Source organism: Streptomyces zingiberis, from assembly GCF_012034935.1.
GTDB lineage: Bacteria > Actinomycetota > Actinomycetes > Streptomycetales > Streptomycetaceae > Streptomyces > Streptomyces zingiberis.
This window is the reverse complement of record NZ_JAATEN010000025.1, coordinates 1-57214: the sequence shown is the minus strand read 5'-3', so window position 1 is coordinate 57214 and position 57214 is coordinate 1. Positions and strand designations below refer to the sequence as shown.

The 57214-nt window shown below is 76.0% G+C and carries 45 protein-coding genes, 2 pseudogenes and 1 riboswitch (1 of these 48 cut by a window edge); of the genes and pseudogenes, 14 read left to right on the top strand and 33 right to left on the bottom strand.

The genetic code is table 11. From position 1 onward, the window contains the following. Positions 1-32, top strand: the 3' portion of a protein-coding gene (locus tag HCK00_RS23965) for a leucine-rich repeat domain-containing protein (RefSeq protein ID WP_168104148.1). It extends 727 nt beyond the left edge of the window; the window shows 32 of its 759 coding nt (coding positions 728-759); its start codon lies off the left edge, out of view; the stop codon is at positions 30-32. A 184-nt stretch (positions 33-216) separates the two neighbouring features. On the opposite strand, the gene HCK00_RS23960 is transcribed toward HCK00_RS23965, so the two are convergent. The 3 genes from HCK00_RS23960 to HCK00_RS23950 all read right to left on the bottom strand — a co-directional run bounded on the left by HCK00_RS23960 (position 217) and on the right by HCK00_RS23950 (position 1985). Continuing rightward, complete coding sequence (locus HCK00_RS23960; RefSeq protein ID WP_168104119.1) at positions 217-456, bottom strand: DUF397 domain-containing protein; 240 nt, start codon at positions 454-456, stop codon at positions 217-219. 252 nt (positions 457-708) lie between these two features. Next, positions 709-1251 carry a type 1 glutamine amidotransferase domain-containing protein gene (locus HCK00_RS23955; RefSeq protein WP_168104118.1) on the bottom strand — a complete coding sequence of 181 codons (543 nt, stop codon included), beginning with the start codon at positions 1249-1251 and terminating at the stop codon, positions 709-711. Between the two features lie 266 nt (positions 1252-1517). Beyond that, entirely contained in the window at positions 1518-1985 is a 468-nt protein-coding gene (locus tag HCK00_RS23950) for a MarR family winged helix-turn-helix transcriptional regulator (protein WP_168104117.1), read from the bottom strand. A gap of 186 nt (positions 1986-2171) precedes the next feature. On the opposite strand from HCK00_RS23950, the pseudogene HCK00_RS23945 reads away from it, so the two are divergent. The 3 genes and pseudogenes from HCK00_RS23945 to HCK00_RS23935 all read left to right on the top strand — a co-directional run. Next, positions 2172-2294, top strand: a pseudogene (locus HCK00_RS23945) (heme-binding protein); the annotation flags it as partial. A gap of 146 nt (positions 2295-2440) precedes the next feature. After that, a complete protein-coding gene (locus tag HCK00_RS23940) occupies positions 2441-3235 on the top strand; it encodes an SDR family NAD(P)-dependent oxidoreductase (RefSeq protein WP_168104116.1) in 795 nt (264 codons plus the stop codon). Between the two features lie 208 nt (positions 3236-3443). Continuing rightward, on the top strand, positions 3444-4457 hold the full coding sequence (locus HCK00_RS23935) for an aldo/keto reductase (RefSeq protein ID WP_168104115.1): 1014 nt from the start codon (positions 3444-3446) through the stop codon (positions 4455-4457). A gap of 274 nt (positions 4458-4731) precedes the next feature. On the opposite strand, the gene HCK00_RS23930 is transcribed toward HCK00_RS23935, so the two are convergent. After that, positions 4732-5190 carry a pyridoxamine 5'-phosphate oxidase family protein gene (locus tag HCK00_RS23930; RefSeq protein ID WP_168104114.1) on the bottom strand — a complete coding sequence of 153 codons (459 nt, stop codon included), beginning with the start codon at positions 5188-5190 and terminating at the stop codon, positions 4732-4734. 273 nt (positions 5191-5463) lie between these two features. Then, on the bottom strand, positions 5464-6297 hold the full coding sequence (locus HCK00_RS23925) for an NmrA family NAD(P)-binding protein (protein ID WP_168104113.1): 834 nt from the start codon (positions 6295-6297) through the stop codon (positions 5464-5466). Positions 6298-6400: 103 nt separating this feature from the next. Between HCK00_RS23925 and HCK00_RS23920 the strand changes: the two genes are divergently transcribed. Continuing rightward, positions 6401-7408 carry an AraC family transcriptional regulator gene (locus HCK00_RS23920; protein WP_168104112.1) on the top strand — a complete coding sequence of 336 codons (1008 nt, stop codon included), beginning with the start codon at positions 6401-6403 and terminating at the stop codon, positions 7406-7408. A gap of 191 nt (positions 7409-7599) precedes the next feature. Here the strand turns inward: HCK00_RS23920 and HCK00_RS23915 are convergent, their stop codons facing one another. Continuing rightward, a complete protein-coding gene (locus HCK00_RS23915) occupies positions 7600-8130 on the bottom strand; it encodes a VOC family protein (RefSeq protein ID WP_168104111.1) in 531 nt (176 codons plus the stop codon). A 264-nt stretch (positions 8131-8394) separates the two neighbouring features. On the opposite strand from HCK00_RS23915, the gene HCK00_RS23910 reads away from it, so the two are divergent. Then, positions 8395-10227 (top strand): serine hydrolase domain-containing protein, encoded by a 1833-nt coding sequence (locus HCK00_RS23910; protein ID WP_168104147.1) that lies wholly within the window; start codon positions 8395-8397, stop codon positions 10225-10227. Positions 10228-10340: 113 nt separating this feature from the next. On the opposite strand, the gene HCK00_RS23905 is transcribed toward HCK00_RS23910, so the two are convergent. The 7 genes and pseudogenes from HCK00_RS23905 to HCK00_RS23875 form a co-directional block, all read right to left on the bottom strand. Continuing rightward, complete coding sequence (locus HCK00_RS23905; protein ID WP_168104110.1) at positions 10341-10889, bottom strand: ATP-binding protein; 549 nt, start codon at positions 10887-10889, stop codon at positions 10341-10343. A gap of 585 nt (positions 10890-11474) precedes the next feature. Continuing rightward, positions 11475-13247 carry a phytoene desaturase family protein gene (locus HCK00_RS23900; protein WP_168104109.1) on the bottom strand — a complete coding sequence of 591 codons (1773 nt, stop codon included), beginning with the start codon at positions 13245-13247 and terminating at the stop codon, positions 11475-11477. 405 nt (positions 13248-13652) lie between these two features. Further along, entirely contained in the window at positions 13653-15872 is a 2220-nt protein-coding gene (locus tag HCK00_RS23895; protein WP_311765457.1) for a serine/threonine-protein kinase, read from the bottom strand. A 142-nt stretch (positions 15873-16014) separates the two neighbouring features. Next, the gene (locus HCK00_RS23890; RefSeq protein ID WP_168104108.1) at positions 16015-16779 is read right to left on the bottom strand and encodes a hypothetical protein; all 765 of its coding nucleotides are present in this window, start codon (positions 16777-16779) and stop codon (positions 16015-16017) included. Positions 16780-17295: 516 nt separating this feature from the next. Then, positions 17296-18705 (bottom strand): cytochrome P450, encoded by a 1410-nt coding sequence (locus tag HCK00_RS23885; protein ID WP_168104145.1) that lies wholly within the window; start codon positions 18703-18705, stop codon positions 17296-17298. 302 nt (positions 18706-19007) lie between these two features. Next, complete coding sequence (locus tag HCK00_RS23880) at positions 19008-20210, bottom strand: acyl-CoA dehydrogenase family protein (RefSeq protein ID WP_206320839.1); 1203 nt, start codon at positions 20208-20210, stop codon at positions 19008-19010. 383 nt (positions 20211-20593) lie between these two features. Beyond that, positions 20594-20947, bottom strand: a pseudogene (locus tag HCK00_RS23875) (LLM class flavin-dependent oxidoreductase); the annotation flags it as partial. A 266-nt stretch (positions 20948-21213) separates the two neighbouring features. Here HCK00_RS23875 and dhaK point away from each other — a divergent pair. Next, positions 21214-22209, top strand: a complete 996-nt coding sequence (dhaK, locus tag HCK00_RS23870; protein ID WP_168104107.1) for a dihydroxyacetone kinase subunit DhaK — start codon at positions 21214-21216, stop codon at positions 22207-22209. 503 nt (positions 22210-22712) lie between these two features. Here dhaK and HCK00_RS23865 read toward each other — a convergent pair. Then, the gene (locus HCK00_RS23865; RefSeq protein ID WP_168104106.1) at positions 22713-23558 is read right to left on the bottom strand and encodes a DUF1775 domain-containing protein; all 846 of its coding nucleotides are present in this window, start codon (positions 23556-23558) and stop codon (positions 22713-22715) included. Positions 23559-23859: 301 nt separating this feature from the next. On the opposite strand from HCK00_RS23865, the gene HCK00_RS23860 reads away from it, so the two are divergent. Then, complete coding sequence (locus HCK00_RS23860) at positions 23860-24252, top strand: hypothetical protein (protein WP_168104105.1); 393 nt, start codon at positions 23860-23862, stop codon at positions 24250-24252. Positions 24253-24346: 94 nt separating this feature from the next. Here the strand turns inward: HCK00_RS23860 and HCK00_RS23855 are convergent, their stop codons facing one another. Continuing rightward, positions 24347-24850 carry a hypothetical protein gene (locus HCK00_RS23855; RefSeq protein WP_168104104.1) on the bottom strand — a complete coding sequence of 168 codons (504 nt, stop codon included), beginning with the start codon at positions 24848-24850 and terminating at the stop codon, positions 24347-24349. Positions 24851-25057: 207 nt separating this feature from the next. On the opposite strand from HCK00_RS23855, the gene HCK00_RS23850 reads away from it, so the two are divergent. Continuing rightward, a complete protein-coding gene (locus HCK00_RS23850) occupies positions 25058-27370 on the top strand; it encodes a copper resistance CopC/CopD family protein (protein ID WP_168104103.1) in 2313 nt (770 codons plus the stop codon). Between the two features lie 320 nt (positions 27371-27690). Here HCK00_RS23850 and HCK00_RS23845 read toward each other — a convergent pair whose 3' ends face one another. Then, the gene (locus HCK00_RS23845; RefSeq protein WP_168104102.1) at positions 27691-28068 is read right to left on the bottom strand and encodes a peptidase inhibitor family I36 protein; all 378 of its coding nucleotides are present in this window, start codon (positions 28066-28068) and stop codon (positions 27691-27693) included. Between the two features lie 541 nt (positions 28069-28609). Between HCK00_RS23845 and HCK00_RS23840 the strand changes: the two genes are divergently transcribed. Next, positions 28610-28942 (top strand): alpha-amylase inhibitor, encoded by a 333-nt coding sequence (locus HCK00_RS23840; RefSeq protein WP_168104101.1) that lies wholly within the window; start codon positions 28610-28612, stop codon positions 28940-28942. Between the two features lie 96 nt (positions 28943-29038). Here the strand turns inward: HCK00_RS23840 and HCK00_RS23835 are convergent, their stop codons facing one another. The 3 genes from HCK00_RS23835 to HCK00_RS23825 all read right to left on the bottom strand — a co-directional run bounded on the left by HCK00_RS23835 (position 29039) and on the right by HCK00_RS23825 (position 32600). Beyond that, positions 29039-30862: a CotH kinase family protein gene (locus HCK00_RS23835; protein ID WP_206320823.1), complete on the bottom strand. Its 1824-nt coding sequence runs from the start codon at positions 30860-30862 to the stop codon at positions 29039-29041. A 290-nt stretch (positions 30863-31152) separates the two neighbouring features. Further along, a complete protein-coding gene (locus tag HCK00_RS23830) occupies positions 31153-31977 on the bottom strand; it encodes a polyphosphate polymerase domain-containing protein (RefSeq protein WP_168104100.1) in 825 nt (274 codons plus the stop codon). Continuing rightward, entirely contained in the window at positions 31974-32600 is a 627-nt protein-coding gene (locus tag HCK00_RS23825; RefSeq protein WP_168104099.1) for a DUF4956 domain-containing protein, read from the bottom strand. Before HCK00_RS23825 ends, HCK00_RS23830 begins: the two co-directional genes overlap by 4 nt. Positions 32601-33422: 822 nt before the next feature. Between HCK00_RS23825 and HCK00_RS23820 the strand changes: the two genes are divergently transcribed. Beyond that, positions 33423-33986: a peptidoglycan-binding domain-containing protein gene (locus HCK00_RS23820; protein WP_168104098.1), complete on the top strand. Its 564-nt coding sequence runs from the start codon at positions 33423-33425 to the stop codon at positions 33984-33986. A gap of 141 nt (positions 33987-34127) precedes the next feature. On the opposite strand, the gene HCK00_RS23815 is transcribed toward HCK00_RS23820, so the two are convergent. From HCK00_RS23815 to HCK00_RS23795, 5 genes are all read right to left on the bottom strand, one after another. After that, positions 34128-35540 (bottom strand): sensor histidine kinase, encoded by a 1413-nt coding sequence (locus HCK00_RS23815; RefSeq protein WP_168104097.1) that lies wholly within the window; start codon positions 35538-35540, stop codon positions 34128-34130. A gap of 102 nt (positions 35541-35642) precedes the next feature. Continuing rightward, positions 35643-36320: a response regulator transcription factor gene (locus HCK00_RS23810; RefSeq protein WP_168104096.1), complete on the bottom strand. Its 678-nt coding sequence runs from the start codon at positions 36318-36320 to the stop codon at positions 35643-35645. Between the two features lie 19 nt (positions 36321-36339). Continuing rightward, positions 36340-36591, bottom strand: coding sequence for a hypothetical protein (locus HCK00_RS23805; protein WP_168104095.1), 252 nt, complete (start codon positions 36589-36591; stop codon positions 36340-36342). 659 nt (positions 36592-37250) lie between these two features. Beyond that, positions 37251-39470 (bottom strand): NADP-dependent isocitrate dehydrogenase, encoded by a 2220-nt coding sequence (locus HCK00_RS23800; protein ID WP_168104094.1) that lies wholly within the window; start codon positions 39468-39470, stop codon positions 37251-37253. Between the two features lie 297 nt (positions 39471-39767). Beyond that, positions 39768-40553, bottom strand: a complete 786-nt coding sequence (locus HCK00_RS23795) for a LysM peptidoglycan-binding domain-containing protein (protein ID WP_168104093.1) — start codon at positions 40551-40553, stop codon at positions 39768-39770. A 4-nt stretch (positions 40554-40557) separates the two neighbouring features. Further along, positions 40558-40744, bottom strand: a riboswitch (cyclic di-AMP (ydaO/yuaA leader). Positions 40745-41282: 538 nt separating this feature from the next. Here HCK00_RS23795 and HCK00_RS23790 point away from each other — a divergent pair. Continuing rightward, positions 41283-42515: a PP2C family protein-serine/threonine phosphatase gene (locus HCK00_RS23790; RefSeq protein ID WP_168104092.1), complete on the top strand. Its 1233-nt coding sequence runs from the start codon at positions 41283-41285 to the stop codon at positions 42513-42515. Between the two features lie 265 nt (positions 42516-42780). On the opposite strand, the gene secD is transcribed toward HCK00_RS23790, so the two are convergent. From secD to HCK00_RS23765, 5 genes are all read right to left on the bottom strand, one after another. Beyond that, positions 42781-45231 (bottom strand): protein translocase subunit SecD, encoded by a 2451-nt coding sequence (secD, locus tag HCK00_RS23785; protein ID WP_168104091.1) that lies wholly within the window; start codon positions 45229-45231, stop codon positions 42781-42783. A 96-nt stretch (positions 45232-45327) separates the two neighbouring features. Then, positions 45328-45834 carry a hypothetical protein gene (locus HCK00_RS23780; protein ID WP_168104090.1) on the bottom strand — a complete coding sequence of 169 codons (507 nt, stop codon included), beginning with the start codon at positions 45832-45834 and terminating at the stop codon, positions 45328-45330. Positions 45835-46542: 708 nt separating this feature from the next. Then, positions 46543-47301, bottom strand: a complete 759-nt coding sequence (locus HCK00_RS23775) for an SDR family NAD(P)-dependent oxidoreductase (RefSeq protein WP_168104089.1) — start codon at positions 47299-47301, stop codon at positions 46543-46545. Next, positions 47301-48488, bottom strand: a complete 1188-nt coding sequence (locus HCK00_RS23770; RefSeq protein ID WP_168104088.1) for an acyl-CoA dehydrogenase family protein — start codon at positions 48486-48488, stop codon at positions 47301-47303. The genes HCK00_RS23775 and HCK00_RS23770 overlap by 1 nt, the downstream gene beginning before the upstream one ends. 259 nt (positions 48489-48747) lie before the next feature. After that, the gene (locus tag HCK00_RS23765) at positions 48748-49320 is read right to left on the bottom strand and encodes a TetR/AcrR family transcriptional regulator (RefSeq protein WP_168104087.1); all 573 of its coding nucleotides are present in this window, start codon (positions 49318-49320) and stop codon (positions 48748-48750) included. A gap of 264 nt (positions 49321-49584) precedes the next feature. Between HCK00_RS23765 and HCK00_RS23760 the strand changes: the two genes are divergently transcribed. Then, positions 49585-51006 carry an MFS transporter gene (locus HCK00_RS23760; RefSeq protein WP_168104142.1) on the top strand — a complete coding sequence of 474 codons (1422 nt, stop codon included), beginning with the start codon at positions 49585-49587 and terminating at the stop codon, positions 51004-51006. A 270-nt stretch (positions 51007-51276) separates the two neighbouring features. On the opposite strand, the gene HCK00_RS23755 is transcribed toward HCK00_RS23760, so the two are convergent. The 4 genes from HCK00_RS23755 to HCK00_RS23740 all read right to left on the bottom strand — a co-directional run bounded on the left by HCK00_RS23755 (position 51277) and on the right by HCK00_RS23740 (position 55821). Next, positions 51277-53265: a helix-turn-helix domain-containing protein gene (locus HCK00_RS23755; RefSeq protein ID WP_168104086.1), complete on the bottom strand. Its 1989-nt coding sequence runs from the start codon at positions 53263-53265 to the stop codon at positions 51277-51279. Between the two features lie 122 nt (positions 53266-53387). Next, a complete protein-coding gene (locus HCK00_RS23750; RefSeq protein WP_168104085.1) occupies positions 53388-54215 on the bottom strand; it encodes a 3-hydroxybutyrate dehydrogenase in 828 nt (275 codons plus the stop codon). A gap of 56 nt (positions 54216-54271) precedes the next feature. Beyond that, positions 54272-54754, bottom strand: coding sequence for an NUDIX hydrolase (locus HCK00_RS23745; protein WP_168104084.1), 483 nt, complete (start codon positions 54752-54754; stop codon positions 54272-54274). Between the two features lie 278 nt (positions 54755-55032). Further along, a complete protein-coding gene (locus HCK00_RS23740; RefSeq protein ID WP_168104083.1) occupies positions 55033-55821 on the bottom strand; it encodes a glutamate racemase in 789 nt (262 codons plus the stop codon). A gap of 189 nt (positions 55822-56010) precedes the next feature. Between HCK00_RS23740 and HCK00_RS23735 the strand changes: the two genes are divergently transcribed. After that, positions 56011-57214, top strand: a 1204-nt coding sequence (locus tag HCK00_RS23735; protein ID WP_168104082.1) for a glycosyltransferase, incomplete at its 3' end; no start/stop codon positions are given.

Below are 57214 nucleotides of genomic sequence, written 5' to 3'. Positions count from 1 at the left end.
TGGAGCGGCGGGGGTGCGTGGTGCTGGTGTGAGCGGCGCGCTCGCACGCCGAGCGGGGGCGGGCCGGACGGGCGGCGGACCGTCCCTCCACGCGCCGGCCGGCGACGGCGGAAGCCGAGTGACGGATGTTCGCCGGTGGTGATGTCACGGGGAGAACGGATCCGCCGGCCCGGCCGGCGGGAATCACGCAGCCGGAAGCACCGGGTCTCCGGGCCCTCAGCCCAGGTCGAACTCGCCGTCCCGGGCGCCGAGGACGAAAGCCCGCCACTCCCCCGGGGTGAAGACGAGCGCGGGCCCGTCGGTGTCACGGCGGTCGCGCATGGCGACGAAGCCCTCGACGAAGGCGATCTGGACATCGCCCCTGCCCTCACTGCTGGACTCCCAGGTGGCATCCGTGAGATCGGGCCGCGGCTTCGGCCGGCCGGACCCCGCCCGGGGTGTGGGGGTGTCGGCCATGCCCTTGCTCCTCCCGGTCCACGTCACCCGGTCAGCCTAGCCGCGCCATACGCGGCCGGACAGGGCTCGAACAGTGCGAGGACCGGACGGAGACCGGGCCCGCCCCACGGGAACACGTGCCCGGTCGGGCGGCGCGGGCCTCCCGGGCACGACGGCGCCGGGTCACCTCGGTGGTGGTGACCCGGCGCGCGATCCACGGCGGTACCGGCGGGGAGGGGCACCCGGGCTCGCCGGGAGAGGATGCCGTGCCCGTCAGCCGGCCGCCTTGCGGAACTCGTCGACGAACCCCTGGTTGAACGCCTTGAGGTCGTCCGGCTTACGGCTGGTGATCAGCGTGTTGGGGCCCTCGGTGCAGATCTGGAGCTGCTCGTCGACCCAGGTGCCGCCCGCGTTGCGGATGTCGGTCTCCAGGCTGGGCCAGGAGGTGAGCTTCCGGCCCCGGAGCACGTCGGCCTCGACCAGGGTCCACGGCGCGTGGCAGATCGCGGCCACCGGCTTGCCCGCGTCGAAGAAGCTCTTGGTGAACGCCACGGCGTCCGGCTTCATGCGCAGGAAGTCGGGGTTGGCGACGCCGCCCGGCAGGACCAGTCCGATGTAGTCACCGGCGGAGGCGTCCGCGAGCGTCTTGTCCACCGGGAAGGTGTCGGCCTTGTCCAGGTGGTTGAACCCCTGGATCTCGCCGGGGTCGGTGGAGACCAGCTCCGGGGTCCAGCCGGCGTCCTTCACCGCCTGCCAGGGCTCCGTCAGCTCGACCTGCTCGACTCCTTCCGGGGCCACGAGGAAAGCGACCTTCACGTTTCTCCACGTCCTCTCACGTCACATGTTCGCGGTGCGTCCACCGCGTACCCGGGCGTTCCCGGGCGAAACGAGCGGACCCGCGGAGCGCGGGCGAACAGCGGGGCCGTGGGGCAGCGCGGGCGGACACGCGGGGCCGTGGGGCCTCCGCTTCCCCACGGCCGCGCGGGACGAGCCCGCCGGCCACAGGGGCGGACCGGGAGACGATCACCGGCACGCCCCCGCTCCCCCGGGCCGGATCACCGCCGTCGCCCGGGCGCACCGGCTCATGCCGGCTGGATCGCGCCCGGCAGCTCACGGACGGCCTTGACGAGGGGGGCGAGCGCGGGATCCCCGGCGGCCTCGTCCAGGGCTTCGCTCAGAGCGGTGTTGTGGGTGGGGCGTGCCTCGTCCAGCAGGCGCAGGCCGGCCTCCGTCACATCGGTGTAGATACCCCGGCGGTCGGTGGGACACAGATAGCGCGAGAGCAGCCCGCGCTCTTCCAGCCGGGTCACCAGCCGTGTGGTGGCGCTCTGGCTGAGCACGACGGAGTCGGCGACCTGACGCATCTGAAGGTGGCCGCCCTCGCCGTCGTGCTGCCGGCTGAGCACGTCCAGCAGCGAGTACTCGCGCGCGCTCAGCTTGTGCCCCGCCTGGAGTACGCGTCCGACGCGGCTCTCGATGCGGCCGTGCAGCAGCGAGAGGGCCGACCAGCGGTGCGCCAGTGCGGTCATCGCCGGGTCGGTGGCGGTCATGATCAGCTCCCTCGGTCGGGTCGTGCGAACGGTGGCGCCGCGCCCGCAGGGGGCTGCCGGGCATATCACGTGGCTCACTGTATCCGCGCTTGCAATTATCCCGCGTATGCAATTATTGTTGCCGCTGGTTAAGCGCGGACGCACCTTCATGCCCCGGACTCACCGCCCGCGCCGGGCAAGCCCCCGCAGCTCATCGCAGGCGGGGTCCCCGTCCACCGCGACGGTCAGCCCATCGGTGCCGCCGGGCTCGGTGGCGGCGCCCCCGAGCAGGACCACGACTTCGCCCGGACCGCGCTCCACACCCTCTGAACGGCCCACTCCCAGCTACCGCTTCCCGGCCCAACCCGCCCCTCGAACACCCCGTGCGCCCGTCCCGTCCCTCGCATCACAGGGACGGGCGCACGCGGACGGCGAACCGCCGTACGGCGACACACCCGCAACAGGAGGAATCCCTCGTGCAGATCGATCTTTCCGGCCGCACCGCCCTGGTCACCGGCTCCACCCAGGGCATCGGATACGCCATCGCCGTCGGCCTCGCCCGCGCAGGGGCCCGCGTGGCCGTCAACGGCCGGAGCGCGGAGCGCGTCACGGAAGCGGTGGACCGGGTACGCGCCGACTCCGGCAGCGACGACGTCCTCGCGGCCGTGGGCGATCTGGCGACCGAGGAGGGCGCCGCAGCCGTGGTGGAGGCCGTCCCCACCCCCGACATCCTGGTCAACAACCTCGGCATCTTCGGCTCCGCCGCCCCGCTGGAGATCGATGACGCCGAGTGGCGCCGCTACTTCGAGGTGAACGTCCTCTCCGCCGTCCGGCTCATCCGCGCCTATCTGCCCGGCATGACGGAACGGGGCTGGGGCCGCGTCCTCAACCTGGCCAGCGACTCGGCCGTGGTCATCCCCGCCGAGATGATCCACTACGGCATGACCAAGACCTCGCTGCTCGCCGTCAGCCGCGGCTTCGCCAAAGAGGCCGCCGGTACGGGGGTGACCGTCAACTCCGTCATCGCCGGCCCGACCCACACCGGCGGCGTCGAGGACTTCATTCGCGAGCTGGTCGGCGACGCGTCGACCTGGGACGAGGCGCAGCGTGAGTTCATGATCAAGCACCGCCCGCAGTCCTTGATCCAGCGCCTCATCGAACCCGAGGAGATCGCCCACATGGTCGTCTACCTCGCCTCGCCCTACGCGTCCGCGACCACCGGCGGCGCCCTGCGCGTCGACGGCGGCCACGTCGACGCGATCCTGCCCTGAACGGCCCGGCAGCCGCCCGATTCCCGGGCCCCCGGCCCCAGCGGGGCACCGCCTCATCAGCGGCTGCGACGCACCTTTGCATGCGGCGGCGCGTGCAACTACCGTCGTCTGCAAGTAAAAGGCTGCACGGGGTCCCCCGAAGAAGGGCCGGGCAGCTCCGCGCCACGCATCACGCGCCATCTACCACGCACCCAAGGGAGTTCTCTTGATGAGCCTCACTCACCTGCTGCCCGGGCCGCTGGGCTTCGGCACCGCCCCCATGGGCAACATGTTCCGCGCCATCCCCGAGGACGAGGCGCAGGCGACCCTCCGGGCCGCCTGGGACCAGGGCATCCGCTACTACGACACCGCACCCTTCTACGGCGCGGGCCTGGCCGAGATCCGGCTCGGCGAACTGCTGGCCCAGCGGCCCCGGGACTCCTACCTCCTCTCGACGAAGGTCGGCCGCGTCGTCCTCGACGAGGAGGAGGACCCGGCGGCCCGCGAACTCGGCGAGAAGGGCGGCTTGTTCGCACACGGCCACCCCAACAAGGTGGTCGACGACTACAGCGCCGACGCGACCAAACGCTCCATCGAGGACAGCCTGGAGCGGCTGCGCACCGACCGGCTGGACATCGTCTGGGTGCACGACATCGCCCAGGACTTCCACGGCGACCGCTGGCTCGCCCAGTTCGAGACCGCCCGCACCGGTGCCTTCCGGGTCCTGGACGATCTGCGCGACCAGGGCGTGATCAAGGCCTGGGGTCTGGGCGTCAACCGGGTGGAGCCCGTCGAGCTCACCCTCGCCCTGGACGAACCGCGACCCGACGGGTTCCTGCTGGCCGGCCGTTACACCCTGCTGGACCACCGCCAGGCGCTTCAGCGGCTGCTGCCCGCGGCGCAGGACCAGGGTGTCGACATGGTCGTCGGCGGCCCCTACAACTCCGGCGTCCTGGCCGGGGGCGCCCACTTCGAGTACCAGGAGGCCCCGGCGCACATCCTGGAGACCGTCCGGCGCATCCGCGAACTGACCGGGCGGCACGGCGTATCCGTCAAGGCCGCCGCACTCCAGTTCGCGCTCGCCCACCCGGCCACCGCCGCCGCGATCCCCGGCGCCACCCGCCCTTCCCGTATCGCCGAGGACCTCGGCGCCCTGCGCGAGGAGATCCCCGCCGCCTTCTGGCACGACCTCCGCGCCGCCGACCTGCTCGACCCGGCAGCCCCGCTGCCGGACGGCGCGTGACCCGCGGCCCCCTTTTCCGATGACAGCCAGACGGCCGGCGGTCCGGACCCGGCGGCGGGCCGGGTGGCCGGGGTGGCCGTCCCGGCGCGCCCCGCGTCGGTCTGTTGCGGAGCGGCGCCGTGGGGATCCGGTTCCGGTGTGAACGGAGCGACCTCCCGCAGGGTCCGGACAACGCCCCGGCACCCCGGCACTTCGACGGGCTCACCTGTGTGCCCTCAGCGCCTCCGCCGACGTCACCGCCTGGCGGCGCACGTGACCAGGCGCTCGAGGAGGCTCAGTTCTGGAACCGGCGCACCGTCTCCGGGTGGATGACCACCCGGACCCAGTCCTCGGCCGGCATCCCGGAGAGTTCCTCCGCGCGGGCCGGATCGCCGAGATCCCAGTAGCGCGCGAAAAGGCGGGCGCACAGCTCCTGCCCTCCCTCGGGTTCCACCGTGGTGCGGCCGGCGACGGACAGCCAGCGCTCACGTTCGCCCACGGGGGAGGCGACGACGATCGAGGCGCGGGGGTCGCGGCGCAGGCGCCGCACCTTGAGCGTGTCCGGGCCGGTGAACAGCTGGATGGTGCCCTCGGCGGTCGCCTCGAACCACACCGGCCGGGGCTGTGGCGGGACCGGGCCCGCGGCCACCGTCAGGAATCCGTACAGCGGGCGCCGGAGGAACTCCAGGTCGTCGGGGGTCAGTACGGCGGTTTCGGGGTCCGTGCGGGTGCCGGTGCCGGGACGGGTGCTCATCGTGTCCTCCGGTATCGGTGAGGGGGAGAATCGGATGTCGTCGGACGCCCTGGGACGCCCTGGGATTCCGTGGCTCCCGTGGGATTCCGTGGGCTCCCGTCGGAGGGAACCCCGCGGGTCGGGAAGGAACGTTCGCCGGTGGTGAGCCGGGGCGGCCCGCGCCGGGGTGGTCTCTCCGCCCCGGCTCCCTCCGCCCGGTGGTCCTCCTACAGGAGCCGGAGCTTCGGCCGGCCCGTTCCCCGCTGGCCGGAACGGGCCGGGGCAGGCCGGTGGTCACCGCTCCCAGGCCCCCGCCGCCGCGGCGCGGACGACGTAGTCCTCGAAGGTCCTGGGTTCGCGTCCCAGCACGGTGGCGAGGTCGCCGGTGGCCCCGGCGAGCAGGCCGCTCGCCATCAGCACGAACATCTCGGCGACATGTTCGGCGTCTTCCTCGCCCAGACCCTGTTCGACCAGGTTCGCGGCGTACTCGGCGGGCGGGATCCGCCGGTAGGCGAGCGGGCGCCCGGACGCCCGGGAGATCAGTTCGACGGCCTCGGGGAAGGTGATCGACCGCGGGCCGGTCAGCTCGTAGATCCGGCCGGCGTGCCCGCTCCCGGTCAGCACCGCGGCCGCGGCGTCGGCGACATCCTCGATGTCGATGAACGGTTCGGGCACCTCACCGGCGGGGAGAGCCAGTTCCCCGGCGAGCAGCGGGGCGTGGAAGACGTCCTCGTCGAAGTTCTGGGCGAAGTTCGAGGACCGCAGGACGGTCCACTCCAGTGACGAACCGCGGACGGCGTCCTCGGCCGAGCGCATGTCCAGCCCGAACCGGGAGTCGCCCCAGGAGTCGGCGCCGTGCCCGGAGAGCAGGACCAGCCGCCGCACCCCGGCGGCCGCGGCCCGCGCCACGAACTCGTGCACCGGGCCAGGCACCGTGGGGGGTACCACGTACACGGCGGCCACGCCCCGCAGCACCGCGTCCCAGCCGCCGGGGTCGGACCAGTCGAAGCGCGCCGGGCTCGACCGGGAGGCGGTCCGCACCGGGGTGCCGCGCAGCCGCAGCCGGGCGGCGACCCGCCGGCCGGTCTTGCCGGTCGCGCCGAGGACGAGAGTGGTGTCGTGGGCCATGGGACCGATTCAACCGGGCCGGTTCGGACGATCCCATAGGTGATACACCGGATCGCCTGTCCGTTCGTCCGCCGGGTGCGGTATTCGCCGTATCCTCTGCGGGGTGGACGTCTTCAGTGACCTGATCCGTGGCGTGCGGGCGCACGGCTCGCTGTTCGGCAGCTCGGTGCTGTCCCCGCCGTGGGCCCTGCACTTCGTGGACGGCGCGCCGCTGACCCTGTGCACGGTCCTCACCGGGGCCGGCTGGATCGTTCCCGAGGGCCACCCGCCGGAGCCGCTGCGGGCCCGCGAGACGGTCGTCGTGCGCGGCCCGGGGACGTTCACCTTCGTCGACGAGGTGGGCACCCGCGCCGAGCCGGTCGTGTGCGGCGAGGGCTGCGCGACGCCCGAGCAGGGCGGGACCCGCCACCGGCTCGGCTGGCACGACGAGGGCGGCCCCGGCGGGGACGGAGCCGGGCCGCCCGGCGCGACGACCCTGATCGTCGGCGCGTACCCCGTGCGCGGTGAGATCAGCCGGCGGCTGCTGGACGCGCTCCCCGTCGTCCTGCGCGCGGACGACGGGGGCACGGGCGACGCCGTGCTGGACCACCTCGCGGCCGAGGTCGGCGTCGACGCGCCGGGACAGCAGGCCGTGCTCGACCGGCTGCTGGACTGGATGCTGGTCTGCACCCTGCGCGAATGGTTCGACCGGCCGGGTGGCGAGCCCCCCGCCTGGTGGGCCGCCCAGCGGGACCCGGTGGTCGGCGACGCGCTGCGCCTGCTGCACGCCGATCCGGCGGCTCCGTGGACCGTCGCCGCGCTGGCCGGGCGTACCGGGGTGTCGCGTTCGACGCTGGCGAAGCGGTTCACCGAGCTGGTCGGTGAACCCCCGCTGGCCTATCTGACCCGGTGGCGCATGACGCTGGCGGCGGACCGGCTGCTCGAGCGGGAGGACGCGACGGTCGCGGAGGTCGCCCGCGCGGTGGGGTACTCCGACCCGTTCGGTTTCAGCGCGGCGTTCAAACGGGTCCGGGGCGTCAGCCCGAGCGTGTTCCGGAGCGCCGCGCCCGCCGCGCCGGTGCCGGGGCGGCCGGCGGCGTCCCGGGGCGGCCGGGTGGGCTCGAACGCCTGAACCGCTGGGGCGGGTTGCCGCTTCCGCGAGGTGGCCCGTGAGGTGGCCCGTCATCGGGCGCGCCCCGCGGCGGTGCGGGGCGGTGCGGCCGGGGCCTGACGTCCCGGCGGGGCCGGAAGGCCTGAACGGGCCCGGCGCCCGTGCCCCTGGGGGACGCGGGCGCCGGTGACCCGTACGGGTGGCGGGCCGGGTCAGCCGGCGCCGGGGCCCGTGAGCGGATTGCCGTCGAACACGCCGAGGCGTTCGCGGTAGAGCTCGACGGGCACCCCGTTGGGATCCCGGAAGTACAGGCTCTCCTCGACGCCGCGGTCGGGGCCGAGGTACTCCACGCCCTCCCGGTCGAGGGCCTCGCGGGCGGCGGTGAACTGCTCGTCTCCGACGGAGAGGGCCAGGTGCTGCACACCGCCGAGGGTCTCGGCGGCGGGCGGGTGGTCGTGGCCGGGGAAGTCGAAGAAGCCCAGCAGATTTCCGTTGCCGATGTCGAAGAAGAAGTGGGTGGACCCGCGGTAGTCGCGGTTCTCCACGATCTCGACCAGCGGGAAGCCCAGCAGTTCCTGGTGGAAACGGATGGTCTCCTCGACGTCGCGGCAGATGAAGGCCACGTGGTGGACGCCCCGGACGGTGGTCGCCGGGCGCTCCCCCACCGGGCGCAGCCAGCGCTTCCGCAGCTCCTCGCGGCGTGCCCGGATCGCTTCGAGTTCCGCGCCCTCGGGTTGCGGCATGCCGTGCCCCCTCTTTCCGGTGTCGGTGACGGCGGCGCCCCGGTTCCGGCGGCACCGTACCGCCAGTATGCGGGTGAGGGGGCGCACACGCGCAGGGCGCCCCGCGCCGTCGCACGCCGCTGCCGGGAACGCGGCCGCCGGGAACGCGGCCGCCGCGCGCCACGAGGCTTGACAGTGCCAGGATGACGGGAAGAAAGTTTCAGCTGTCGAGCGCACGTCCGGACCTTTCCTTCAGGAGGCGGCGGCATGACGGACGGGGGAGAGATGACGGACGGTGAGGGGCGCGCTCACCCCTCCCCGGGCCCCGGGGATCCCCGGGCGACGCAGGTCTCCCGGCGCGGGTTCGCGGGCGGCGCGCTGGCGCTCGGCGGGGCCCTCGTCCTCGCCTCGGCGCCGGCCGGGGCGGCCGCGCGGGAGCCGGACGGGGCAGGGGCCGGGCGGACGACGGTGCTGCGCCGGGGCCCGGCGCGCCGCGCGGGGCTCCTGCCGCCGCATCTGGACCGGCTGATGGAGGACGCCCGCTCGTTCCTGGGCCCCTCCCCCGAACACCCCTGGTACGCGGGTGCCGTGGTGCTGGCGGGGCGCGGCGGGACGGTCGCGCTGCACGAGCCCATCGGGTACGCGCTGCGCTATGCGGCCTACGACGAGGAGACGGACACCGGGATCGAACTCCCGCCCGAGGAACGGATCCCGATGACCGCCGGGACCGTCTTCGACCTGGCGTCCGTCTCCAAGCTGTTCACCTCCATCCTGGCGGTGCGGCAGATGGAGCTCGGCGCGCTGGAGCTGGAGGCCCCCGTCGCCTCCTATCTGCCGCGGTTCGCGGGCGGCGGCAAGGGCGCGGTGACGATACGCCAGCTCCTCACGCACACCTCCGGTTTCCGTCCGTGGATCCCCCTCTACGAGGAGCCCACCCGGGAGGGCAAACTGCGGCGGCTGTGGGAGGAGGAGCTGGTCACGCCCGCGGGCACCGCGTACGCCTACTCCGACCTCAATCTGATCTCCCTCCAGCTCGTCCTGGAGGAGGTCACCGGCCGGCCGCTGGACGCCCTGCTCCGCCGGGACGTCACCGGCCCGCTGGGGCTGCGCCGCACCCGCTACAACCCGCCGCGCTCCTGGCTCCCCCGGATCGCCGCCACGGAGGACGCCCGGCCGCCGTGGAGCGGCCTGGACCGGGGCCTGGTGCGGGGCGAGGTGCACGACGAGAACGCCTGGTCGCTCGGTGGCGTGGCCGGGCACGCGGGCGTGTTCTCCTGCGCCTGGGACCTGGCGGTGCTGGGCCGCACCCTGCTGAACGGGGGCGCGTACGGCGCGGCCCGCATCCTCTCCCCCGCGTCGGTCGACCTGATGTTCACCGACTACACCACGGACTTCCCCGGTGACGCGCACGGCCTGGGCTTCGAGCTCTACCAGCACTGGTACATGGGGGCGATGGCCACGCCGCGCAGCGCGGGGCACACCGGTTTCACCGGCACCTCCCTGGTGCTCGACCCCGTCTCCGACTCCTTCCTGGTCCTGCTCTCCAACTCCGTCCACCCGGTGCGGACCTGGCGGTCCGGGAGCGCGCCCCGGGTCGCGGCGGCCACCCGGCTCGCGCGGGCCGTGCCGGTGCGCCCGCCCGGTGGCCGTACCGCCTGGTTCACCGGCATGGAGAACGCCGCGACGACCACCCTGGCGCTCCCCGGGGTGACGCTCACCGGCTCCGCGCCGCTGCTGTCGTTCTCCCTGTGGTGGGACACCGAGCCCGGCTTCGACCAGCTCACCGTTGAGGCGTCCACGGACGGCGGCGCGAGCTGGCGGCCGGTGCCGTTCACCACCGAGGGCCCCGGGGACGACGGGCCCCGGGACCATCCGGAGGGCACGGTGGGCGGCTGGTCGGGGCGGGTCTGGCACGTGGCGCGGGCCACCCTGCCGCACGGGCACGGCACCCCGGTGCGGCTGCGCTGGCGGTGCGTGACGGACGAACGGTACGTCGGCCGTGGGGTGTACGTCGGCCGCATCCGGGTCACGGACGGACCGCGCACCGTCTTCGACGACTCCCGGCGCGCGGACGCCGCCCGGGTCGAGGCGGAGGGCTGGGTCCGGTCGGTGGACTGATCTCCGCGGCGGGCGGGGGCCCGCGGCGGCGCGTCACCACGCGCGTGGCCGCCGCGGCGGCCGGGACCGTGCGGGACCCGGCGCGCCCTCGCCGGCGGGCGGGCGGCGGTCGTTCACGCCGCCGCCCGGGCCAGGTCGAAGCGGCAGAACACGCTCTTGCCGCCCTCGGCCCGCCGGGCCCACCACGTCGCATCGGCGAGACAGGTGACGATGAACAGGCCGCGCCCGCGGTCGGCCAGCGGGGAGTCCGGCAGTTCGGCGGAGAGGTCATGGGCGAGGGCCACGCCGGTGGCGGGCGAGGGCGGCCGGGGGTCCTCGTCGGAGACCTCCAGGAACAGCCACGTGGGCCAGGCGCGCAGCGCGACCGCGACCGCCCCCCGGCCGGTCCGGCCGCGCGGGGCCGTGTGCTCGACGGCGTTGCTGACCAGTTCCGACACGCAGAGCGTCACATCCTCGGCGAGGGGCGACAGGCCCCACTCCCGCAGGGCGTCCGCGACCGCCCGGCGGGCCGTGCCGACCGAGGACGGGGCCCCCGCGTCGAGCGTGATCCGGCGGCATCTCTCGGCCGCGCGGCCTTCGTCCCCCGGGGAGCCCCCGGGCTCCGGGAGAGAGGGGTGCGCCGGCATCCGCGTCGGCGTGCCCCGTAACTTGCGCGAGTTCATCGCCCTGCCCTTCGGTCACCGGCGGAGCGGGACCCCGCCGTCGTGGTGTGACTATCAGTGAAGAGGCGTGACATCGCGGGCGGCAGTGCCCATAGGGGGTTCACGCACACAGAGGGGTGCACGGACGGCCCCGCCCCCTTCAACCGTGTACCCCCCGCGCGCCCGTGCGGAGGTGGCGCGCGGGACGGGGCGCGCTTTCCGGCGGGACGATCCCGGACGGGTGGGGAGCGGCGCGGCGGTCCACCGGTGCCGCGGCCGGGCCGGGAGCGCCGGAAGGGGCGGGCGACGTGCGACGTGCCGTTCCCGGGCGGATCCGGCACATCCCGGTCCCGGCCGCCACGGGGCGTCGACGGCGCACGGGAGCACGGCTGCCGCCCGGTCGGCTGTGCCGTGCTCCCCGGTCGCCCGGCGTGCCTCGGGACGCGTACGGACACCCGTGACCCGGCCAACCCGGCGGGGCCGCACGCCGTCCGCCCCACCTCCGAACGGAGGGACGGCGGACGGACCGGAGAGGCGGCGCCACGGACGGAGGGCGGGCGCGCGACGGGCGGAAGCAGGCTCGGCGGGCGGGGCCGGTTCGGCGGGTCAGCGGCCGAGGACCGCCATCGCCGCGTTGTGGCCCGGGATACCGCTCACCCCGCCGCCGCGGACGGCGCCCGCGCCGCACAGCAGCACGTTGGCGTGGCGCGTCTCCACGCCCCAGCGGCCGGTGGTCTCCGTCGCGTACGGGAACGCCAGGTCGCGGTGGAAGATGTGGCCCCGGGGCAGGCCGAGTTCGCGGTCGAGGTCGAGCGGGGACTTCGCCTCCAGGCACGGCCGGCCCTCCGCGTCCGTCGCCAGGCAGTCCGCGAGGGGCTCGGCCAGATGGGCGTCAAGCTGCTCCAGGGTCGCGCGCAGCAGCCGGTCCCGGACGGCGCCGGGGCCGGACGGACCGGACGGGGACGGGGCCCCGCCCTCGGGGGCTCGTTCGAAGAGGCGGGCCGGGGTGTGCAGCCCGAAGAGGGTGAGGGTGTGGTGGCCGCTCTCCGCGAGCTCCGGTCCGAGGATCGAGGGGTCGGTGAGGGTGTGGCAGTAGATCTCGCTGGGCGGCGCGTCGGGGAGCCGGCCCGCCGCGGCCTGCCGGTAGGCGTCGGCGAGCTGCCCGTAGCCCTCGGCGATGTGGAAGGTGCCGGCGAACGCCTCGCGCGGGTCGGCCTCCGGATCCCGCAGCCGGGGCAGCCGCCGCAGCAGCATGTTGACCTTGAGCTGGGACCCTTCGGCGCGCTCCGGCGGGGGTGGTTCCTCCCCGAGCAGCCCGGCGAGCACCTCGGGCGCCGCCCCGACGAGGACGTGCCGGGCCTCGGCCGTGCCCGTCCCGCCCGCGTGGTGGTAGGTGACCGCGGCGTGGGTGCCGTCCGTCTCCAGCCCGGTCACGGTGTGGCCGGTGCGGATCTCGGCTCCGGCGGCGCGGGCCGCGTCCGCGAGCGCCGAGGTGAGGGCGCCCATGCCGCCGACGGGGACGTTCCAGTCGCCGGTGCCGCCCCCGACCACGTGGTAGAGGAAGCAGCGGTTCTGGAGCAGGCCGGAGTCGTGGGCGTCGGCGAAGGTGCCGATGAGACCGTCGGTGAGGACCACCCCGCGCACCAGGTCGTCGTGGAAGGTCTCCTCGATGGTGACGCCCAGCGGTTCCTCGAAGACGGCCCGCCAGGCGGTGGCGTCGTCCACGCGGGCCCGCAGTTCGCCACGGGTGGGCAGCGGTTCGGTGAGGGTGGGGAAGACCCGCTCGGCCAGGCGTCCCGTCATCTCCTGGAACCGTCCCCAGGCCTCGAACTCGCGGTCGGAGCCGGTGAGCCGGGCGAAGGATTCCCGGGTGCGGGCCTCCCCGCCGCCGACGAGCAGCCCGGTGGGCCGGCCGCCCCGCACGGCGGGCGTGTACGAGGAGACCGAACGGCGGCGGACCGTGAAGCGCAGCCCCAGATCCCGGACGATCTTCCGCGGCAGCAGACTGACGAGATAGGAGTAGCGCGACAGCCGGGCGTCGGCGCCGGTGAAGGGCCGGGTGGAGACGGCCGCGCCGCCGACCGTCCCCAGCCGTTCCAGCAGCAGGACGCGGCGGCCGGCCCGCGCCAGGTAGGCGGCGGCGACCAGCCCGTTGTGACCGCCGCCGACCACCACGACGTCATGCCTGTCGTGCCTGTCATGCCTGTCGTGCCTGTCGTGCCTGTCGTGCCTGTCGTGAGTGCCGCCGGAACCGGCGGTGCCCTCCTGGGCGCCCGGCCGCTCACCGGCCCCCTCGCCGGCCCGGGAGGCGCGGGAGGAGGGGGGCGCGGAGGCGGCCGTCCCCCGGACGCCGCCGGAGTCATCGGAGAGGGTGCGCATGGAGATCTTGCTATCACGTCCACCGGGCGCCCGGTAGCGGCCGTTCCGCACCGGCCGGGGCCCGGATTCCGGCTCCCCGGCGGGGTGGCGGACCGTCGCGTTGCGCCGGGCTCACCCCTGCCGTCAGCCCTTACTTCCCGCCCCACGGCGCCGGGTCCTCCGTTCCGGAGCGAGTGCCACCCGAGGCCGGGCCGGAACGGCGCCTGTCCGGCCGGCCCCGCCGCGAGGGGCCGTGCCGGCCGGAGGCGGGCGTTCCCCGCTCCCCCGTCCGGAACGGCCGGGAGGTGGCGCCGGGACGGCGGACCGTGGCTGTCCAAGGCGGGGCCCTCCGGGGCGGGGCGGTTCCGTGGGGCCGGCCGCGCGGAACCACCGCGCCCGGGGGCGGTCCGCCGTACCGGGGTCCCGTCAGTCCCCGGGGCCGGCGCGGTACCCGGCCAGCCGGCGGTGGATCTCCGCGGCTTCCGCGGGGCGGCCGAGCCGTTCCAGGCAGTGCGCCTCGTCCGCCCGGCTGGCCAGGGTGAGCGGATGGGCGGGCCCGAGCGTCCGCTCCCGGTCCAGGGTGACCTCGCGGTGCGCGTCCCGGGCCTCCTCCCAGCGGCCGAGCGCGCCGAGGCAGACGGCGACCTCCCGGCGGGCGGCCAGGGTCTCGGCGTGGCCGGGGCCCAGGGCGCGCTCCCGCAGGTCGCGGATCTCCTCCGCCTCCGCCAGCGCCTCCTCCCAGCGGTCCAGCCGTCCCAGGGCGGTGACGGCGCCCTGCCGGGCGCGCAGGGTGCCCGGGTCGTCGGCGCCGCGGGCGCGGACGCGGTCCGACACCAGGGAGCGGAAGTGCGCCAGCGCCTCGGCGCCGCGCCCCAGCCGCAGCAGGCCGGCGCCCGTCTCGTGGCGGGCGGCGAGGGTGTCGGCGTGCAGCGGGCCGAGGACCCGGGCGCGGGCGTCGGCGATCTCCCGGTAGGCGCGCAACGCGTCGGCCCAGCGGCCGAGTTGCCCGAGGGCGTGGGCGGCCTCACAGCGGGTGGCGAGGGTGTCCGGGTGCTCGGGGCCCAGGGTGCGGGCGCGGGTGTGGGCCGTCTCGGACGCGACGCGGAAGGCGTCGGCGGCGCGCCCCAGGCGCCCGAGGGTGACGGCGAGCTGGTGACGGCAGCGCAGGGTGTCCGCGTGCCCGGGACCGTCGGCGCGCTCGCGGATGACGAGGAGACCGGCGTAGAGCTGGTGGGCCTCGGCGTGACGGCCGAGGCGGGTCAGGGCGTGGGCCTGCTCCTGGCGGGCGAGGAGGGTCGCCGGGTGGTCGGGGCCGAGGGCCCGCTGCCGGACGTCGGCGACCTGGCGGAACTCCTCCAGGGCCGCGGCGGCGAGACCGGCGCGGAGGAGCGCGGTGGCGGCCTCGTAGCGGCTGGCGAGGGTCTCGGGGTGGCCGGGGCCGAGGGCCCGCTCACGCTCGGCGGCGGCGGTCCGGTGCTCGGCGGCGGCCTCCGCCCAGCGGCCCAGCCGGGCGAGGTGGAGACCGGCCGCGTGGCGCCGGGCCGACGCGGCGAGGGCCCGGGGCCGCGGCCGGGCGGAGGGTGACAGGTCTCCGGAGGTGCCGGTGCCGCCGGCCCAGGGGCGGGTGAGCCCGGCGGAGGCGTCGTAGGGCGCGGGGCGGGTGAGGGCGCCCGCGGACCAGCCGGCCGTCATGGAGCGGGTCCAGGGCGGCAGCCGCGGCTCGTGCTTCCCGGTCCGCGGGGCGGACACCGCGGACGGGTGGGAGCGGTGGACGGCGGCGAGCCGGTCGCCCAGGTCGGCGGCGTCCCGCGGGCGGTCCCCCGGGTCCTTGGCCAGCAGGTGGAGCACCAGCTGCTCGAACGGCCCGGACAGCGCGGGGCGGTGGTCGCGCAGCGGCCGGGGCGGCGTCTCCCGGTGGCCGGCGAGGACGGCCCACGGGTCGTCCCGGTCGAACGGCGGCCTGCCGGTGGCGAGTTCGTAGATCACGCAGCCCAGGGAGTAGAGGTCGCCGCGGTGGTCCACGGGGCCGCCGGTGATCTGTTCCGGCGGCATGTAGTGCGGGGTGCCCATGGCGACGCCCGCGCCGGTGAGCCGGGTGCCCTGGTCCAGTCCGTGGGTGAGGCGGGCGATGCCGAAGTCGCAGATCTTCACGGTGCCGTCGGCGAGCCGCACGAGATTGGCGGGTTTGAGGTCGCGGTGGACCACGCCCTGCCGGTGGGTGTAGGCGAGGGCCGCCGCGATCTGCCCGGTGATGTCCACCAGGTCGGGCAGGGGCAGCGGTTCGCCGTGATCGTGGAGGATCTGCCCGAGGTGACGGCCGTCCAGCAGTTCCATGACGATGTGGAGCGTGCCGCGGTCCTCACCGAAGTCGTGGACGACGGTGATGCCGCGGTGCTGGAGGGAGGCGGCGACCCGGGCCTCCCGCCGGAAGCGCTCGCGCAGCACGCGGGCGGCCTTCTCGTCGGGCCCCGGGGAGGGCGGCCGGAGGCACTTGACGGCGACCTGGCGGCCGAGCGCCTCGTCCAGGGCGCGCCACACCTCGCCCATGCCGCCGCGCCCGATCCGGTCGAGCAGCCGGTACCGGCCGCCGACCAGGGTGTGGACCCCGGGTTCCGCGGGCTCCTGAGCTGTCTCCGGTTCCTCCACGCGTTCGCCGCCCCCGTCGATGCCTGCGCTCCGCCTCCGAGCGCAGTCCAGTATGCCGATCGGCGGGTGAACTGTGCACGGCACCGGACGGGTTCGGGACACGGGCACGAGGGCCACGGCCGGCCCGCGCGGAGCGGACGGGCTACCGCGGTCCCGCGCCGTCCCCGTACGGGCGCGCGTGCGAGGGGCGGGAGGACTCCCCGGGCGGCCCGGTGGGGTGCCCGGCCCCCGGTGACGTCGGGACGGGGCCGGGCTTGTCGGGGACGGGCGCCGGGCCGCCGTGTCCCACCACGCCCGCGGTCCGTGCGAGCCGTCGCGCCACCAGGCCCGCCGCGGCCGCGGCGCCCAGCACCGCGCCCGGCTGTGCGGTGGCGGGGCGCCGCGCTCCCCGGGCCGCCTCGGCGAGTCCGGCGGCGAGCCCCGCGGCGGAACCGGCCGCGAACCCGGCCGAGGCCGCCGCTCCCGCCAGCAGTCCGGGCCGCCGCTGGGCGGCGGTACGGAGTTCGCCGGTGGCCGGGGCGTCACCGGGCCCGGCTCCGCCGGTGCCCCCGCGGCCGTCGCCGGTGGCGATCCGCCGTCCGAGAGACGTTGCGGCGCGGTGACCAGCCCCGGCCGCCCTCCCCACCAGTCCGCCGATCCCGTCACGGAGGGCGGCCGGCCCGCGGCGGAGCAGGTCACGGGCCTCGCTCCGGGGGTGGGCGCGCAGAGTACCGGCGGCGTCGCGGGCCCGTTCCCAGGCGGCGGCACCGGCGGGCCGGGCCTTCCCCGGGGCTCCCGGGGAGGTGGGGGTGGTGGCCCGGTCGTCCGCCGTCCGCCCGGCCTCCCCGGCGGCCGCACGCCTGGCCTTCTCCCCGCTGCCGCGGCCGGGCCCGGCCGCGGCGTGACTGGCCCGTGACGCGTCACTCATGGTGTCTCCCGTCGCCTGCTCCCGGCCCCGCCCGTCCGCACGTGCCCCCGTCCGGCCGACGGGTAACCGGCCCGGCGGCGGCGAAACCGGCCCTGCCGGGGCGCCGGTGGAGCCGGACCCCGAGGGGGCGGGTGCGCGGGGTGGTGAGCCGGAGCGGACCCCGGCCGCGTGGGCGCCCGGTGGGCGACGGGCCGCGGGGCGCCGGCCGGAGGTGGGACGTCTCGGGAGCCTGCCGGGCCGCAAGGGCGGCAGGGGCTGCCCGGGGGGAGCGCCCGCGGCGCACCCGGCCCCGGTCCCGGCCCCTCCCCCGGGCCGGTCGCGGCCGGCCGTGACCGCGCGCCGCGGCCGGCTCGTGCGGCTCCCGGAACCCCGCGGGGCCGGGCCCCCGGCCGGGCGGCGGTATCCACCGGCCCGGGTGACGGCTCCGGGCGGAGGGCCCGTCCGGGGGCGAGGGCTCGGCCCCGCCGCACAGGGTCGGCCCCCGGGTGTTCCCCCGGGGGCGTGCGGCCCGCCCGCTCAGTCCGTGGCGCGCGGGATCAGCCGGGCGCGGACCGGGGACCCGATCTGGAGCGTGACCCCCACGCCCAGCGTGATGCCGGCGGCCGGGGACTCGATCGTGAACGCCCGCAGGAAGGCGGCGAGCGCCAGCACGGACTCCAGCATGGAGAAGTGCTGCCCGATGCAGGCGCGGGGCCCGCCGCCGAACGGCAGCCACGCGTAGCGGGGACGGTCCCGCTCCCGCTCCGGGAGGAAGCGGTCCGGGTCGAAACGCTCGGGGTCCTCCCAGTGGTCCGGATGGCGGTGGATCGCCCAGGGGACCACGAGGGCCTCGCCCCCGGCGGGGATGGTGACACCGTCGATCACCGTCTCCCGCACCGCGTTGCGGCCGAAGACGGGGGCCGCCGGGTAGAGCCGCATCGACTCCTTGAGCACCTGGGTGAGGTACGGCAGGGCGTCGAGGTCGGCGGCGGTGGGCGGGCGGTCCCCGAGGACCCGCTCGACCTCCTCACGGGCCCGTTCCTGCACCTCGGGGTGGTGTCCGAGCAGATGGAGGGCGAAGGTGAGGGACGTGGCCGTGGTCTCGTGGCCGGCGATCAGGAAGACGAGCACCTGGTCACGGATCTCGGCCGGGGTGAGGGTGCCGTCGTCGTCGTTCCCGGCCCGGGTCAGCAGGCTCAGCAGATCGGTCCCGGGGGCCGGGTCACCGGGGCCGCGCCGGGCGTCCTCCGCCCGGCGTTCGGCGACGATCCGGTCGCAGAGGGCGTGGAGCGCCGCCCGGGCGCGGCCGGCCGAGCGGTTGGCAGGCGTGGGCCAGGTGCGCGGCGGCCGCACGGGGGTGAAGCTGCGGCGGACGATGTGGCCGCCGAGGACGGGGAAGTTCCGGCGGACCACGTCCACCGCCGACTCGATGTCGGCGCCGAAGAGGATGCGGGTGACGGCGCGCAGCGTGAAGCGGGACATCTCCTCCGCGAGGTCCACGGCGCCGTCCGGGGTGTCGCGCCAGCGCCGGACCACCGCCCCGGCCTCCTCGTTGAGGCCGTCCGCGTAGCCGTCCACCCGCCGCCGCGTGAACAGCGGCTGCACCAGGCGCCGCTGACGGAGGTACTGCTCGTCCTGGCTCGTCAGCAGCCCGTCGCCGAGGACCGCGGCGATCTCGTGGTAGGCGGCGGTGTCCTTGCGGAAGTCGGCGGAGCGCGAGGCCAGTACCTGCTGCGCCCCGGAGGGGGAGAACACGCAGTGGCGCTCGGCCCGGAGGCCGGGCGGGCCGGCGGTGAGCCGCACGATGTCCCCGTACTCCTCCCTGACGCGCACGAAGGTGCCCAGCGGGTCCCGCCGTATCTCCGGCAGCGAACCGAGCAGCCAGTGCCCCGCAGGGCCCGGTGCGCGGGTCGCGGCGTCCGTGTCGGCGGTCGTGGTTCCGGTCATCATGCCCCCAGCGGCCGTCCCAGGTGCCGTGCGGTTCCCCGGTGTCCGGCCGCCGGCCGGGGGCGCACCTCGATCGCTCCCACGGTCCCACGGGTGCCGCCGTTCCCGGAGCCGGATGCGGCGGAACGTCCCGGGTCGTGACCGTTCTCCGGCCGGCGAGGGTACGCAGGTCTTCCCTTCCGGCCCGTCCGGCGGATCCGCCACGCCGGCCCGGAGGAGCGGGCGGGAGACCGGCCGGCGGCACCGCGGACGGCCGGGACCCGCCGCGGATCGCCGGTCCGTGCGGGGGTGCCGGCCACCGCTCAGGCGGGCAGCGTCAGCGGGGGGTACGCCCCGTGGAGGAAGTGGTCGCCCATAGCCTGAAGACGGGGTCCGGCCGGCTGGTGGAGCGTGTGGGCGCGGAGGTCGCGCCAGAAGCGGTCGAGGCCGTGGCGGGCGGCGGCGGAGCCCGCCCCGGCGACGTCCAGCGCCCGGGCGGTGATCTCCTGGGCGGCCCGGACGGCGGCCGACTCGGCCGCCGCGGCCACCACGGTGACCTCGGCGCACTCGTCGTCGGTGAGGTCCTCCGGACGGTCCGCGGCCCCGGTCAATCCGGCCACGGCCTCGGCGGCCAGGGCGGAGGCGGCCCGCAGGGACACGGAGAGCTCCCCGTAGGCGGCGAGGGTGTGCGGGTCGGCGGGCGCTCCGCCCGGCCAGGCCGCCGCGGTGGAGCGGGCGTGGTCCCGGGCCTCGGCCAGCATTCCCTGGGCCAGGCCGAGGCAGGTCTGCGCGGAGACCAGGTGCCCGGTGGCAGCGGTCAGCCCGGCGCAGGGCGGGAGGGCTCCCCCGTCCGCCGACAGCGAGCCCAGGACGGCGTCCCCGGCGAGGGGGACGGCGGCGAACTCCACGCTGCCGGCGGCGGCCTGCCGCAGGCCGAAGGTCTCCTCCCCCGGGCCTGCCACCACGCCCGGACCGGCCGGGTCCACCAGGACGAACAGGGGTTCGCCGGTGTCGTGGCGGACGGCGGCGACGGCCAGCCGGTCCGCGACCCGGGCACCGGCGACCCGGTCCTGACGCCCCTCCAGCAGCCAGCCGTGGCCGTCCGCGTCCGGGGCCAGCACGGGCGGCGTCTCGCGGAGACCGAGCCCACCGCCCCAGAACCACTGGCCGGCGGCGGAGCGCCGTTCGATCCGCGCGGCGGGGCCGGGACCGGTGAGACTCCGCGGGCTCCAGGAGAGCACGTAGTGCCGGCCGAGGAGCAGGCCGAGCGTCCCGTCGGCGGCGGCGATCTCCCGGACGACGGCGCAGGCGGTGGGCCAGCCGGCGCCTCCTCCGCCGTGGCCGGAGGGGATCAGCAGGGTCAGCAGGCCGGCTTCCCGGAACCGGGCCACCTCGTCGGAGGGGTCGTGGCCGGCCCGCTCGCGGGACGCCGCGTCGGTGGCGAGGTCGTCCGCCACCTCACGGGCGACCTGGAGCCAGTGGTCGTGGCCGGCCGGTTCCCCCGCGGCGGGCTCGATGACCGTCAGGCGCGCTCTCCCCGGCCCGCCCCCGGCCCCCGCGCCGTACGGCGGTACGAGCGTGGCGGGGCGGAGCGAGGGAGTGGGTGCCGTCGTCAAGGGATCCTCCTCACCCCGGTCCGCGCACGGGCGCACCGGGAGCCGGTCGGTCCGGAAGCGGCCGGGAACGCCCCGCCGCGGCGGTCGCGCGCGGCCGCGCCGGCGTCGGCGGAACGACGTCGCGCCGAACGGGTGTTCGCGCGGGACCGGCGTCTCATCCTCGTCACCCCGGAAGCGGCCCGTCAATGGTTCCCTACAAAATCGATAGGAATTGTAGGGTTGACGGATGCGGCGGGCCCGCCGCTCCGGCCACCGTCACCACCCCCGCGGCGGGCGGACGCCCCGCGGACGGGTCAGCGAGCGGCGCCCGCCCCCGCGAGGGAGGCCCGCGCGCCGGCGCGCTCCGGGGCGGCGGCGCGGTACGGGTGCGACCACAGGCCGCGTCCGGCGAGCCGGGGCAGCACGCCCTCGCCGAACCAGTAGGCCTCCTCCAGGTGCGGATAGCCGGAGAGCACGAACTCGTCGATACCCAGCCGGTGGTACTCCGTGATCCGGTCGGCGACCTCCTCGTGGCTGCCGACCAGCGCCGTCCCCGCGCCACCGCGCACCAGGCCGATGCCCGCCCACAGATTGGGGTGGATCTCCAGACCGTCCCGGCCGCCGCCGTGCAGCGCCAGCATCCGCCGCCGGCCCCGCGCCGCGGCGCGCCGCGGCCGGCGGGCGCGGTCCCGCGCACCGGTCACCGGGGATTCATCGCCGCCCGGTCCGTGACCCGCGGCGCCACCCGGCCGATACTGGACGCGTCCGAGCCCGTCCCCCGCGGGCGGCACGGGCCGTGTCCGGCGGGACCGGCCCCCGGCCGGAAACCGCCGCGGGCGACCGGGCCGGCGGCGGCCCCGGGGGCCGCGCTCCGTACCGGCCCGCCGGACCCCCGGCAGGCCGCCGCCCGCGCGCCAACTGCCCAGGAGTGCCTGTGAAGATGCTGATCAACTCGCCGGAGACCGTGGTCGCGGACGCCCTGCGCGGCATGGCCGCCGCCCACCCGGAGCTGTCCGTGGACGTGGCGAACCGCGTCATCGCGCGGCGGGACGCGCCCGTCGCGGGGAAGGTGGCCCTCGTCTCGGGCGGCGGGTCGGGGCACGAGCCGCTGCACGGCGGGTTCGTCGGCCCGGGGATGCTCGACGCGGCCTGTCCCGGCGAGGTGTTCACCTCCCCGGTGCCGGACCAGATGGTGCGGGCGGCCTCGGCCGTGGACAGCGGCGCGGGTGTCCTGTTCGTCGTGAAGAACTACACCGGTGATGTGCTCAACTTCGAGATGGCCGCCGAACTCGCGGAGGACGAGGGCATCCAGGCGGTCAGTGTGCTGGTCGACGACGACGTGGCGGTCACGGACAGTACCTTCACCGCCGGCCGGCGCGGCACCGGGGCCACTCTCTTCGTGGAGAAGATCGCCGGGGCGGCCGCGGAGGAGGGCGCGCCGCTGGAGCGCGTCGCGGCGCTGGCGCGCCAGGTCAACGAGGCGTCCCGCAGCTTCGGGGTGGCGCTCGGCGCGGTCACGACCCCCGCCAAGGGCGGCCCGACGTTCGACCTGCCGGCCGGCGAGCTGGAGCTGGGCATCGGCATCCACGGCGAACCGGGCCGGGAGCGGCGGGAGATGATGACCGCCGCGCAGATCGCGGAGGTCGCCGTGGACGCCGTCCTGGCCGACCTGGGCGCGGCTGGCGATCCGGTGCTCCTGCTGGTCAACGGGATGGGCGCGACCCCGCTGCTGGAGCTCTACGGGTTCGGCGGGGAGGTCGCCCGGGTGCTCGCGGAGCGCCGGGTGACGGTGGCCCGCACGCTGGTCGGCAACTACGTCACCTCGCTGGACATGGCGGGCTGTTCGGTGACGCTCTGCCGCGCGGACGAGGAACTGCTGCGGCTGTGGGACGCGCCGGTGCGGACCGCGGGACTGCGCTGGGGGTGCTGACCCCGGTGGGCCCGGAGCCCGGTGGACTCCGACCCCGGTAGGTCCCGAGCCCGGTGGGCTCCGAGCCACTCGATGGGTGTCGGGCGGAGGCCGAAGGCCGGGATCGACCCGGACCTGCCGGCCCTTCCTCCGGCCCCCGGTGCCCCGGGCCTTCCTCCGGTCCCCGGGGGCCCCGGCCCCGGGGACCACAGCACGGGCTCGGGGCGTGAGCTCCGGCCCGCAGCGCACGCCCCGGGGACCGGGGGGCCGGCAGACCGCGCAGGTCCGGCGGGACCGGGACAGCCACCCGGCGGACGCCGGCCGGCGTGGTGGGCGGCCCGGCCCGCCCCCGGGCGGCGCACCGAGGCCCGTCCACGGTGCGCGGCCCGGCACGAGCCCTGGTGGCGCGGGCCCCGGCCGAAGGTTGCGCGGGCCCCGGCCGAAGGCGGAGAACCACCGGCCGGGGCCCGCGCCGCCCCTCCTGAACCCGCCTCCCGAACCCGCCTCCCGGCCGGGGCCGCCGCTCAGCTCCCCGACGAGGAGGACGCGGAGCGGCGACGGGCCAGCCACCACGCCCCTCCGCCGCCCAGCGCGAGCAGTACGGCGACCCCGGCCAGCAGCGGGCCGGCCGCGGAACCCTCGTCCTCCTGCTGGGCCCGCCCGGCCTTCTCGGCACCGTCGGAGGACTTCCCGGCGTCCTCGCCGGCCTCTCCCGCGTCCGTCTCCCCGCCGGTCGCGGAATCCGCCGGTGCGGGGGTTTCCTCCGCGGCGGCTCCGGAGGAGGCGGGGCGGAGCGGTTTCGCGCCGGGCGCGGCCGGTTCGAGGTCGAGGGCGGGTGCCGGCTGTTCCGACTCCGCGCCGTCCTCCGGTGTTTCGATCCACCGGGAAACCGCGCCGTCCCCGTAGGTCTCCACGGTCCGGAAGGCCAGCTTCTCCGCGTCCGGCAACTGGCGGACCTCGACCTCGTACACGGCATCGGTGCCCACCGGCAGTTCGGGGCCGGCGACGGCGTAGCCGTCCTTCGTGTGCTTCAGCTTCCATCCCCGGGGCGCCTTCCCCAGTCCGACGTCACCGGGCGCGATGCCCTCCGGGAGGGACACCCTCACCTCGGTGAAGCCGGCGGCGTCGTTCTCCGCCGCGGATTCGAAGGTGAGCGTCACCTTCTCGGCCAGCGCCCGTGGTTCGGAGGCGGTGACATGCGCGTGCGCGGCGGCCGGAGCGGTCTGGACGGTGGCGAACGCCAGGGCGAGCGCGGAGACGGCGGCGAGACGGCCCAGGACGCGCGGGCGGGGCCGGCGCGGCGGGAGGGACCGGGCGGACGACGGGACGGAACCCTGGGGGCACCCCTGGGGGAATCTCTGAGCGGGCATGGCGGAACTCCTCGGATGAGCGGCCGGCGCACCGTGGGGCGGCCGGCACGGGGACTCGACGACCTGGATCGCGGTCCCGCTCCGGTGGGCCCCGGCGCACCACGGCACTCGTCAGGAACTCCCGCCCCGTCACCGGCGGTCCGCCGGCGCGGGCCGGTGGCGCCGGGCGCGGCTCGCGGCGCGGGCGACGGGCCGGGCCGGGCAGCCGGGCGAGGGCGAGGAGGGGGGCGAGCGCGAGGCAGGCGGCGCGCCGTCCCGTGCGGGCGGCCCGGACGGCGGCGGCCGCCGCCGCGTCGGCGTGGTGGAACAGCCAGGCCACGACGAGGGCCGCGAGCAGATGCGCCACCGTCATGGCGGCGGAGACATGCCCGCCGGCCTGCGCCACCTCGCCGGCCGGTGCCGCGTGCGCGAGATGCGCCGGATCCGCCGCGTGCGTGGCGGGGCCGGGGCCCGCTCCGTCCGCGCCGCCGCCGTGCCCGGTGTGCGCCGGACGGGCGGCGACGGCGAGGTAGAGCACCGTGTGCAGCAGTGCCTGGGCGGCGAGGGTGGCCGTCACCACGACGGGCAGGGAGCGCCGCCGGCGCGCCAGCGGCCACACCGCGGCGCACTGCGCGGCGGTCACCGCCACCACCGGCGGCCAGGGCACCGGCCCGTCCAGCACGGCGTGGTGCCCGGCCACCGCGAGCACACCTGAGGTGAGGGCGAACACCGCCGCGCGCAGGGCGGTCACGGAGCGGTTCACGGCCCGGCCGCCGGACGCGGGCACGGACCGGCCCGCTCCGTCGGCCTCACGGTGCCGGCTCGGCACCGAGGGCGCCCGTCTCCTCGATGGTGCCGCCGAGCCGCTCCCGGGCGCGCTCCATGGCCGGCCGGGGGTCGGCGGAGAGCACCCAGCGGTTGCCGACCAGGTAGACGCCCCCGTACATCTGCGCCGTCTCCAGCCAGGCGCGTTTCCCGGTGTCGCTCTCGAAGCTGACGAAGACGTACTCGGCCCGTCCGGTGTCGCAGGTGCCCTGGCGGTAGTCGGCCACGTCGATGGTGATCTCCGCCTCGCACCCGACGGCGGAGGCGAGTTCCGGCACATCGGCCGGGCGGGCCTTCGGCGGCGCGCCCGGCCGCCCCTCGGCGGTACCCGCCCGGCCGGCGGGCTCCTCCGCACCGCACCCGCCGAGCAGCAGGGCGGCGGCAGTGGTGACGAGAGCGGCGAGCGCACCCGTGCGCACATGGCGCGGACGGGGCGGGCGGGGCCCGGCGGGGGATGCCGGTGCCCGGTCGGGCAGTGGTCGTTCCATCACAGGCTCACAACAGGACGAGGGCGGTTCCCGGACGAGGGTCGGTGCACCCGGGGCATACGGCCGCGGCGGGCGGTCCGTTCAATCCGCGGCCGGCGACTTCCGCGGACGGTGAGCAGCACGGCGCGGAACCGCGTATTCCCTGGCGGCGGCGCGCCCCGGGCTCCGGGTGGCGGCGGACGGTGTGGGACCGGGAGAAGGGACGACGTGATCAGAGACCTCAGGGGGCGGAAGCGCGGCGGCGCCCGGACGGCGGAACGGCGCGGCGGGGGCCCCGGACGCAGGGTCCCCCAGCGGCCATGGCGGGGCGGCGCGCGCCGCGTGTGGGCGCTGCTCGTCGTGGTGGGCGCGGTGCTCGCCGCACTGTTCGGCGGGGCGGGGACGGCCGCCGCGCACGCCTCCCTGCGCTCCTCGGACCCGGCGGCGGACACGGTGGTCGCGACGGCACCGAGCCACATCACCCTCACCTTCACCGAGGAGGTGACCCTGACCGACCGCTCCCTGCGGGTCATCTCCCCCACCAACACCCAGGCGAGTGAGGGGACGGCGGATCACGCCGGGGGGAACGCGGCGACCGTCCGGATCGCCCTCCGTGACGGCCTCGGGGAGGGCACCTACACGGTGGCCTGGCATGTGGTGTCCGCCGACAGCCACCCGGCCTCCGGGGCGTTCACCTTCTCGATCGGCAAACCCTCGGGGACCACAGCGGTGGTGGAGTCCGCCGACTCCGGGAACACCACCACGCAAGTGGTGTACGGCGCCTTCCGCTTCGCCGCCTACGGAGGGCTGTCCCTGCTGGTCGGCGGGGTCGCCTTCGCGCTGCTCTGCCTGCGGCACGGACCGGTGGAACGGCCGCTGCGCCGGCTGGTGGTCACCGGCTGGGGCGTCCTGGCCGTCTCCACGGCCGCCCTGCTGCTGCTCCGCGGCCCGTACGAGACGGGCGAGGGCCTCGGCCGGGTCCTGGACCTCTCCGCGCTGCCGGGGACGGTCGCCGGCCGGCCGGGCACCGCGCTGGCCGTCCGGCTGCTGCTGCTCGCCGTGGCGGCCGGTGGCCTGGCGTTCCTGGCCTCCCGGGCGCGGGCGGGCGCGGGAGACCCCCCGCCGGACGGCGGCGCGGCGGAGGACGGCGGTGGCGCGACGGACGGCGGTGGGGTACCGCGGCGCCGCTGGTCCCGGGCGGCCGGGCCGGCCGGCGCGGCCGTGGTCACCGCCGGCCTGGCGGCGACCTGGGTGACGGTGGAGCACGCCTCCGTCGGCCCGCAGGCACCGCTCGCGATGGTGCTGGCCGGGCTGCACCTGGTGGCCATGGCGGTGTGGGCGGGGGGCCTCGCCGCCCTGTGCGTCACCGTCCTCCGCCGGGCCGGCTGCCCGGACGAGCGCAGGCGCGCCGAGGCGGCGGGCCGTTTCTCGGCGGTCGCCTTCACCTCGGTGGTCGTCCTGGTCGTCACCGGGGTCTACCAGTCCTGGCGCCAGGTCGGGGCGGCGGATCTGCTGCCGACCACCTTCTACGGGAAGCTGCTGCTGACGAAGGTGGCCGTGGTCCTCCTCCTGCTCGCCACGGCCGCCGCCTCCCGATGCCTGACCGCGGGCCTGCGCGCCCCGGACCGCGCGGCGGGGAAGGGCGAGGCGGACCGGGCCGGCGACAGCGACAGCGACAGCGACAGCGACAGCGACAGCGACAGCGCGAACGATGCCGGGGACACGGCACAGGCCCCGGCATCGGCCGCGTCCGAGACGGGAAGCCGGCTCCCGGCCGTGCCGGAGCGGGAGGCCGTGTCGGGCCGGGCGGGCGCTCGGGTACCGGAACCGGCCGGGGCCGTCCCCGCGGCAGCTGCGACGAGTGTGGCGTGCGTGACGGGGGCGGCCGGTACCGGGGCACGATCGTCCGGGGCTGGGGTCCCGTCCATCGCGGACAGCGGGACGGTCTCCTCCGCCACCCCGGAAGCCGGCGGCAAGCCCGGCGGCGAAAGGAAGGACGGGGCCGGGGACGGGGACGGGGCCGGGGACGGGCGGGGCGGTGGCCGGCCCCCGGTATCGCCGCTGCGCCGCTCCGTACTGGCCGAACTCACGGTCGGTGCCGCCGTGCTGGCGCTGACCACCGTGCTGACGGGCACACCGCCGGCCCGCACCGTGCTCGACACCAGCCGCGAACTGGCCGCCCAGGGCGCCGCGGTCGCGGTGGTGGACGTGCCGTTCGGGACAGCGCAGGGACGGTTCGTCGCCAATGTCACGGTCGACCCGGCGCGGGTCGGCGTCAACACCGTCCAGGCCGTCGTCATGGACGCCAGAGGCGGTTTCACCGGTGTTCCGGAGATGCGGATCACCTTCACCCACGAGAAGGAGGACGTCGGCCCGATCGACGCGGAGGTGGCCGACGCCGGCGGTTACTGGACGACGAACAGCCTGCAACTGCCGCTGGCCGGGGAGTGGACGATGTCCGTCACCGTGCGGACCTCGGAGTTCGACCAGGTCACCCGCACCACCTCCGTCGAGGTCCGGCAGGCGCCGGCCGGGGGGTGAGACCCCGCCGGGGCGCACGGCCGCGGGTCCGCTCCCGTCGACCGGTGCCCGCCGCGCCCGAGACGGCCGGAGCGGCCGGAGCGGCCGGAGCGGCCGGAGGCACGGTGCGCACCGGACGGGACGGTGCCGCGGTGAACGGCGACGGCGGGACGCGTCACGGGAAGCGAGGGCACCTCACGCCCGTCCCACCACGCGCCGCCGGGAACGGCCTCCTCCCCGCGCCGCGCCCTGGGCGACGGGCCGTTCCCGGCGGGCAGATCACGTCCCTTCACGGCCGGGCGGGGGCCGGGGACGGTGACCCCGGCCGGAGCCGCGCCCGGTCATTTCCAGGTGCGGATCACGACGTTGGCGGCGGCCTGTCCCGGGTCCAGCGTCACCACGTGCGCCGTGCAGTTGACGTCCCCGTAGAAGGACCAGGTCTGGTTGTCCTGGTTGACCACGGACCTGGCGTAGTGCTGGGGGACCCAGCCGCAGACGTGGAAGCGGGGATTCTTGTAGACCCGCATGACCCCTCGGAATCCGGGCTCGGCCCAGAAGCAGACATAGCCCTGCGGACAGCTCTGCACCGCGCGCTCGCGGAGTGACGCCTCACGGCCGTCCGCCGGGCCCGCGTGCGCCGCACCCGTGACCGAGCCGAGCACGGCGACCGCCGCGCCCACCGCGGCGATCCGGCCGGCCTTGCGTCGCGCTTCCCTCATGGTTCTCCCCATTCTCTCGTCCGGGTCGCCGTAGTGCCGGAACGCGTGGGCGGAACGTCCGGCGTTCCGCCCACGCGGCCACCGCTTCTCCGGCGGACACCCGAGGATGTGTCGTTCGTGTCGGGCGGGGCCGGACCATCGTCGGACGCCGGAGGGCGGGAAGGACCACCTCACGGACCAATCCCCCTTTTCGTGGGAATACCAGGACACAGGGACGACAGCGCACAGGGCCGGCGCGGCGCCGACGCGAGGGCGCGAGAGGGGGACACACCCCGCGCCGCGTGCGCGGCGGCGCCGGACGGACCGGAGAGGGAACCGGCCCGGGCGCGGCGAAGGGGCCGCCGGCCGGCAACGCCCTCCGCTCAACGCCCGCGCGTTACCGAAAACTCCGCGTCACGTGATGACACGGGATGGCAAACCGGGAGAAATACTCCTGCAATTGATGGCAAGACCTCTCAAAGCCACTACTTCATGCCGCACCTGGATGGACAATCCCGATGTCCTCGAAACACCCACAGGACCGGAAGGGACCCATATCGTCATGAAGTCCTCACGTCAGCGTGTCGTGTTCGCGTCCGCCGCCGCCACGGCGGCACTGGCCGGGCTGCTCTCCCTCGCCGCCCCCCTCGCTGCGGCCCAGACCTCCACCCCGCTCTCCCCCGCGTCCGCCCAGGGGACGGCACCCGCCTGCGTCGCGCGGGATGTCGTCAAGCAGGCGAAGAAGGTGACCATCCGGAACAACTGCGGCCGGACCATGCACGTCAAGCTGGTCATCGACTGGGGGCCGGACGGCCAGTGCTGGACGTACCGGCCGGGCGAGGCCCGGACCTGGACCTGGAGCCAGGGCTCCTACGGCAAGGTCGTCACCTGCTGACCTCCGCCCTCCCCGGCCGGCACGGCCCCGGCCCCGCGGTGGTGTGCCGCGGGGCCGGGGCGCCGGTGTGGAAGCAGGGGCGGGTGAGGGGCGGGGTCAGGGGGCCGAACGGCGGGGGCGGTCGGACTTCTCCGGCCGCAGGTGGGGCAGGAGCGGCACCGCCTGCGCCGCGGAGTCCGGCGCGGCGGTGGCGCTGATCCGCCAGCCGGAGGAGTCGATCCAGGCCGCCCGCTGGACCAGCCAGTCCTGCATGAGCGTCAGTTGCTGCTGCCAGGTCTGCGTGGTCTGGGTCTGGAACGGTCCGACCTGCCGCGTGTTCAGGTTGGGCCACCGCTGGAAGTTGCGCTGGGCGGCGTTGGTCAGCGGCGCCGCGAGCTGCTGCACCCGGTCGCGGAGCCGGGCGTCGGACAGGACGCCGCGGCGCAGCTCCTGCCAGCGGGTGACGACCTTCTGGTTGAACGACGGGTCCTGCATCAGCCGCAGGAACCAGTCGGTGGTCTGCGGGAACCCGAAGAACGGCTGGAACTGCCAGCCACGCACCGAGTTGGAGCCGGGGATCGCGTTGAAGCCGAGGTCGTAGTCCCACAGCGGCCCGGCGACGAGCTTGCCGCCGCGGTCCTTGTGGAAGTAGGTGGAGCGGATGTAGGCGTCGCCCTGGCGGCTCATCTCGTTGAGGATGACCATGTTGACCACCGAGTCCACGTCGAGGTACGCGGGGTACCCGTTCTGCGGGTCGGAGGGGTTGGCGCCGCGCAGGGAGTTGTGGAACTTCTGGAGGTACTGGGAGAGCCAGGTCAGCTGCTCGGGCCCGAGATCGTCCGGTTCCACGACCTCCAGGTCCGACCAGCAGTTCTGGGTGCCGGCGGGGCAGGGCACCTTCGGCTCCTCGGCGGCGAAGGCGTCGAACTTCATGATGTAGCCGCCGGTGACGGCGGGCTCGGTGACGTCGGTCTTCTTGAGCTTGGCGATGTCCACCCGGTCCGGGGAACGCTTGATGTTCTCGTCGAGCAGGTAGACGCCCTGGTAGTCGTCGGCCGTCAGCGGGTTGCCGTCGAGGTTGAGATACACCTCGACGAAACGGTGGCGGGGTGTCCTCAGGCCCAGTTCCTGTCCCAGGGTGTAGGCGAAGGCGTCGCGGACGAGCGTCTTGTCCGGGAAGGGGCCGCGCAGCACCCAGTCGGAGTCCGCCGGCATGCCCGCCATCGGGTAGTCGGCGTCGTCGTCCTGGTTGTCGCGGAGTTCCAGCCGGTACGGGGCCTTCTCGAACGAGGCGGAGGACTGCCCGCGCAGATGGAAGCCGGCACGGGTGGCCACAGCGGGGGCCGCGCCCAGCGAGGTGGTCCCGCCCTGTGGCTCCATCAGCAGCGCGGCGGCGTCCCGGTAGTCCCGGCCGGGTTTGCCCGCACCGTAGGCGTCCATGACCAGGACGGGCAGGTCGTGGCTGGCGTCGACGGTGCGGGCCACGTAGAGGGCGGTGCCCGGCTCGCCGCTCGCCGCGCCGTCCACGAAGGCCTGGGCGCGGAGCTGCGTGGTGGCGGTGAACCGCAGCGCCGTCCCGCCGTAGAGCGGGGAACTCGCCGTCGGGAGCTGCCCGTTGGTGGTGTAACGGATCTGCGCCCCGGCGACGGAGGTGCCCAGGGAGACGGACACCTCGCCCCGGAACGTGCCGCTCGGTACCGAGAAGGTGATGTCCCCGGTCAGATCGGCCGCCGACCGCTCGCCCGCGCGGATGTCCGCGGGGCGGGCCTCGTCGGGGGAGGTGGCGGCCTCCCCGGTCGACGTGGTGGCGGCCTCCCCGGTGGACACGGTGGAGGCGGCCGGCCGCGCGGACGCGGAGCGGGCGGTGTCCGGTGCGGCCGCGGCGGCGGCATGGCCCGAGAGGCCGGTCAGCAGCAGGGACAGCGCGGCGAGCGCCACCACCGCGCCCCGTCCTCCTGTGCCTCGGGCCGCCCGGGCCGCTCGGGCTCCTGGAGTTCCTGGGCATCCTGCGGTTCCTGGGCGGTGCGGACTTCTGCGGTGCACAGGGCAACACCTCGCATCGTGGGGGGTGGGAGCGGGCGGCGGCAGGGAGGACCGGCCGCCGGGCCGTACGGGCGTACGTCTCGGGGCGCGCCGGACGAGGAGCGCCGTCGCGGTGACGGCGCGGCCGGCCGGTGTCCCGGAGCGGGGCGGTGGCCTGCGCGGGAGCCGCCACCGCCCGCGCTCCGCGGTCAGACGGCGCAGGCGGTGGGGAGGGGCATCGCCGGCCGGCCCGTGCCGGGGGTGGGGTCCGCGCCGCCGAAGCTCCGGCGCAGGGTCCGCCGCCACGGGGTGGCCGGCAGGCCGGGGCGGAGCGCGGCGAGGCCGGTGGCGTACTTCGAGATCCGGTCGGGACGCCGGCCGCTCCGCCACAGCAGGCGGTCCACCGCCGACGCGGTGGAGCCGGTCTTGGTCTCGACCACGGCCACCCCGGGCAGGCTGAGTTCCCGTTCGCCGTCCCGCCAGGTCAGCTCGGTGTCCAGGGTGACGCGGCTGCCGGAGCCGGGGAGGTAGAGCGTGGTGCGGCGGTAGCGGGTGGTCAGCACCGGGGCGAGGGCGAACCGGGCGCCGCCGTCGATGCCGTTCCCGGCCAGGATCGCGTCGACGAAGGCGCGGCCGGGGAGCAGGGTGGCGAAGTCGTCCCGCTCGTACCGCAGGCGCTGTTTGACGGTGGAGGCGCGGGAGCCCCGGGTCTTCACCTCCAGCCAGCACTCGCCGGACTGCTCGTAGAGGCGGGTGCGCACCTTGAAGCGGCGTCTGCGCCGGTGGGCGGCGAGCCGGTAGCTGATCAGGTCCGGGGTGTCGAAGTACAGCGAGCGGTACGCGAAGCGCCGGTCGCCGTCGATCTCCAGCACGCGCGTCCCGGCGGGCAGTGACGCCACCAGGGCCTCCAGGGAGTGGGCGGGCAGCACGTACTTGCGGTCGATCCGGGTCTGGAGCAGGGCGCGGTCCAGCAGTTCCTCCAGCCCGATGGGGTCCAGCGCGTCGAGGGCGGTCGGCCGCCGGGCGGGGCTCACGAGCGCACCGTCAGCGGCGTGGCGGAGGTGGCGGCGGAGCGCGGCGCCGGTGGTTCGCCCTTGGCGGGACGGCCGGTGGGCACGCGGTAGCGCACGTCGACGACGGTGGTGTCGTTGACCAGGTCGAGCCGCTGGACGACGGCCGCGTGCACGCGGGCGCCGAGCGTGGTCTCCAGGTGGGCGACGAGCGCGGTGTGATCGGGCAGCGCGGTGTCGAGCACCATCAGCTGCCGCCGGTAGCTGCGCAGCAGCCGGGGGTGGTCACCCACGGCGAGGGCGACCAGGATGAGGACCATCAGGCCGAGCGAGCGCCACAGGTTGTCGGTGGGCATGGCGCCGAGCACGCCGAGCGCGAGCGCGGAGAAGTAATAGGCGACCTCGTGCTGGTCCAGTTCGGTGGAGCGGAGCCGGATGATGGACAGCACGCCGAAGAGGGCGAGCCCGAGGCCGAGGCCGGTCCCGGATCCGGTGACGCTCAGCGAGCCGGCCACCGCCAGCACCCCCACGTTCACGCCCAGGTAGGCCACCACCAGGTCCCGTCGCCGGTGACGTGGGAAGTACAGGGCGAACACCAGGAGACTCACTGCGGCGATGTCGCACGCGAACAGAAGGGTTCGTGCCATGGCGGGTCCTTAACGTGGGGTGGGGGGTGTCCATACGGTGAACCAGTACCGGCCTGGCGGTGACAAGCACGGTAAATCTGGCCCCCGGTGGGCCGCCATCCAGTTCCGGCCCATCACGATCCGGGAAACTTGCTGGCCACAGGGGTGGACGGCGGTACGGAGAACGGACCGGGGGCCCGTGGACGGGCCGTCGCGGCAGCTCAGCGACCCGGCCACCGGTCCGGGCGGAGCGGTCACCGAGCGGCGCCAACCGTGACCGGAACCGACTCTCCGGGGAAAAGAATTACCGGAACTTTTCCGGAACGGGAGTCGGCCCCAGCGCCCTTGGAGACGTGAACCCATCGCAGATCAGCCCGTTCCGGTGGGAGCGATACCGGTCATTGATCCCGGTGGACGGGAGCGCACGAGGGGGATCGGAACAAGCGCTTACCGGAATTTTTTCGGTCCCTGTGCGGAATTGACGGAGCGTCACACCGGCCCGGTCCGGGTCCGCGTCCCGGCCCCCAGGTCAGCCCCCGTGGGCGCGGGGTCCAGGACCGTCCTTCCGTCGTGCCCGGAGCACGCCCGGGTCGCCCTTCCGGTCACCGGCCCGACTCCCCGGGCCATGGCTGGGCGCCGCGCGGGCGAGCACCGCGGCCACCGGTCCGCGTTCCGGAAATGTTCGCGATCCCCGGGGCAACCCTGCCCGCGGCCCTACAATCGCGAACGACTCCACCGGCCGGGCGGGGGCGCGGAGGCCGGGGCGGGGAAGGGTTTCCCCGGCGCGCGGGCGGCACGTGACCATGCCGCCTCAGGGGAGAACTGGCTGAAGGGCTGAGAAGCATGCCTGCTGGGCGGCACAAGAACGCGCACGGCCCACGCCCGCGGTGGCGGGGCCGCCTGTTGCCGGCCGGAGCCGTGGCCGTGCTGGCCGTGCTGGCGTTCGTCCTGGTCCGCCTGCTCGACCAGCCGCTCGCGCCGCCCCGGTCCCCCGTCATCGAGGCCCGGACGGGCCCGGCGCCCGTCGCCACCACCACGGTCACCGCCCGGCCGCCCGCCGTCACCCCGACCGCCGGACCGTCGGGCACCTCGCCCCGCATCCGGCCGAGCTCCTCGTCCGCGCCGCCGGCGGGCACGCCCGGCCCGACCACCGGGGCCGGCGCGCCGTCCGAAGGGCGGGACGAAGGGGCGGCCGCGACGATGCGCCGGGGCGACGCGGGAGACGAAGTGCTGCGCCTCCAGGAACGATTACGGCAGGTCGGGATCCAGACCGCGCAGCTCACCGGAACCTACGACCAGCCGACCGAGGCAGCGGTGCAGAACTACCAGGCCCTGCGCAAGATCGTGAGTGATCCGCAGGGGGTCTACGGACCGGCGACCCGTTCCGCGCTGGAGGCCGAGACCTGACGGCCCGCCGGCGCGCCGTGCTCCCGGTCCGCGCCCCCGCCTCACCGGCGGGGTGCCGCTACCGGCCCCCGTACCGCCGTCCGCGGACGGCCTCTCCCCCGCCCCCGTCCCGCCCGCCGGCGCCGCCTGGCCGCGGCCGGGTCAGTGCGGCCCCTTCCCGTCGCGGCCTCCCGGACCGCCGCCGCCCCGGGCGCCGTCCCGGCTGGGGCCGCGGCCCCCGTACCGGCCGCCGCCCCCGGCCGCCGATGGTTCCCCGCCGCCGGCCTCCACCGGGCCGAAGACCATCGTCACCCGCGCCCCACCCCACGGGCTGCGGTCCACCACCAGCCGCCCGCCCGCCGCCTCGGCCGCCTTGGCGGCGATGTCCAGGCCGAGCCCGCTGGAACCGCCCGGGCTGGCGCCGCGGACCGCAGCCAGCGCCGGGCTGTCGATGCCCGGCCCGGCGTCCTCCACGACGAGGCGGGGGGCGCCGGAGAGCAGCCCGGCCTGCACCCCGCAGCCGGTGCCGGGCGGTGTGTGCCGCAAGACGTTGCCCAGCAGGGCGTCGAGGGCGGCCGTCAGGTCGTCCGCGGGGAGGTCCACCGGGAGGGGGCCCCGGCCCAGCCGCACCCGGCACTCGCGGCCCTGGGCCTCGGCGAGCGCCGACCAGAACGCCATCCGGTCGCCGACCACCGCCGGCAGGTCGCTGTGCGGCCCGTCGGGGCCGCCGCCCCGGACCGGTCCGCTCCGCGTGGTGCTGATCAGGCTCGTCACCTCCCGGTCGAGGGCGGCGAGCCCCGCCCGCAGCCGGGAGTTGGCGGGGACGGCCAGCAGGTCGGCCTCCAGGCGGAGCGCGGTGAGCGGCGTGCGCAGCCGGTGGGAGAGATCGGCGAGCAGTTCGCGCTCGGAGCGGATCAGCTCGTCGATGCGGTCGGCCATGGTGTTGAAGGCCCGGGCCACGCTGCGCACCTCGCGGGGGCCCTCGGCGGCGACCCGGACCGCGAAGTCGCCCTGGCCCACCGAGGTGGCGGCCCGCGCCAGGTCGGTGGCGGAACGGTTGAGGCGGCGGGCCATCCGGTCGGCGCCGGTCACCGAGGCCAGGGTCAGCGCGCCCACGGCGGCGGCGAGCACGGCCCAGGCGGTGAGCACCCCGTCCGTGCGTTCCCCCTCACGGACCGCCGACTCCACCACGGCCGTGCCGCCCTCCGGCAGCGCGACGGGCAGCAGCAGCACCTCCTCCCGGCCGGGCGGCCGGACCCGCATGGCCCGCCGTTCGCCGGCGGCGCGCGCGGCGTACGCGGCGGGCGCGGGGCAGCGGCCCACCGGGGCGCCGTCGAGGCGCACGCAGGTGGACGCGGCGTCGTCCCCCGAACTGCGCCACGCGGCGCGTACCTCGGCGGGCTGCCGGGTCGCGCCGAGGACGGTGACGAGGGTCGCCGCCCGCCGCTCGGAGAGCTGGTGGGCCCGGTGCGCCGCCTGCCGGTCCGCGAGATAGGCCAGCGGCAGCGCGAAGGCCAGGGCGGTGAGCAGCGCGATGCCGAGCGAGAGCCGGGCGTGCCAGCCTCGTAGCGTCATGTCCCGTGCCACCCCCGTCTTCTCGGGACCGTCTTCTCAGGTCTTCTCAGGTCTGCTCAGGGCCGTCCTCCGGGCCGTGCTCAGGCCGTGCTCAGGCCGTGCTCAGGGCTCCGGCGCCGCCAGCCGGAGCCCGACACCGCGGACGGTGTGCAGGTAGCGGGGCGCGGCGGCGTTCTCCCCCAGCTTGCGGCGGAGCCAGAAGAGGTGGACGTCGATGGTGCGTTCGTAGACGTCGCTGCCGCGCCAGACCTCGGTCAGCAGTTCGCGGCGGGTGACGACGGCCCCCGCGCGCCGGGCCATGTAGGCGAGCAGGTCGAACTCGCGCCGGTTGAGTTCGACTCTCCCGCCGTCCAGCGTGACGGAGCGCGAGTGGAGGTCCAGGACCAGCCCGCCCACCTGTAACCGGGCGGGCGGGGCCTGGCCGGAGCGGCGCAGCACGGCGTGGACGCGGGCGGCGAGCTGCTCGCTGGAGAACGGCTTCACCAGGTAGTCGTCGGCCCCGTCGCGCAGCAGCCGCACGATCTCCGACTCGTCGCTCCGCGCCGTGGCGATGATCACCGGGACCCGGCTGACGGCGCGCAGCATCCGCAGCACCTGGCCGCCGTCGAGGTCGGGCAGGCCGAGGTCGAGGACGACGAGGTCGGGGACGGGCGGCGCGATCCGGCGCATCAGCTCGATGGCCGTGCCGACCGCCGTGACGTCGTACCCGGCCGCGGTCAGCGAGCGGGTGAGCACGTCACGGACGAGGTCGTCGTCCTCGACTACCAGAACCGTGGGCATGCGGGCACGGTAGACGAACTCAGCCGGTGAGACCGGGAGTCGGCGCGGATACGCCGTCATCGGGCCCGGTCCAGCGGGCGATGACGAGTCTCTCCACCTGGAGCGCGGCGCCCCTGCGGTGGCGCAGGGCCGGCGCGCCGGCGGCGCGGTCGAGGGCGGCCCTGCGCGCCAGCCGGGGATGGGACGCCTCGACGACGTAGAGCTGTACGCCCGGCACCCGTTCCCCCGGGTCCTCGCGGAGTGTGGGAATACTGACGATCCATTTGGTCACCTCGGGGCTCCCGTCCGGAAGCGGCCCGGGCGCGGTGACGGGCGGCCGTCGGTCCCTGCGGCACCCTCGCGCATCGGTCCTACCGTCCTCTCTGTGCCCGTGCCACGGCCGCGGCGCCGGTCACGCGCCACGGTGGGGTGAAGCCGGTGCCGCCCCGGAGGGCCCGGCCCCCGCGGGGGTACGGGGGGCCGGGCGGGCCGGGTGCGTCTCCCGGCCGGGTGCCGACCGGCCGCACCGGGAGAGCCGGCGCACGGGGGTAGCGCTCTCCCGGTGGGCGGTGCGGAGGGTGCGTCCGGCGGAGGGGCCGGTGACCGCACCCTGAGCGGCGAGTTCATCGTGCCGAAACACAGGGTGGCGGCACGAGGGGTTCCGGCGGGAAAAATGCCGGGAGAAGGCCCAGTAATCACGGAATTAACACAACGCGCGCCGGACGGGGCCGGCGCACGGTCCCCGCGCGGTCCGGCGGGCGGGACGCGGGACCGGGCGGGCGGTGACGGAGGGCCGGGGCGGGACGGGCGCGGGCCCTCCGGGGCGGGGTGCGGAGCGGGCGCCGGCCACCGCGGCGGCGGATGCGCGGGCCCGGAGGCGGCGCGCCCCGGGCACACGCGCGGGCGGGGAGGGCGCCGCGGCCCTCCCCGCCCGTCAGGTCGTGCCCCGCCTCAGGAGAGGTCGGCCAGCGCCTGGTTGAACGTCTTCGACGGGCGCATCACGGCCGCGGCCTTCGCCGGGTCCGGGCGGTAGTACCCGCCGATGTCCGCCGGGGAGCCCTGCACGGCGGCCAGTTCGGCGACGATGGTCTCCTCCTGCTCGCCCAGCGTCCGGGCCAGCGGGGCGAACGTCTCGGCCAGCGCCGCGTCCTCCGTCTGGGCGGCCAGCTCACGCGCCCAGTACAGCGCCAGGTAGAAGTGGCTGCCGCGGTTGTCGATTCCGCCGATCTTCCGGCTGGGAGACTTGTTCTCCTCCAGGAAGGTGGCGGTGGCCCGGTCGAGGGTGTCGGCGAGCACCTGGGCGCCGCGGTTGCCCTCCGTCCGGGCGAGGTGCTCGAAGCTGACCGAGAGCGCCAGGAACTCGCCGAGACTGTCCCAGCGCAGGTAGTTCTCCTTCACGAGCTGCTGGACGTGCTTGGGCGCGGAGCCGCCGGCACCCGTCTCGAAGAGGCCGCCGCCGTTGATGAGCGGGACGATCGAGAGCATCTTGGCGCTGGTGCCCAGCTCCAGGATCGGGAAGAGGTCGGTCAGGTAGTCACGGAGCACGTTGCCGGTGACGGAGATGGTGTCCTCGCCGCGGCGGATGCGCTCCAGCGAGAAGGCGGTGGCCTCGACCGGCGACATGATCTCGATCCGCAGGCCCTCGGTGTCGTGCTCGGCGAGGTAGGCGCGGACCTTCTCGATGAGGTTGCGGTCGTGGGCGCGGGCCTCGTCCAGCCAGAAGACGGCCGGGTCGCCGGTGGCCCGGGCGCGCTCCACGGCGAGCCGCACCCAGTCGCGGACGGGCACGTCCTTGGTCTGGCACACGCGGAAGATGTCCCCGGTGGCCACGGTCTGCTCCAGCACCACGGCGCCCGAGGCGTCGAGGACGCGGACGGTGCCGGTGGCGGGGATCTCGAAGGTCTTGTCGTGGCTGCCGTACTCCTCCGCCTTCTGCGCCATCAGGCCCACGTTGGGCACCGAGCCCATGGTGGCGGGGTCGAAGGCGCCGTTGGCGCGGCAGTCCTCGATGACGGCCTGGTAGACACCGGCGTAGGAGCTGTCCGGGATGACGGCGAGGGTGTCGGCCTCCTGGCCGTCCGGGCCCCACATGTGGCCGGAGGTGCGGATCATGGCCGGCATCGAGGCGTCGATGATGACGTCGCTCGGCACGTGCAGGTTGGAGATGCCCCGGTCGGAGTCGACCATCGCCAGCGCCGGGCCGCGGCCCAGCTCGGCCTCGAAGGACTCCTTGATCTTCGCGCCCTCGGGGAGGGCGTCCAGGCCCTGGTAAATGGCGCCGAGTCCGTCGTTGGGGCTCAGGCCGGCGGCGGCGAGGGCCGCACCGTGCTCCGCGAAGGTCCGCGGGAAGAAGGCGCGCACCGCGTGTCCGAAGATGATCGGGTCGGAGACCTTCATCATCGTCGCCTTGAGGTGGACGGAGAAGAGCACGTCCTCGGCCTTGGCACGGTCCACCTGGGCGGCGAGGAACTCGCGGAGCGGGGCGACGCGCAGGACAGCCGCGTCCACGACCTCGCCCGCGAGCACCGGCACCGACTCGCGGAGCACGGTGGTGGAGCCGTCGTCCCCGGCCAGCTCGATGCGGAGGGAGCCGTCCTCGGGGAGGACCACGGACTTCTCGGTGGAGCGGAAGTCGTCCTGCGTCATGTGCGCGACGTTGGTCCTGGAGTCGGCGGACCAGGCGCCCATGCGGTGCGGGTTGTTGCGGGCGTAGCCCTTCACCGAGGCGGGGGCGCGGCGGTCGGAGTTGCCCTCGCGGAGGACCGGGTTGACGGCGCTGCCCTTGACCTTGTCGTAGCGGGCGCGGATGTCGCGCTCCTCGTCGGTCTTCGGGTCGTCCGGGTAGTCCGGCAGCGCGTAGCCCTGCTCGCGCAGTTCGGCGACGGCGGCCTTCAGCTGCGGGATGGAGGCCGAGATGTTCGGCAGCTTGATGATGTTGGCCTCGGGGGTCTTGGCCTTCTCCCCGAGCTCGGCGAGGGCGTCGCCGATCCGCTGCTCCTCGGTGAGGTACTCCGGGAAGACGGCGATGATGCGGCCCGCCAGGGAGATGTCACGGCTCTCCACAGTGACCCCGGCCTTCGAGGCGTACGCCTCGACCACCGGCAGGAACGAATACGTCGCCAGGGCCGGGGCCTCGTCGGTCTGTGTGTAGATGATGGTCGAGTCAGTCACCGGGTGCTCCGCTCTCCACGTCTGCAACATTGCTCGACATCAAGATATCCCGTGGGCGGCCGCGTCTCGACAGGGCCCCGCGGGGGGCTCCGCCCGGAAGGAGCGGCCGCGGCCCGGGCGGGCGGCTGCTTCATCCCTGGGCACCTCCGCCCTGGGCACCTCCGCCGCCCGGGAGGGATGTTCCTGCCGGGCGGGACTGCCCGTGGACGCGCCGCGGGGCCGGGAGAGGCTGCCCTCTCCCGGCCCCGGGTGCCGCTCGGTGCGGGCCGGCCCGGCCGGCCGGCGCCGGTCAGCCGGTCAGTACGGGCCGTTGACGTTGTCGATCGAGCCGTACCGGTCGGCCGCGTAGTTGCACGCGGCGACGATGTTGGCCACCGGGTCGTACTGGCTGTTGGCGGTGCCCTCGACGTGGTAGGCGTCGAAGGTCGGCTTGATCACCTGGAGCAGACCGATGGACGGGGTGCCGTTCTGGGCGTTGATGTCCCAGTTGTTGATGGCGTTCGGGTCCCCGCCGGACTCCCGGATGATGTTCCGGTGGATGCCCTCGTAGCTGCCCGGGATGCCCTTGGCCTGCATGATCGAGAGGGCCTCGCGGATCCAGCCGTCCAGGTTGTCCGGGTAGGCCTGCGCCGCGGCCGGGGCCGGGGCCTCGGCGGCGGTCTTCTCGGCGGCGAGCGGCTTCCCGGCCTCCGGGGCCGCCGGGGCCTCCGCCCGCAGGTCCAGGGTCAGCTTCTGGCCGGGGAGGATCAGGTGCGGGTTGCCGCCGACGGTCGCGCGGTTGGCCTCGTAGAGCGCCTTCCAGCCGCCCTCGACCTCGTGGTCGGTGGCGATGCGGTGCAGCGTGTCGCCCCGGACGACGGTGTAGGCGCCGGCGTCCTGCCCGGCCTGCCCGGCCTGCTGAGCGGGCGCGGCCTGCGCGACCTGCGCGGCCTGGGCCGGGGCGGGCGCCGCGGCGGCCTGGCCGGCGAAGAGCAGCGGAGCCGCGACACCGGCCGAGCCGGCCACGAGAACCACGGAGACTCGGGAGATGTGACGGGATATCAGATGCGATATGGGGGTGCGGCGGTGACGGCCACGGGACATAGGTGTATTTCCTCTCCTCCGCCTGCGGGGTTAGCTGTCGGATTCGGGCCGGAGCTGCCCGGCCGATTTCCGGCACGCAAGAGCGCGTTTCTCCGGTGATCGGCTTCACCCCGAGCCGGGCCGGCGCAGGAGCGCACGGCGCACGGCGATGTCGGTTTCCCCACTCCTACCGTGTTGAGCTGCTGATTCCTCCGTCCGGGCGGTAGGACTCGGCGTCCCCGGCGGCGGAGCCTCCGCCAGGAGAGCGAAGGCGTTGGAAACGTAAACACAAGGGCGGAGCGGAGACAAGAAACGCGCATTACCACTGGCATTCGTTGGCGGGTACACCGGGGTAATGCGCGCACGGTATGCACCGGATCTCTTCCGCACGGTGAATGGACCGGAATGCTCCGCGCGCCCAATTCCCGCCCACGGAAAGGGGATGCGAGAAAGGATCATTTACGATCTTTTCCCACGGGCCGGCGGAGGCCGGGGATTCTGTGATTCCCGGCACAACATCTCCCGCTTTTCCTTTACATCGCCCATTCCGTACATCGCGGACAGGGCGGCGAGGTGCTCTCCGCACGGGGATCCCGCCGCCGGCCGGCGGCGTCACCGGACCCGTCCGGGTGAGGGCACGAACCGGGGGTAAGCGGGGAAAATTCGCCGCTGCCGAACAGCGGGGCGGGTCCGGAGCGCTCGTACGCCAAGGGCGGGCACGGGGCCGTCCCCCACGAGGAGGCCGAGACCGTGACCGAGACCGCCCAGGTGGACAGGGCCGTCACCGCGCTGATGGAGGCGGGCCACATCGCCGCCCTGGAGCAGCTCCCCGGCCTGCTCGCCGGACACGCCGCGGCCGTGGGACTGAGCGACGCGAGACTCTTCGTGGCGGACCTCCGCGAGACCGTGCTCCGGGAACTGACCGGCCGGGGGCCCGACGCGGGCCGGGGCGGGCAGGAGCTGCCCGTGGACGGCAGCCTCCCGGGCCGCGTCTACCAGCGCGTGACACCGGCCACCGAGCCGGAGGACGCCGGCCCGGTCTCCACGGACCGGCCGTTCCGCTGGTGGGCGCCGGTCACCGACGGCGTGGAGCGCCTGGGGGTGCTCCGCGTGGACGCCGCCGCGGACGACCGGCCCACCGGGAACGCCGTCCGCCACCTCGCCTCGCTGATGGCCCTGCTGCTGCTCAGCAAGCGTGCGTTCAGTGACTCCTACGCCCGGCTGGTCCGCACCGAGCCGATGAACGTCGCCGCGGAGATGCAGTGGCAGCTCACCCCGCCGTCCGCCTTCGCCGGGCAGGGCGCCACGGTCGGCGCGGTGCTGGAACCGGCCCACGAGGTGGGCGGTGACGCCTTCGACTACGCGCTGACGGACACGGAGCTGCATCTCGCGGTGTTCGACGCGGTGGGGCACGACACCGCCGCCGGGGTCACCGCCAATGTCGCCGTCGCCGCCTGCCGCAACGCCCGCCGCCAGGGCGCCTCCCTCGCCGAGACCGGGGAACGGGTGGAGGAAACGCTGATCGAGCAGTTCGGGCGCAGCCGGTACGTCACGGGGCTCATGGCGCGGCTCGACCTGGAGAGCGGGCGGCTGAGCTGGGTGAACCGCGGCCACCCGCAGCCGGTGGTCCTCCGTGCCGGCGGCGGGACCGACCAGCTGTCCTGCCCGCCGTCCGGCCCGATGGGCGCGGGGCTCGGGTTGCCACCGCAGGTCTGCGAGGAGCAGCTCGGCGCCGGGGACCGGCTGCTGCTCTACACCGACGGGGTCACCGAGGCCCGGGACGGCCACGGGGAGATGTTCGGCCTGGACCGGTTCGTGGACTTCGTGCTCCGGCACCACTCCGATCGGGGGCTCACCCTGCACGAGACGCTGCGCCGCCTGATCCACGCCGTGCTGGAGCACCACGCGGGGAAGCTGGACGACGACGCCACCGTGCTGCTCGCCGAATGGCAGGGGCGGTCGGCAGCCCCCATGGTGCCCTGACGGCGCGCCGGCGGCCGGGTTCCGGCGGCGCCTGAGCCCGTGGCCCCGTAGGCCCCGTAGGCCCCGTGGCCCCGTAGGCCCCGTGGCCCCGTAGGCCCCGTGGCCCCGTAGGCCCCGTGGCCCCGTAGGCCCCGTGGCCCCGTAGGCCCCGTGGCCCCGTCGTGCCCGCCACGGGAGCACCGGGCGGGCACGACGGGGACGGCCGGGGACGGACGGAGCGCCACCGGGCGGTACGGGCCGGCGGGGCGCCGCCGGCCCGGCCGCGTCAGCCGGTCCGTGCCGCGGGCCGGGCCGCCTCCTTCTCCGCCGGACGCCTGCCGCCCCGGCCGGCACGCCGGTGGAGGAGGACCGCCACCGGCGCGGCGGTGAACACCGAGGAGTACGTCCCGGCGGCCAGTCCGACGAGCAGGGCCAGGGCGAAGTCGGTGAGGGAGTCACCGCCGAGCACCGCCAGGGCGGTGAGGATGAACGCCGCGCCCATCCCGGTGTTGACGGTGCGGGGCAGGGTCTGCAGCAGCGCCAGGTTGGTGAGCTGCCCGAAGGGCGCCGCGCGGTCGCGGCGCACCAGCTCCCGGATACGGTCGAAGACGACGACGGAGTCGTTGACGGAGTAGCCGATGACCGTCATCAGCGCGGCGAGGAAGACCCCGTCGATCGGCTTGCCCAGCCAGGCGAAGACCCCGGCGACGATCACCACGTCATGGGCGAGGGCGATGATCGTGGCCGTACCGAAGAGCCACCGGAAGCGCACGGCGAGATAGACGAGCTGGGCACCGAGGGCGGCGGCCAGCGCGATCAGGGCCCCGCGCCGCAGCTCGCTGCCGAGGCTGGGCCCGATCAGCTCGTCGCGGAGCGTCTCCGCCCCCTCCCCGGCCTTGCTCACGGCCTCGGTGACCTGTTTCTTCTCCGGTTCGGACAGGTCACCGACCCGTACGGTGAGCCGGTCGTCCCCGGAGGACTGCACCACGGCGCGGGGGAAGCCGGCGTCGGCCAGGGCGTCCCGGGCCCGCTCGGGGTCCACCGCCACCCCGGTGGAGTACTCGATCAGACGGCCGCCGGTGAACTCCACGCCGAGGTCCAGCCCCCGGAAGGCGATCCCGGACCCGGCCAGGACGAGGGCGGCGGCGGAGAGGGCGAGCCAGCGGCGCGGGCTCCGCATGAGCTGCGGGTTCCACCGGAGCAGCCGCTGCCGGACGGCGCCCGGGCCGTCGATGCCGCTGATCCGGGGACGCCGCCGCACGGCGCCGCGTTCCGCGGCGAACTCGGCGAGCACCCGGGTCACGACCAGGGCGCTGAACAGGGAGGCCAGCACCCCGATGGCCAGGGTGACGCCGAAGCCGCGCACCGGCCCGGAGGCGAAGAGGAAGAGCAGCCCGGCCGCGATGAGGGTGGTGATGTTGGAGTCGGCGATGGCGCTGAGCGCGTTGCGGAACCCGGCGGCCAGGGAGGCGCGCGCCGTGGGGCGCCGGCGGGTCCCGTACTCCTCCCGGGCGCGTTCGAAGACCAGCACGTTGGCGTCCACGGCCATGCCGATGGCGAGTACGAAACCGGCCAGGCCGGGCAGGGTGAGTGTCGCGCCGAGGGCGGCCAGGGCCGCGTAGGAGATGACCCCGTAGCAGAGCAGGGCGAGGGTGGCCAGCACCCCCATGAGCCGGTAGACGGCCATCACGAACAGCGCCGTCAGCGCCGTGCCGATGACGGCGGCCCAGGCGCCGGCCTCCACCGCCGCCGCACCCAGCGTGGGGCCGACGGTCCGCTGTTCGACGATCTCCACCGGCACGGGCAGCGCGCCGCCCTTGACGAGCAGGGCCAGTTCCTGGGCCGCGGCGTCGTCGAAGGAGCCGGTGATCTGGGTGGAGCCGCCCTGGATGCCGGTGCCGCAGCGCACCGAGGGGTCGACCTGCGGTGAGGAGATGACCTTGTCGTCGAGGACGATGGCCACCCGGCGGGACGGGTCCCCCGGCGGACTGCACGCGGCCTCGCCGGTCAGCCGGGCCCAGCCGTCGTCCCCCTGCCCCCGGAAGTCGACGGTGACGAGCCAGCCGGCACCGCTCTGCCCGTCGAACCGGGCGGCGGCGTCCCGGACGTCCTCGCCGGTGAGGGCGGGCGCGGCCAGCCGCAGGAAGCCGCCGTCCTCGTCGGGCAGGACTCGCTCCTCCCCCGCTTCCCGCCCGGGCTCCTCCCCCGCTTCCCGCCCGGGCTCCTCCCCCGCGTCCCGCCCGGGCTCCTCCCCCGCGTCCCGCCCGGGCTCCTCCCCGGGGCCGGTGGCCCCGTCCTCGCCGGGCGCCGGCTCGCGCGCCTCCGCCGCGCTCCGTCCGGCCGACAGCACCTCGTGGAAGGTGAGCTGGGCGGTGCGGCCGAGGACACCGGCCGCCTGTTCGGGGTCCTGCACCCCGGGCAGTTCGACGACGATCCGGTGGTCCCCGGAGCGCGCGATGGTGGGTTCGGCGACGCCGAGGGCGTCGATCCGGCCGCGCAGCACCTCCACGGTGCGGTCGGTGGCCTCGGCGCCGGCCTCGGTGGCCGGGGTGGAACGGGTCTCCAGCACGATCTGGGTACCGCCCCGCAGGTCCAGACCGAGGCGGACCGGGACGGTGGCGGCGATGTACAGCGACAGGGCGACGACGGCGAGCGCGAGGAGCGCCCGGACGCGCGGCGCGCGGGAACGGGAACGGGAACCCCATCGGGAACGGGATCGGGGTCGGGAAGGTGCCACACGGGCCTCCGGCAGGCAGGCCGGGGCAGCCCGGGAGGGCGCCGCGGCCGGGAGAACGAGGGACGGCTCGGTGAGCCGGCCGGCGCGGGGCGCCGGTCAGCTCGCTGCCGGGGCGGGCGGGGCCCGGTCCCGCCGGCGTTCCGTGCCCGCCGGATGCGGCCCCGGGCGTGGCCCCGGCGGAGCGGCCCGTACGGCGCGCGGCGGGGTGGTGGCCGGGCAGCGGGGGGTGACCGCCGCGTGGAGGGGCGCCGCGGGGCGGTCACCGGTGGTGTCGCGCTGGGCCCGTACCGGGGCGGGCCGGGAGGCCGGGTGGCCGTCCTCGGCGGACGGTCCCGCGTCCGGGCCCGCGGCGGCCGCGTACGGCGGCCCGGCGGTGCCGGGCGCACCGTGGAAGGGCGTGGCCGCCTGCGGGGTGCCCGCGCAGAGGGCCAGCAGCATCAGCAGGAGGGCGAGGCACGTCACCGGCCGGCGGCGGGCGGGGGCCCGCCGGACCGCGGCGCGGGGAGCGCCGGTGCGCGGGGTGGCGGCACGCGGGCCGGCGGTACGCGGAGGAGTGGTACGGGGGACGGCGGCGCGGGAGGCGGCACGCGACGGCCGGGCCATGCGCCGCCTCCCTTTCCGATGGATGCCGTGGGTTCCGCCGGCCCTGCCGGGTGCTGTGAACGTCCGCTCCGGTTGCCCGGTTTCCCGCTTGCCCGCGCGTTCCGCCGCGTCCGGGTCACTCCGGGCGGCGGGGGCGCCCCGACCCGGGCGCCCGGCACACCGGGGGCCGGGCATCCGGTGACGGTACCTGAGGCCCCGGCAGGGGAGTGGCCGCCGGGACCTCAGGCGGTCAGGCGGCGGCCGTGGGACCGCCCGGCGGGCTCACGGGCCGGGCGGCGGCGGGCCGGTGCGCGGGGGCGGGCCGGTGCGCGGGGGCGGGGACGGCGTCCGGTGAGGGTGCGGCCGGTCTCGTCGCCCACGGCGGGAGGAGCACCGGGCACGCGCCTCGTCCGGGCATGGCTGTCCCTCCCGTCGGCCGCCGCGGTCACTTCTCAGGCGCGGCTTGCGCTCATGGATGGAAGAGCGGGCCGCGCCTGCGCTCAGCCTGTCCCTTTCCGGTGCGGAGGTCGATGGGGGCCCGCACCCATCTTCCGGGGGCCGCGCCACCGATACCGGTTCCGGGTCAGGTCCCGGACGGCACCGGAGCGGGGTCGGGGCGGGCGCGATCCGCGGCAGATCCGGTTTCCGGACCGCGGGACGGCGGCGCCCCGTGTCCCCCGGCCGGCCGGGGGACACGGGGCGCGGGGTGGGGCGCCGGTGCGGCGTGCCTCAGCGCGGGGCCATCCGGAGCGCGCCGTCCATGCGGATCGTCTCGCCGTTGAGGTAGTCGTGCTCGATGATCGACAGGGCGAGCTGCGCGTACTCCTCGGGCCGCCCCAGGCGCTGCGGGAAGGGCACCCCGGCGGCGAGTCCGGCGCGGAACTCCTCGGAGACGGTGGCCAGCATCGGCGTCTCGACGATCCCCGGCGCGATGGTGCAGACCCGGATGCCGTACTGGGCCAGGTCGCGGGCGGCGGGGAGGGTCAGCCCGACGATGCCGCCCTTGGACGCGGCGTAGGCGGCCTGGCCGACCTGCCCGTCGAAGGCGGCGATCGACGCGGTGTTGACCACGACCCCGCGCTGTCCCTGCCCGTCGGCCTCGGTGGCCGCGATGGCCTCGGCGGCGACGGCGAGGACGGTGAAGGAGCCCACCAGGTTGACCTGGACGACCTTGGCGAAAAAGTCCAGGTCGTGCACGCCCTTGCGGCCCAGCACCCGCATGGACGGGCCGATGCCGGCGCAGTTGACGACGGTGCGCAGCGGCACCCCGGCGGAGGAGGCCGCCGCCACGGCCGAGCGCACCTCGTCCCCGTCGGTGACGTCGCAGGGCAGGTAGGTGACGCCGGCGGTCTCCTGGGCCCGGTCCACGGCCGCCGGGAGGTCGAGGGCGAAGACCTTCGCACCCCGGTCCGCCAGGGCGGTGGCGGTCGCGGCGCCCAGGCCGGAGGCGCCGCCGGTGACGACGGCGGCGGTGTTCTCGATGCGCATTACGGTGACTGCTCCTCGCTCGCTACGGTGATCCGCCCGCGGTTGTCCTTCTGCAGCGCCCGGCTGATCACCAGGCGCTGGATCTGGTTGGTGCCCTCGAAGATCTGCATGACCTTGGCCTCCCGCATGTAGCGCTCCACGGGGAAGTCGCGGGTGTAGCCGTAGCCGCCGAGCACCTGCACGGCGTCGGTGGTGACCTTCATGGCGTTGTCCGTGGCCACCATCTTGGCGACCGCGGCCTCCCGGCCGAACGGCAGCCCCTGGTCCTTGCGGCGGGCGGCGGCGAGGGTGACGGCGCGCGCCGCGTCGACGGCGGCGGCCATGTCGGCCAGGACGAACGCCAGCCCCTGGTGCTCGATGATCGGCTTGCCGAAGGTCTCCCGCTGCTGGGCGTAGCGCAGGGCGTGGTCGAGCGCGCCCTGGGCCAGTCCGGTGGCGACGGCGGCGATGCCGAGCCGGCCCGCGTCGAGCCCGGCGAGGGCGATCGGGAGCCCCTGCCCCTCGGCGCCGATGCGGCGGCTCGCGGGGACGCGGACCTCGTCGAACCGCATGGTGGCGGTGGCCGAGCCGGTGAGGCCCATCTTCCGCTCCGGCGGGTCCGCGGAGAGCCCGGGGGTGTCGGCGGGCACGAGGAAGCAGGAGACACCGTGGGCACGGTCCTCGGAGGTGCGGGCCATGACGGTGTAGAAGTCGGCGTACCCCCCGTGCGTGGTCCACGCCTTGGCGCCGCTGAGGAGGTAGTCGTCCCCGTCGCGGACGGCCCGGGTCCGCATCGCCGCGGGGTCGGAGCCGGCATGCGGCTCGGAGAGGCAGTAGGCGCCGAGGGTCTCGCCGCCGAGCATCCCCGGGAGCCACTCGGCGCGCTGCTCGTCGGTGCCGTACGCGGCGAGGGCGAAGCAGGACAGGGCGTGGACCGACACACCGACGCCGACGCTGCTCCACACCGCGCCGATCTCCTCCAGCGCCTGCAGGTACACCTCGTAGGGCTGGCCGCCCCCGCCGTACTCCTCGGGGTAGGCCAGGCCGAGCAGGCCGGCGCGGCCGAAGGTGCGGAAGACGTCCCGCGGGAACTTCTCGTTGGCCTCCCACTCGTCGGCGCGCGGCGCGAGTTCCTTCGCGGCGAGCTCACGGACGAGGCCGATCAGGTCGGCGGCCTCCCCGGTGGGGAGCGTTCGCGTAGCGGGCATGGGTCCCGTTCCCGTCCTTGAGTGACACTGCGAGTGACACCATGAGTGATACTGCAACCGATACGAGAGTATCGTTTCTGGTACGGCGAGGCCAGCCCCGGACGGCGGGAACCGTGGCCGGACGGGGCGGCGCGGGCGGGCAGGGGCCGCGGCCGTGGGGACGGGGCACGGGGCGTGGAGATCGGGGCACGGGGCGTGGGCGCGGGGTGCCGGCCGGAGAGCCGGCTCCCCGGGAGCGGCCCGGCCGCTCAGGAGCCGCTCAGGAGGAGACGGCGTGCACGATCAGCGAGGCGAGCTCGGCGTAGGCGTCGGCGTCGGACAGCCCGGTCCGCGCGGTGACCTCGCCCCGCTGGATGCCCTGCATCGCGGCGGCGACGACCTCGCCCACGAAGGCCGCGTGCACGTCGCGGAAGGCGCCCGCCGCCACCCCTTCCGTGATCAGCTGCCGTACCCGGTCGGCGGCGTGGCGGGTGTTGGCCTCGTAGACCTCGCGGGCGGGCGGGAACTGGGCCATGTCGTCCAGGAAGCGCCGGGAGAGCGGCCGGAGCTGCTCGGAGACGGCCTTGAGGTAGACCACCACGCGGTCGGCGGGCTCGCCGGTGTCGGCGATCTCCTTCTCGACGGCGTCGGCCGCGGCCCGGAAGTAGTACTTCACCGCTTCCCGGACCAGTTCCTGCTTGCTGCCGGCCAGCGCGTACAGCGTCGTCTTGGAACAGCGGAGCCGTTCGGCGAGGTCGTCGAGGGTGAAGGAGGCGAAACCCTCCGCCGCCACCAGCGCCACCAGCCGCCGGAGCAGATCGCTCTGGCGTGCGGTACGGCGGGCGGACGGCATGGGCTCAGCCTAACCGGCGGCCCGGACACCGCGGGCGGTATCGGGCGATGAGGGACCGGGCGGCCCCCGGAGCTCTCCCCTGCCGCCTCGCGGGGTCCCGCCGGAGGGAGGCCCTCCGGCGGGCCACCGGCTCCATGGTGGCCGCGCGCACGCTCCCCCGGCGAAGTGTGTGGCCCCACCACATGTGTTCCTGACCTGCGTGTTTCTACGGTGTGCCGACACGTGAACAGGAAACGTCCCCAGCGAGCACTGGAAGTGGTGCACATGGCCTCCGCAGCAGCCCCTCCCCCGACGCCCTCGAGCCTGAAGCGCGTCGTGGCCGCGAGCCTCATCGGCACCACCATCGAGTGGTACGACTTCTTCCTCTACGGGGCCGCCGCGGCCCTCGTCTTCAACAAGCTCTTCTTCCCCGACTCGGAACCCCTGGTCGGCACCCTGCTGGCGTTCCTCACCTACGCCGTGGGCTTCGCGGCCCGCCCGATCGGCGCCCTGGTCTTCGGCCACTACGGCGACCGGCTCGGGCGCAAGAAGCTGCTGGTGCTGAGCCTGCTGCTGATGGGCGGCGCGACCTTCGCCATCGGCCTGCTGCCCACCCACGCCACCATCGGTGTCGCCGCACCGCTGCTGCTGACCGCGCTACGGCTGGTACAGGGGTTCGCGCTGGGCGGCGAGTGGGGCGGCGCGGTGCTGCTGGTCTCCGAACACGGGGACGCCCGGCGGCGCGGCTTCTGGGCGTCGTGGCCGCAGACGGGCGCGCCCGCCGGGCAGCTGATCGCCACCGGTGTACTGGCGCTGCTGACCGCCACCCTCTCCGAGGCCGCCTTCCTCAGCTGGGGCTGGCGGGTGCCCTTCCTCCTCTCCGGCGTGCTGGTCGTGATCGGGCTGTGGGTCCGGCTGGCGGTGGACGAGTCGCCGGTGTTCAAGCAGGCCATGGAGCAGGCGGCGGCCCGCAAGGCCGCCCAGGCCGAGCAGGGCGCGGAGGTCTCCGCCGCCGAGCGGATGCCGCTGGTCGCCGTCCTGCGTCACCACTGGCGGGACGTCCTGATCGCCATGGGCGCCCGGATGGCCGAGAACATCAGCTACTACGTGGTGACCGCCTTCATCCTCGTCTACGCGACGGAGCAGGTGGATCTGAGTCAGCAGACGGCGCTCAACGCCGTGCTGATCGCCTCCGCGATCCACTTCGTGACCATCCCCGTCTGGGGAGCGCTCTCCGACCGGATCGGCCGGCGCCCGGTCTACCTGCTCGGCGCGGCGGGCGTGGGGCTCTGGGCGTTCCCGTTCTTCGCCCTGATCGACACCGGCACCTTCGGGAACCTGCTGCTCGCCGTCACGGTGGGCCTGATCTTCCACGGCGCCATGTACGCCCCGCAGGCGGCGTTCTTCGCCGAGCTGTTCGCGACGCGGATGCGGTACTCCGGCGCCTCCATCGGAGCCCAGTTCTCCTCGGTGCTGGCGGGCGCCCCGGCGCCGCTGATCGCCACGGCGCTCCTGGCCGACTTCGGCAGCTCCACGCCGATCGCCCTCTACGTGATCGCGGCGGTGCTGCTGACGCTGCTGGCGGTCGGCGTGGCCCGGGAGACGCGCAACAGCGACCTGACCGAGCTGGACCCGGACGGCCCCGCCGGGCCGGCGGAGCCCGGCACCGCGGACACCGGCCCGGAACCGGCCGGCCGCACGGTCTGAGCGGGAGCGGAGCAGGGGACGAACGGAGGGCGCCCACCCGAGGTGGGCGCCCTCCGCCGTGCCGGACCCGCCGCCGGTGCCCGGGTGGAGCCGGGAGGGCGCCCCGGGGCCGCGCCCCCGTGCGCGGGGCCGGCGGCCGGAGGCACCCGGAGCCTGAGGGGCGGGAGACACCGGGAAGCTCGGGCCGAGGGCGGCCGGGAGGCCAGGGTCCGGCGGCGGCCACCCGCGCGGCGCCACCCGGGGACCCGCAGGGCTCAAGGGCCGGAGGGCTCAGGGCCCGACGGCCGCGGAGAGCCGGTTCAGCCGCAAGGCGAGCTGCACCTCCAGGGCCCGGGCCGGCGACTGCCAGTCCTCGCCCAGGAGCCGGGCGATCCGCTCCAGCCGCTGCGCGACGGTGTTCACGTGGACGTGGAGTTCGTCCTTGGTGCGGGCCGGGCTCATCCCGCAGGCGAAGTACGCCTCCAGGGTGCGCACCAGTTCGGTACCGCGCCGGGCGTCGTAGTCGGTGACCGGCCCGATGGTGCGGCGGACGAAGGAGGCGACGTCCCGCGAGTCCGCCAGCAGCAGCCCCAGGAAGCCGAAGTCCTCGGTGGCGGCCCCCTGCCCGGCCCTCCCCAGCAGCAGCAGCGCCTCCAGGCAGCGGCGGGCCTCGGCGTACGCGGCGGCGACGGCGCCCGGGCGGGCGGCGGGCGCCGGTACGGGCGCGGAGGCGCCGACGGTGACGGCTCCCCGGACGGCGGCGCCGAGCTGCCGGGCGGCCTGCCGCGCGGTCTCGGCGGCGCTCTCCTCCCCCGTCGCGGGCAGCAGCAGGACCGTGCCGCCGTCCCGCGCGGCGGCGAGGCCGTGCCGGGTGGCGGCGAGGTGGGAGGCGGCCGACCACAGGCGCTGCCGGTCGGCGAGCGCACCGCCCGCGGGCGCGTCACCGGCGGGGACGGACCGGCCCCGGGCGGCGGGGCCCGCCGGGCCCGCGGGGAGACCCTCCGCGGCCCCGCCGGCGACCCGGGCGGCGAGCACCACGTGCGGGGCGTCGAGGTCGGCGGTGAGCCGGGCGGCCCGTTCGCGCAGCAGGCGGGGGTCGCGGTCCGGCGCGTCGAGCAGGTCGTCCAGGAGCTCGCCGCGCACCCGCTGCTCGGCCTCGCCCGCGGAGCGCCGGGCGAGCAGCAGCAGCGAGGTGACCATCGCGGCGCGTTCCAGGGTGCGCTGGTCGACGGGGTCGAGCCCGGGGTGGCCGCGGAGCACGAGGGCGCCCAGCAGTTCACCGCCCGCGGCGACGGCGGCCACCCAGTCCGTCCCGTCCCGTACCGCGCGGCCGGCCGTCCGGGAGCGCTCGACGGCGCCCCCGGGCACCGGGGCCGCCTCGGTGAACTCCACGGAGCCGGAGAGCACCTCGGCCACCGCGTCCGCCACGTCCCGTACCCCGCCGCCGCGCAGCACCAGTTCGGTGAGGCGGTCGTGCACCTCGGAGGCGCGTTCGATGACCCCACTGCGGTCCCGGATGACGGCGTGCGCGGCCTCCAGGCCGGCCAGCGCGGAGCGGGTCTCGGAGAGCAGGTTCGCCGAGTCGATGGCGACGGCGGCGTGTGCCGCGAAGGACGCGAGCAGCGCGATCTGCTCGCGTTCGAACACCCGGGCGCGCCGGTCCGCGGCGAACAGCACCCCGATGACGCTGCTGCCGATCATCAGCGGTACGCCGAGGATCGCGACCAGGCCCTCGTCGCGCACGCCGGAGTCGATGGTCTGGGTGTGCTCGAACCGCGGGTCCTCGAAGTAGCTCTCCGTCACGTACGGCCGGGCGGTCTGGGCCACCAGGCCTCCCAGCCCCTCCCCCATGCCGAGCCGGAGCTGCTGGAAACGGGCGGAGACCGAGCCGTCGGTGACCCGCATGTACGTGTCGCCGGCCTCCGGGTCGTTGAGCGTCATGTAGGCGCACTCGGTGCCCAGCAGCGAACGGGCGCGCTGGACGATGGCCTGGAGGACGGCGTCCAGGTCGCGCAGCCCGGCCATCTCGTGCGCCGTCTCGAACAGCGCCGACAGCTCCGCCTCGCGGCGGCGCCGCCCGTCCAGCTCGGCCCGGACGCGGAGCGCGAGCAGCTTGGCGCGGTCCAGCGCGGCCAGTTCCGCCGGCCCGGCCCCGTCCGCCCGGGCGCGCAGCAGCGGCCGCTCGTACTCGTCGGCGGCGGCGCCGCGGGAGAGCAGCTCCAGGTAAGGGGTCTCGGCGGGGCCGGCCGGGACGGGCCGGCCCGTCTCGGGTCGGGGCATGGCCCCAGGCATACCCGGCGGCAGGCCCCGCGCGCCAGCCGGGAGCGGGGGCCGCCGGGCGGCGGGCTCCGGGGAGCCGGGCCGGCCGGCGCCGGGGCCCGCGCCGGCCGGCCCGGGGCCGGTCAGTGCGCCGTCCATCCGCCGTCGAGCGGCAGGGAGGCGCCGGTGACGAACGACGCCTGCGGCGCGCACAGATAGGCCACCGCCTCCGCGACCTCCTCCGGCTCCACGAGCCGCTTGAGCGCGGTCCCGGCCAGCAGCACCTCGGTGACGACCCGCTCGGCGGGGATGCCGTGCGCCGCGGCCTGGTCGGCGATCTGCTTCTCCACCAGGGGGGTGCGGACGTAGCCGGGGCTGACGCAGTTGGAGGTGACCCCGTGCTCGGCCCCCTCCAGGGCGGTCACCTTGGAGAGCCCCTCCAGCCCGTGTTTGGCCGCCACATACGCGGACTTGTAGGCGGAGGCGCGCAGCCCGTGCACCGAGGAGATGTTGACGACCCGGCCCCAGCCGCGGCCGTACATGTGCGGCAGGGCGCCGCGGATCAGCCGGAAGGGCGCCTCCAGCATCACGGTGAGCACCGTGGAGAAGACGTCCGGCGGAAACTCCTCGATGGGCCGCACCAGTTGCAGCCCGGCGTTGTTGACCAGGACGTCGGTGCCGGCGGCGGCGCGCTCGGCGGCGTCGAGGTCGGTGAGGTCCAGCTCGCAGGGGTGCACCTCACCGGGCAGCCCGTCCGCGCGGGCGCCGAGCTCCGCGAGCCCGTCACCGTCCCGGTCCACGGCTCTCACCGTGGCCCCGGCCGCCGCCAGGCGCAGCGCGCAGGCGCGGCCGATACCGCCGGCGGCGCCGGTGACGAGGGCGGTGCGGCCGGAGAGGTCGAGGGCGACGGTGAGCGGGGCCGCGGCGGGCGCGGCGGCCGGGGCGGCGGGCACGGAAGGGGGCACGGTCATGCCCGGCACCCTAGGCAGCCCGGGTCGCGCCCACCGATGTGGTCCCAGCCCATACTTCAGACGTCGGTCATGGGGGCGAACCACGCGGGCCCCTCCGCGAGGGCCTGCCCCACCCGGGCGGCGGCGAAGTCCTCCAGGTCCGGCAGGGCGTCCACCGGGAACCAGCCGACCTCCAGCGACTCGTCGTCGTTGACCCGCGCCTCACCGCCGGTGGCACGGCAGCGGAAGGAGATGTCCACGAACTGGCACAGGTCGCCGTTGGGGTAGCGCACCGGCTCCAGCGTCTGCACCAGCACCAGCCGCTCGGGCACGCAGCGCACGGCCGTCTCCTCGTAGACCTCGCGGACCGCCGTCAGCGCGGGCTGCTCCCCCGGCTCGATGATGCCTCCGATGATCGACCAGCGCCCGGTGTCCGCGCGCCGCACGAGCAGCACCCGCCGCGAGTCCTCGTCGAACACGATGGCGCTGACGCCGGGGAGGAAGAGCAACTGCTGGCCGGCGGTGGCGCGCAGGGCGCGGATGAAGTCGGGGATCGGCATGGGCCGAGCCTAGTGCCGGCGCCGGGAAGGGCCGCATACCGCCTCGCCCCGCGACCGCGCCGCCCGGGGGCCCCGGCTCCCCCCGTGACGGCGGCGGGGTGGCGCGCGCCACCCCGCCGCCGGAAGCCCTGGGTGTCCGGCTCCCGGCCCCCTCCGCGGAACCGGCCGCCCGGGGCGGACACGGGCGCGCCCGGCGGACGGGGCCGGGAGCGGAGGGCCGGGAGGGGGCCCGGGAGCGGGCGCCGGGAGGCGCGGATCACCGCCGGAAGGGTGTCCCGTCAGCCGCGGGCCGGGCTCGCGGCGGTCAGCGAACGGCCCTCGGCGTAGGCGAGCGCGGCCGGCGGCAGGGCGCTCTCCCGGCCGCTCGCCACCACGCTCAGCTCCCCGGAAGGCGCCGCCGCCGGGGCGGGACGGGCCCCCGCGCGGCGCAGGGCCTGGGCGGCGACGGCCTCGGCGGAGCCGTGCAGCACGAGGGGCGCGCCGCCCGGGGGGCGGACGGCGTCCCGGATACGGTCGGCCACCAGTTCGTAGTGGGTACAGCCGAGGACGACGGCCCGCACCCCGGGCGGGGTGAGCGCGGCGGCGGCGGCCACCGCCGCCGCAGTCTCCGCCTCGTCGGCGCGCTCCACCGCGTCCGCCAGCCCGGGACAGGGCACCTCCGTGACCTCGACCCCGCCGGCGAACTCGCGGATCAGGCGCCGCTGGTACGGGCTGCCGGTGGTGGCGGGGGTGGCCCAGATGGCGACCGGCCCGCCGCCCGCCGCGGCGGGCTTGATAGCCGGGACGGTGCCGATCACGGGCAGGCCCGGCTCCAGCTCGGCGCGGAGCGCGGGCAGCGCGTGCACGGAGGCGGTGTTGCAGGCGACGATCAGGGCGTCCGGCCGGTGGGCCACCGCGGCGCGTGCGCAGGCCAGCGCGCGGGCACTGACGTCCTCGGGGGTGCGCGGGCCCCAGGGCATCCCGTCGGGGTCGCTGGAGAGCACCAGCGCCGCGTCGGGACGGAGCGCGCGTACGGCGGAGGCCGCCGCCAGCAGCCCGATACCGGAGTCCAGAAGCGCGATCTTCACCCGGCAACCTTATGCGATGGGGTGTGCCGCCCCGCCGGGCCCGCCCGGCCCGCCGCCGCACGGTGGCCCGGCCGCGCGGGGCCTCCCGGCCCGCTCCGGCGGCCCGGGTGGGCACACGGATGACCCACGCGGGAAACGCGGAGCGGGTCACCGCCGGCGCCCGGGGTCTCCGGCAGACTGCGCCGGGTGATCCCCCTCACCCCCCTCACCGCGTGCACCGCGCTCTCCGCCGTCTCCCTGGCCGCCTGGCTCTGGCTGCTGCTGGGCCGGGGGTTCTACTGGCGGACCGACGTACGGCTGCCGGACCGGCGGGACCCGGCGCGGTGGCCCGCGGTAGCCGTCGTCGTCCCCGCGCGGGACGAGGCGGACGTGCTGCCGGACTGTCTCGGCTCGCTCCTCGCGCTGGACTACCCCGGGCCGGCCGAGGTCTTCCTCGTGGACGACGGCTCCACCGACGGCACCGGGGACCTGGCCCGCTCCCTGGCCGACCACCCCCCGCCCCGGGTGGGCCGGTCCGGGCTGCCGCTGACGGTCACCTCCCCCGGGGAACCCGAGCCCGGCTGGACGGGGAAGCTGTGGGCGGTGCGGCACGGGGTGGCGCTGGCCCGCTCCCGGATGCCGGAGCTGGAGTATCTGCTGCTCACGGACGCCGACATCGTCCACCGCCGGGACAGCCTGCGGGAGCTGGTGCGCGCGGCGCACCGGGACGGGCCCGACCTGGTCTCGCTGCTGGCGCGGCTGCGGGTGGCGACCACCTGGGAGCGGCTGACCGTCCCGGCGTTCGTCTACTTCTTCGCCCAGCTCTACCCCTTCCGCCGGGTCAACCGGCCCGCCGCGCGGACCGCGGCGGCGGCCGGCGGCTGTGCGCTGCTGCGGGACGCGGCCGCGCGGCGGGCCGGTTACCCGGAGTCGGTCCGGGGCGCGGTGATCGACGACGTGGCGCTGGCGAAAGCCGTCCGGGACAGCGGCGGCACGCTCTGGCTGGGCCTGGGGGACCGGGTGCGCAGTGTCCGCGCGTACCCGCGCCTGCGGGACGTGCGGGCCATGGTCGAGCGCAGCGCCTACCCGCAGCTGCGGCGGAACCCGCTGCTGCTGCTCGGCGCGGTGGCGGGGCTGCTGCTGCTCTACGCGGTGCCGCCGGCGGCGCTGGTGGCCGGCCCGGTGGTGGGCAGCCACTGGGTGGCCGGGGCCGGGGCGCTGGCGTGGGCGCTGATGGCGGTGTCGTACCTGCCGGTGCTGCGCTACTACGGGCAGCCCTCGCGGGCGTCGCTGCTGCTCCCGGCCACGGCCGCCCTGTATCTGGTGTGGACGGTCGGCTCGGCGGTGCGGTACCGGCGCGGGCACGGCGCGCCCTGGAAGGGGCGGGGGTACACCCCGCGCCCCGGGACCGCCC

Bases quoted from the DNA above. Each gene is read 5' to 3' on its own strand.
- HCK00_RS23960 (WP_168104119.1), bottom strand. From the start codon at position 456: ATGGCCGACACCCCCACACCCCGGGCGGGGTCCGGCCGGCCGAAGCCG.
- HCK00_RS23950 (WP_168104117.1), bottom strand. From the start codon at position 1,985: ATGACCGCCACCGACCCGGCGATGACCGCACTGGCGCACCGCTGGTCG.
- HCK00_RS23935 (WP_168104115.1), top strand. From the start codon at position 3,444: ATGAGCCTCACTCACCTGCTGCCCGGGCCGCTGGGCTTCGGCACCGCC.
- HCK00_RS23930 (WP_168104114.1), bottom strand. From the start codon at position 5,190: ATGAGCACCCGTCCCGGCACCGGCACCCGCACGGACCCCGAAACCGCC.
- HCK00_RS23925 (WP_168104113.1), bottom strand. From the start codon at position 6,297: ATGGCCCACGACACCACTCTCGTCCTCGGCGCGACCGGCAAGACCGGC.
- HCK00_RS23915 (WP_168104111.1), bottom strand. From the start codon at position 8,130: ATGCCGCAACCCGAGGGCGCGGAACTCGAAGCGATCCGGGCACGCCGC.
- HCK00_RS23910 (WP_168104147.1), top strand. From the start codon at position 8,395: ATGACGGACGGTGAGGGGCGCGCTCACCCCTCCCCGGGCCCCGGGGAT.
- HCK00_RS23905 (WP_168104110.1), bottom strand. From the start codon at position 10,889: ATGAACTCGCGCAAGTTACGGGGCACGCCGACGCGGATGCCGGCGCAC.
- HCK00_RS23900 (WP_168104109.1), bottom strand. From the start codon at position 13,247: ATGCGCACCCTCTCCGATGACTCCGGCGGCGTCCGGGGGACGGCCGCC.
- HCK00_RS23890 (WP_168104108.1), bottom strand. From the start codon at position 16,779: ATGAGTGACGCGTCACGGGCCAGTCACGCCGCGGCCGGGCCCGGCCGC.
- HCK00_RS23885 (WP_168104145.1), bottom strand. From the start codon at position 18,705: ATGACCGGAACCACGACCGCCGACACGGACGCCGCGACCCGCGCACCG.
- HCK00_RS23865 (WP_168104106.1), bottom strand. From the start codon at position 23,558: ATGCCCGCTCAGAGATTCCCCCAGGGGTGCCCCCAGGGTTCCGTCCCG.
- HCK00_RS23855 (WP_168104104.1), bottom strand. From the start codon at position 24,850: ATGGAACGACCACTGCCCGACCGGGCACCGGCATCCCCCGCCGGGCCC.
- HCK00_RS23845 (WP_168104102.1), bottom strand. From the start codon at position 28,068: ATGAGGGAAGCGCGACGCAAGGCCGGCCGGATCGCCGCGGTGGGCGCG.
- HCK00_RS23840 (WP_168104101.1), top strand. From the start codon at position 28,610: ATGAAGTCCTCACGTCAGCGTGTCGTGTTCGCGTCCGCCGCCGCCACG.
- HCK00_RS23825 (WP_168104099.1), bottom strand. From the start codon at position 32,600: ATGGCACGAACCCTTCTGTTCGCGTGCGACATCGCCGCAGTGAGTCTC.
- HCK00_RS23820 (WP_168104098.1), top strand. From the start codon at position 33,423: ATGCCTGCTGGGCGGCACAAGAACGCGCACGGCCCACGCCCGCGGTGG.
- HCK00_RS23815 (WP_168104097.1), bottom strand. From the start codon at position 35,540: ATGACGCTACGAGGCTGGCACGCCCGGCTCTCGCTCGGCATCGCGCTG.
- HCK00_RS23810 (WP_168104096.1), bottom strand. From the start codon at position 36,320: ATGCCCACGGTTCTGGTAGTCGAGGACGACGACCTCGTCCGTGACGTG.
- HCK00_RS23795 (WP_168104093.1), bottom strand. From the start codon at position 40,553: ATGTCCCGTGGCCGTCACCGCCGCACCCCCATATCGCATCTGATATCC.
- HCK00_RS23780 (WP_168104090.1), bottom strand. From the start codon at position 45,834: ATGGCCCGGCCGTCGCGTGCCGCCTCCCGCGCCGCCGTCCCCCGTACC.
- HCK00_RS23775 (WP_168104089.1), bottom strand. From the start codon at position 47,301: ATGCGCATCGAGAACACCGCCGCCGTCGTCACCGGCGGCGCCTCCGGC.
- HCK00_RS23770 (WP_168104088.1), bottom strand. From the start codon at position 48,488: ATGCCCGCTACGCGAACGCTCCCCACCGGGGAGGCCGCCGACCTGATC.
- HCK00_RS23765 (WP_168104087.1), bottom strand. From the start codon at position 49,320: ATGCCGTCCGCCCGCCGTACCGCACGCCAGAGCGATCTGCTCCGGCGG.
- HCK00_RS23760 (WP_168104142.1), top strand. From the start codon at position 49,585: ATGGCCTCCGCAGCAGCCCCTCCCCCGACGCCCTCGAGCCTGAAGCGC.
- HCK00_RS23755 (WP_168104086.1), bottom strand. From the start codon at position 53,265: ATGCCCCGACCCGAGACGGGCCGGCCCGTCCCGGCCGGCCCCGCCGAG.
- HCK00_RS23750 (WP_168104085.1), bottom strand. From the start codon at position 54,215: ATGACCGTGCCCCCTTCCGTGCCCGCCGCCCCGGCCGCCGCGCCCGCC.
- HCK00_RS23745 (WP_168104084.1), bottom strand. From the start codon at position 54,754: ATGCCGATCCCCGACTTCATCCGCGCCCTGCGCGCCACCGCCGGCCAG.